Annotated in this window: 38 protein-coding genes and 1 pseudogene; 16 read left to right on the top strand and 23 right to left on the bottom strand. The window is 73.5% G+C overall.

Features of this window, described 5'->3' with window-relative positions; translation table 11 throughout:
* Positions 1 to 143: 143 nt before the first annotated feature.
* The 3 genes and pseudogenes from GTY47_RS37055 to GTY47_RS37045 all read left to right on the top strand — a co-directional run.
* Positions 144 to 482: pseudogene (locus GTY47_RS37055) on the top strand (hypothetical protein); the annotation flags it as partial.
* Positions 479 to 1,021: a histidine phosphatase family protein gene (locus GTY47_RS37050; protein ID WP_029181262.1), complete on the top strand. Its 543-nt coding sequence runs from the start codon at positions 479 to 481 to the stop codon at positions 1,019 to 1,021. The pseudogene GTY47_RS37055 and the gene GTY47_RS37050, both read left to right, overlap by 4 nt.
* A 43-nt stretch (positions 1,022 to 1,064) precedes the next feature.
* Positions 1,065 to 1,691 carry a YigZ family protein gene (locus GTY47_RS37045; protein ID WP_010041216.1) on the top strand — a complete coding sequence of 209 codons (627 nt, stop codon included), beginning with the start codon at positions 1,065 to 1,067 and terminating at the stop codon, positions 1,689 to 1,691.
* Between the two features lie 184 nt (positions 1,692 to 1,875).
* On the opposite strand, the gene GTY47_RS37040 is transcribed toward GTY47_RS37045, so the two are convergent.
* Positions 1,876 to 3,456, bottom strand: coding sequence for an MFS transporter (locus GTY47_RS37040; protein ID WP_231911189.1), 1,581 nt, complete (start codon positions 3,454 to 3,456; stop codon positions 1,876 to 1,878).
* Positions 3,457 to 3,548: 92 nt separating this feature from the next.
* Here GTY47_RS37040 and GTY47_RS37035 point away from each other — a divergent pair, with 92 nt between their 5' ends.
* On the top strand, positions 3,549 to 4,136 hold the full coding sequence (locus GTY47_RS37035; protein WP_010041214.1) for a MarR family winged helix-turn-helix transcriptional regulator: 588 nt from the start codon (positions 3,549 to 3,551) through the stop codon (positions 4,134 to 4,136).
* Between the two features lie 103 nt (positions 4,137 to 4,239).
* Here the strand turns inward: GTY47_RS37035 and GTY47_RS37030 are convergent, their stop codons facing one another.
* From GTY47_RS37030 to GTY47_RS37020, 3 genes are all read right to left on the bottom strand, one after another.
* Positions 4,240 to 5,064: an SDR family oxidoreductase gene (locus tag GTY47_RS37030; protein WP_010041213.1), complete on the bottom strand. Its 825-nt coding sequence runs from the start codon at positions 5,062 to 5,064 to the stop codon at positions 4,240 to 4,242.
* A 74-nt stretch (positions 5,065 to 5,138) separates the two neighbouring features.
* Positions 5,139 to 6,131: an aldo/keto reductase family protein gene (locus GTY47_RS37025; protein WP_010041212.1), complete on the bottom strand. Its 993-nt coding sequence runs from the start codon at positions 6,129 to 6,131 to the stop codon at positions 5,139 to 5,141.
* A 119-nt stretch (positions 6,132 to 6,250) separates the two neighbouring features.
* On the bottom strand, positions 6,251 to 7,438 hold the full coding sequence (locus tag GTY47_RS37020; RefSeq protein WP_010041210.1) for a 3-deoxy-7-phosphoheptulonate synthase: 1,188 nt from the start codon (positions 7,436 to 7,438) through the stop codon (positions 6,251 to 6,253).
* A 361-nt stretch (positions 7,439 to 7,799) separates the two neighbouring features.
* Between GTY47_RS37020 and GTY47_RS40525 the strand changes: the two genes are divergently transcribed.
* Positions 7,800 to 8,015 carry a hypothetical protein gene (locus tag GTY47_RS40525; protein WP_173937216.1) on the top strand — a complete coding sequence of 72 codons (216 nt, stop codon included), beginning with the start codon at positions 7,800 to 7,802 and terminating at the stop codon, positions 8,013 to 8,015.
* Positions 8,016 to 8,095: 80 nt separating this feature from the next.
* On the opposite strand, the gene GTY47_RS37010 is transcribed toward GTY47_RS40525, so the two are convergent.
* The 6 genes from GTY47_RS37010 to GTY47_RS36985 are packed head-to-tail and all read right to left on the bottom strand — an operon-like array spanning position 8,096 to position 14,441.
* Complete coding sequence (locus GTY47_RS37010) at positions 8,096 to 9,490, bottom strand: amidase (protein ID WP_010041204.1); 1,395 nt, start codon at positions 9,488 to 9,490, stop codon at positions 8,096 to 8,098.
* Complete coding sequence (locus GTY47_RS37005) at positions 9,483 to 10,499, bottom strand: acyl-CoA synthetase (RefSeq protein WP_010041202.1); 1,017 nt, start codon at positions 10,497 to 10,499, stop codon at positions 9,483 to 9,485. The genes GTY47_RS37010 and GTY47_RS37005 overlap by 8 nt, the downstream gene beginning before the upstream one ends.
* Before the next feature lie 2 nt (positions 10,500 to 10,501).
* Complete coding sequence (locus tag GTY47_RS37000; RefSeq protein WP_010041201.1) at positions 10,502 to 10,807, bottom strand: acyl carrier protein; 306 nt, start codon at positions 10,805 to 10,807, stop codon at positions 10,502 to 10,504.
* Positions 10,808 to 10,857: 50 nt separating this feature from the next.
* Positions 10,858 to 11,283: a hypothetical protein gene (locus GTY47_RS36995; RefSeq protein WP_010041199.1), complete on the bottom strand. Its 426-nt coding sequence runs from the start codon at positions 11,281 to 11,283 to the stop codon at positions 10,858 to 10,860.
* Between the two features lie 21 nt (positions 11,284 to 11,304).
* On the bottom strand, positions 11,305 to 13,089 hold the full coding sequence (locus GTY47_RS36990; protein WP_010041197.1) for a prenyltransferase/squalene oxidase repeat-containing protein: 1,785 nt from the start codon (positions 13,087 to 13,089) through the stop codon (positions 11,305 to 11,307).
* Positions 13,086 to 14,441, bottom strand: a complete 1,356-nt coding sequence (locus tag GTY47_RS36985) for a phenylacetate--CoA ligase family protein (RefSeq protein ID WP_197709821.1) — start codon at positions 14,439 to 14,441, stop codon at positions 13,086 to 13,088. Before GTY47_RS36985 ends, GTY47_RS36990 begins: the two co-directional genes overlap by 4 nt.
* Before the next feature lie 437 nt (positions 14,442 to 14,878).
* Here GTY47_RS36985 and asnB point away from each other — a divergent pair, with 437 nt between their 5' ends.
* From asnB to GTY47_RS36960, 5 genes are all read left to right on the top strand, one after another.
* A complete protein-coding gene (asnB, locus tag GTY47_RS36980) occupies positions 14,879 to 16,732 on the top strand; it encodes an asparagine synthase (glutamine-hydrolyzing) (RefSeq protein ID WP_010041192.1) in 1,854 nt (617 codons plus the stop codon).
* Between the two features lie 185 nt (positions 16,733 to 16,917).
* Positions 16,918 to 18,081, top strand: coding sequence for an exonuclease SbcCD subunit D (locus GTY47_RS36975; protein WP_010041190.1), 1,164 nt, complete (start codon positions 16,918 to 16,920; stop codon positions 18,079 to 18,081).
* Positions 18,078 to 21,074: an SMC family ATPase gene (locus GTY47_RS36970; RefSeq protein ID WP_010041188.1), complete on the top strand. Its 2,997-nt coding sequence runs from the start codon at positions 18,078 to 18,080 to the stop codon at positions 21,072 to 21,074. The genes GTY47_RS36975 and GTY47_RS36970 overlap by 4 nt, the downstream gene beginning before the upstream one ends.
* Positions 21,075 to 21,132: 58 nt before the next feature.
* Entirely contained in the window at positions 21,133 to 21,651 is a 519-nt protein-coding gene (locus tag GTY47_RS36965) for an immunity 21 family protein (RefSeq protein WP_010041186.1), read from the top strand.
* A 120-nt stretch (positions 21,652 to 21,771) separates the two neighbouring features.
* Positions 21,772 to 22,617: an SDR family oxidoreductase gene (locus tag GTY47_RS36960; RefSeq protein WP_029181260.1), complete on the top strand. Its 846-nt coding sequence runs from the start codon at positions 21,772 to 21,774 to the stop codon at positions 22,615 to 22,617.
* A gap of 19 nt (positions 22,618 to 22,636) precedes the next feature.
* On the opposite strand, the gene GTY47_RS36955 is transcribed toward GTY47_RS36960, so the two are convergent.
* Positions 22,637 to 24,328: a DUF885 domain-containing protein gene (locus GTY47_RS36955; RefSeq protein ID WP_010041178.1), complete on the bottom strand. Its 1,692-nt coding sequence runs from the start codon at positions 24,326 to 24,328 to the stop codon at positions 22,637 to 22,639.
* 32 nt (positions 24,329 to 24,360) lie between these two features.
* Positions 24,361 to 24,852 (bottom strand): Lrp/AsnC family transcriptional regulator, encoded by a 492-nt coding sequence (locus GTY47_RS36950; RefSeq protein WP_010041175.1) that lies wholly within the window; start codon positions 24,850 to 24,852, stop codon positions 24,361 to 24,363.
* A 59-nt stretch (positions 24,853 to 24,911) separates the two neighbouring features.
* On the opposite strand from GTY47_RS36950, the gene GTY47_RS36945 reads away from it, so the two are divergent.
* Positions 24,912 to 26,123, top strand: a complete 1,212-nt coding sequence (locus tag GTY47_RS36945; RefSeq protein ID WP_040903352.1) for a PLP-dependent transferase — start codon at positions 24,912 to 24,914, stop codon at positions 26,121 to 26,123.
* A 9-nt stretch (positions 26,124 to 26,132) separates the two neighbouring features.
* Here GTY47_RS36945 and GTY47_RS36940 read toward each other — a convergent pair whose 3' ends face one another.
* The 4 genes from GTY47_RS36940 to GTY47_RS36925 form a co-directional block, all read right to left on the bottom strand.
* The gene (locus tag GTY47_RS36940; RefSeq protein ID WP_029181259.1) at positions 26,133 to 27,386 is read right to left on the bottom strand and encodes a GNAT family N-acetyltransferase; all 1,254 of its coding nucleotides are present in this window, start codon (positions 27,384 to 27,386) and stop codon (positions 26,133 to 26,135) included.
* 110 nt (positions 27,387 to 27,496) lie between these two features.
* Positions 27,497 to 29,071 carry an alkaline phosphatase D family protein gene (locus GTY47_RS36935; protein WP_010041171.1) on the bottom strand — a complete coding sequence of 525 codons (1,575 nt, stop codon included), beginning with the start codon at positions 29,069 to 29,071 and terminating at the stop codon, positions 27,497 to 27,499.
* Positions 29,072 to 29,206: 135 nt separating this feature from the next.
* On the bottom strand, positions 29,207 to 30,640 hold the full coding sequence (locus tag GTY47_RS36930) for a PLP-dependent aminotransferase family protein (RefSeq protein WP_010041169.1): 1,434 nt from the start codon (positions 30,638 to 30,640) through the stop codon (positions 29,207 to 29,209).
* Between the two features lie 87 nt (positions 30,641 to 30,727).
* The gene (locus GTY47_RS36925; RefSeq protein ID WP_010041165.1) at positions 30,728 to 31,558 is read right to left on the bottom strand and encodes an alpha/beta fold hydrolase; all 831 of its coding nucleotides are present in this window, start codon (positions 31,556 to 31,558) and stop codon (positions 30,728 to 30,730) included.
* A gap of 162 nt (positions 31,559 to 31,720) precedes the next feature.
* Between GTY47_RS36925 and GTY47_RS36920 the strand changes: the two genes are divergently transcribed.
* The gene (locus GTY47_RS36920) at positions 31,721 to 32,605 is read left to right on the top strand and encodes an RNA polymerase sigma-70 factor (protein ID WP_010041163.1); all 885 of its coding nucleotides are present in this window, start codon (positions 31,721 to 31,723) and stop codon (positions 32,603 to 32,605) included.
* Positions 32,606 to 32,776: 171 nt separating this feature from the next.
* Complete coding sequence (locus tag GTY47_RS36915; RefSeq protein WP_010041161.1) at positions 32,777 to 33,538, top strand: GntR family transcriptional regulator; 762 nt, start codon at positions 32,777 to 32,779, stop codon at positions 33,536 to 33,538.
* A gap of 113 nt (positions 33,539 to 33,651) precedes the next feature.
* On the opposite strand, the gene GTY47_RS36910 is transcribed toward GTY47_RS36915, so the two are convergent.
* The 3 genes from GTY47_RS36910 to GTY47_RS36900 all read right to left on the bottom strand — a co-directional run bounded on the left by GTY47_RS36910 (position 33,652) and on the right by GTY47_RS36900 (position 36,744).
* Entirely contained in the window at positions 33,652 to 34,809 is a 1,158-nt protein-coding gene (locus GTY47_RS36910; protein ID WP_010041158.1) for an ROK family transcriptional regulator, read from the bottom strand.
* 88 nt (positions 34,810 to 34,897) lie between these two features.
* Complete coding sequence (locus GTY47_RS36905; RefSeq protein WP_010041156.1) at positions 34,898 to 35,560, bottom strand: response regulator transcription factor; 663 nt, start codon at positions 35,558 to 35,560, stop codon at positions 34,898 to 34,900.
* A 14-nt stretch (positions 35,561 to 35,574) separates the two neighbouring features.
* Entirely contained in the window at positions 35,575 to 36,744 is a 1,170-nt protein-coding gene (locus tag GTY47_RS36900; RefSeq protein ID WP_010041154.1) for a histidine kinase, read from the bottom strand.
* 108 nt (positions 36,745 to 36,852) lie between these two features.
* Between GTY47_RS36900 and GTY47_RS36895 the strand changes: the two genes are divergently transcribed.
* The 3 genes from GTY47_RS36895 to GTY47_RS36885 all read left to right on the top strand — a co-directional run bounded on the left by GTY47_RS36895 (position 36,853) and on the right by GTY47_RS36885 (position 39,002).
* Positions 36,853 to 37,776 carry an ABC transporter ATP-binding protein gene (locus tag GTY47_RS36895; RefSeq protein WP_010041152.1) on the top strand — a complete coding sequence of 308 codons (924 nt, stop codon included), beginning with the start codon at positions 36,853 to 36,855 and terminating at the stop codon, positions 37,774 to 37,776.
* Between the two features lie 2 nt (positions 37,777 to 37,778).
* The gene (locus tag GTY47_RS36890; protein ID WP_010041150.1) at positions 37,779 to 38,504 is read left to right on the top strand and encodes an ABC transporter permease; all 726 of its coding nucleotides are present in this window, start codon (positions 37,779 to 37,781) and stop codon (positions 38,502 to 38,504) included.
* A gap of 66 nt (positions 38,505 to 38,570) precedes the next feature.
* Positions 38,571 to 39,002 carry a hypothetical protein gene (locus GTY47_RS36885; RefSeq protein WP_010041148.1) on the top strand — a complete coding sequence of 144 codons (432 nt, stop codon included), beginning with the start codon at positions 38,571 to 38,573 and terminating at the stop codon, positions 39,000 to 39,002.
* A 4-nt stretch (positions 39,003 to 39,006) separates the two neighbouring features.
* Here the strand turns inward: GTY47_RS36885 and mug are convergent, their stop codons facing one another.
* The 4 genes from mug to GTY47_RS36865 all read right to left on the bottom strand — a co-directional run.
* A complete protein-coding gene (gene mug, locus GTY47_RS36880; protein ID WP_010041146.1) occupies positions 39,007 to 39,552 on the bottom strand; it encodes a G/U mismatch-specific DNA glycosylase in 546 nt (181 codons plus the stop codon).
* A 13-nt stretch (positions 39,553 to 39,565) separates the two neighbouring features.
* Complete coding sequence (gene purB, locus GTY47_RS36875) at positions 39,566 to 41,008, bottom strand: adenylosuccinate lyase (protein ID WP_010041144.1); 1,443 nt, start codon at positions 41,006 to 41,008, stop codon at positions 39,566 to 39,568.
* A 110-nt stretch (positions 41,009 to 41,118) separates the two neighbouring features.
* Entirely contained in the window at positions 41,119 to 41,898 is a 780-nt protein-coding gene (locus GTY47_RS36870; protein WP_010041142.1) for an SGNH/GDSL hydrolase family protein, read from the bottom strand.
* A gap of 73 nt (positions 41,899 to 41,971) precedes the next feature.
* On the bottom strand, positions 41,972 to 42,509 hold a 538-nt coding region (locus GTY47_RS36865; protein WP_010041140.1), incomplete at its 5' end, for a CBS domain-containing protein.

The raw sequence follows: 42,509 nt of genomic DNA, 5'->3' as shown, positions 1-42,509 counted from the left end.
TGTCGGGTCTGGCGGTCGGTGAATCGGCGGTGCCAGGTGCGTCGAGTGGCCGGTCGGTCGAGTCTGGCCCGCCGGGCGGGGAGTCGGCGGAGTCGAGCCCGTCGGGCGGGCAGTCGGTGGGATCCGAACCCCTGCGCGGGGTCGACCCCGCCGTCCTGCGCCTCGCCCTGTTCACCCGGCATCACAACGCCCCCGTGCGGCTGGAGGCGGACGTCCTCGGCGAGGCGCAGGCCACCCTCGTCCGGTGGCGGCGTGCGGTCGCCCGTTGGGCCCGGCGGCCCTCCCGGCCCGTGCCCGACGACGTGCGCGGGCGGTTGCGCGACGCCTGGGACGACGATCTGGACGTCCCGCGGGTCCTGGACGTGCTGCGGGGCGTGGAGAACGAGCCGGACCTGCCGGACGGCGCCCGTTTCGAGACGTACGCCTACGCCGACCGCCTCCTCGGCCTCGACCTCACCCGCGACCTGGGAGCCCCGTCATGATGGAACGCGCCGGAGGCGGCCCGCTGCGCCGCCTGGTCGTGCTGCGGCACGCCAAGTCCGCCTGGCCCCTGGACGTCGCCGACCACGAGCGCCCGCTCGCCCCGCGCGGCCGCCGCGACGCCCCCGCGGCCGGGCGGGCCCTGGCCGAGGCCGACAGCCTGCCCGACCTCGCGCTGTGCTCCACCGCCGTACGCGCCCGCCGGACCTGGGAACTGGCCGCCGCCGAGTGGGGCACGCCCCCGCCGGTCCGGTTCGACCGGCGCCTGTACGCCGCGAGCCCCGCCGGTCTGCTGGCCGTCGTGCACGAGGTGTCCGCCGAGGTGGAGACGCTGCTGCTGATCGGGCACAACCCGGGTCTGGAGGAACTCGTCCTGGCGCTCGCCGGTGACGGCCTCGACGACACCCTGGAGCGGGTCCGCACCAAGTTCCCGACCTCGGCCATCGCCGTACTGTCCTGGTACGGCACGACCTGGCGGGCCCTCACCCCCGGCTCGGCGCTGCTCACCTCCATGACCGTGCCCCGGGGCGCGAAGAGGTAGCGCCGGTCCGGTCCTCCCCAAGGGCCGCGCATAGGGTGGCCGGATGCAGGACGAATACCGCACGGTGGCCCGCGCCGGCGTGCACGAGACCGAGGTCAACCGCTCCCGCTTCCTGTGCGCCCTCGCCCCGGCGGCCACCGAGCAGGAGGCGCAGGACTTCATCGCCACGGTCCGCAAGGAGCACGCCGCCGCCACCCACAACTGCTGGGCCTACGTCATCGGCGCCGACGCCTTGGTCCAGAAGGCCTCCGACGACGGCGAACCCGGCGGCACCGCCGGCGTCCCCATGCTCCAGATGCTGCTCCGCCGGGACATGCGCTACGTCGTCGCCGTCGTCACCCGCTACTACGGCGGGGTCAAGCTCGGCGCGGGCGGGCTCATCCGGGCGTACGGCGGAGCGGTCGGCGAGGCACTGGACACCCTCGGCACCCGCACCCGCCGCCGGTTCCGGCTGGCCACGATCACCGTCGACCACCAGCGGGCCGGCAAGCTGGAGAACGACCTGCGGACCACCGGGCGCGAGGTGCGGGACGTGCGCTACGGGGAGGCGGTCACGATCGAGATCGCACTCCCTGACGCCGATCTGGAGGCCTTCCGGGCGTGGCTCGCCGACGCGACCGCCGGGACGGCCGTCTTCGAACCGGGCGGGGAGGCGTACGGCGACGCCTGACACGCGGTCAGCCCGGTGCGCGGCGCCCGGGAGCCGGGCCGGCGGGCGTCAGCGCCGGTGGAGCGGGACGGCGGACCGCAGCGCACCGCAGAGGCCGTTGCGCCCTCGTACGCGCTCCGCCCCTTCGGCCGGACCGGCGAAGGGGCGGAGCGGCGGACCCGGGACCGGGTGTCGCGGACGGTTGCTATCGGCCGGTGTCGGTGACGGCGGGCTCCTCCGCTTCGGCGGGGCCTCGGCCGCCCTCGGCACCCGCGCCCCCGGCGGCTTCCACGCTCGCGGGGACGCGGCCCAGCCGGATGGCGAGCAGTGCCGTGCCGACGGCGAGTGCCGCGAGGACGTAGGCGGTGAGGTCGAAGGCGTCCGCGAAGTCGGCCATGCCGGTGTCCGGGCCCGGCGCCTGGGGATTGGTGCCCAGGAAGCCGCGGTACAGGGCCCCGATGACGGCTACCCCGAAGGCCATGCCCGCCTGGGTGACGGTGTTGAGCACACCCGATCCGGCACCCGCGTCGTCCGGGTGGACCCGCGACAGGACGGTGTCCACCAGGGGCGCGACGACCAGGCCCTGCCCGAATCCGGAGACCCCCATCACCGCCGCGAGCCCGATCGCCTGGCTCGTGCTCTCCAGGCCGGTGACGGCGGGCACGGCGACGAGACCGGCCGCCATGACCAGGCCGCCCGCCACCGACACCCCGATGCCGAACCGGGCGGCGAGCCTGCGGCAGGCCGCGGAGGCGGCGATGAAGCCGAGGCCGAGCGGCACGAAGACCATGCTCGCGGCCAGCGGGGTCAGCCGGAGGCCCGACTGGAGGTGGTAGGTGAGGACCAGGAACAGCCCGGCGTTGCCGGAGAAGAACAGCAGCACGGTGCCCATGCTGAGCGGGAAGCCCCTGGCCCGCAGCAGCCGGCTCGGCAGCAGCGGGTCGTTGCCCTGGGACTCCGTCCGGCGCTCCCACCGCAGGAAGGCCACGGTGCCGGCCGCGCTGAGGGCGAAGCAGACGTACGTCCACCAGGGCCAGCCGTGCTCACCGCCGAGGATCAGCGGGATGAGCACGAGGGGCAGCAGCACGGCGGTGAAGACGGCGCCGGCGATGTCGAGTCGCGGCAGATCGGCGCTGCGGCTCTCGGTGACGGCGGGCACGGCCGCGCACAGGATCGCCGCGCCGATCGGCACGTTGATCAGGAAGATCATGCGCCAGCCCAGGCCGGCCACGTCGAGGTCGAGCAGCAGTCCGCCGCCGACGAGGCCGGCGATGACCCCCGCCCCGATGGAGGCACCGTAGGCGCCGACGGCCCGGGCACGGTCGCGTTCGTGCACGAAGACGGCCCGGATGAGCGAGAGCACCTGCGGTGTCATGACCGCGGCCGACAGGCCCTGGAGCACCCGGGCCGCGATCAGGGTGGCCGGGCTGGGCGCGAGCGCGCACAGCAGGGACGTCAGGGTGAAGGTGGCCACGCCGTACTGGAAGGTGCGTTTGCGGCCGATCCGGTCGCCGAGCCGGCCGCCGGTTACCATGCCCGCTGCGTAGGCGATCACGTAACCGTCGATCACGAACTGGAGTTGGCCGAACCCGGCGTTCAGGTCCGCCTGGATACCCGGAGCCGCGACGTTCACGATGAACATGTCGATCTGGCTCATGAACATCGCGAGCAGGACCACGGTGAGTCCCGCCCAGTCCCGCCCGGAGGCCCGGGGAGGGCCGGTCGCGGTGGCGGCCCCGGCCTCGGCTGCTGCCTTCGGACTCGCTTTCCGTGTCTCTGTGCGCATATCACCACTCGGTTCCGAACGTGCGCTGAAGGGCGCTTGTTTAGTGCTAAATTCAGATCTAAATGTAGCAGGTCAGTGTGAAGGGTGAGCTCATGACGGCATCAGAGGAAAGCGATCGCCTCCCGGCGGGGGAGGACCCGGCGGACGCCATCGCGGCTGCCTGGAGCCGCGAGCGGCCCCAGACCCCGGTGGGCTCCATCGGCGTGGTCACGAGAATCTGGCAGCTCGCCAAGCACTTCGGCGACGACCGCCGGCGGGTCCTCGCCGAGGCGGGCGTCGACCCGGCCACCCTGGACCTGCTCAGCGTGCTGCGCCGCAGCGGGCCCCCCTACACCCTGAGCACCCGGGACCTCGCCGGGCACTCCCTGGTGACCGCGGGCGCCATTTCCCAGCGGGTCGCGCGCGCCGAACGCGACAACCTGGTCACGCGCCGCCCCGCCCCCGGCCGCAGCCGCGCGGTGCTGGTCGAACTGACCCCGGCCGGACACGAGCTGGTGGAGCGCACGGTCGACCGGGTGCTCGCCCGCGAGGCACAGCTGCTGGAACGCCTGGGCCCGGAGCGGCGCGAAGCACTGGCCGAGTTGCTGCGCGAGCTGCTCGACGACGTGCAGGACGAGCTGAACGTGCGGGGTGTTTCCCATGTGGGGCACGAGGGCCTCGACCACACGGGGCAGGTCTGAGCCGGGCGGTCGTGGGCACGGTCCCCCCGGGCCGTCCCCGGGGGGACCGTGCCGTGGCGGTCACCGGGTGGCCGGACCGGCTCCGCACCGGCTCCGTGCCGGCTCAGTATCCGTACGCGCTGGGCGCGTTCTGGCCGCCGTCCACCGGGATGTTCGCGCCGTTGACGGCCCGCGCACGGTCCGAGAGCAGGAAGGCGATCACCTCGGCGACGTCCCGCGGATCGACCAGGCGGCCGCCGGGGAACTCCTTCTCGAACTCGCGGTAGGCCCGGGGGTCCTCGTCCCGGAGCCTGGCCCAGCCCTTGCCCTCGATCAGCATGGAGCCGGGCGAGACACAGTTGACCCGGACACCTCGCGGCCCCAGCTCCCGGGCCAGGGACGCGGCCATGTGGATCTGCGCGGCCTTGGCCGCCGCGTACTGCGCGGGCGGGGCGGGCTTCCAGCCGGAGACGGAGGACACCAGCACGGCGCTGCCCCCCGTCCCGGCCAGGTGATCGGCGGCCTCGCGCAGCGCGATCGCCGGATGGGTGATGTTGAGCCGGCCCGTCAGGTCCCAGTCGGACGCCTCCGTGCCGCGCAGATCCGCGCCGCGCGCGCCGCCCGCGACGGTCACCAGGCCGTCCAACCGGCCGAACCGGGCGGCCGACTCCCGTACGAAAGCCGCGAGGGCGGACTCGTCGAGCACGTCCAGCCGCGCGGTGTGGAGGGCGCGCCCGTACCGGGCGCGCACCTCCTCGGCCACCGCGTCCAGCGAGGCGGCGTCACGGCCGCACACGGCGAGATCGCAGCCCTGCGCGGCGAGCCGGAGCGTGGTCTGCCGCCCCAGCCCGCGGCTGCCGCCGGTCACGATCACCGCCCGTCCGGCCGGGCCCGGCGTCCCGGACTCCCGTGCACCGCCCCTGTCGGCCGTGCCGTCTGTGTCGTTCAAGTCGTCCTGCTCCTCTCCTCCTGCTGCTTCGTTCTTCCTGCTCCCTTCTCGTTTCCCCGCCCCGGCCGCGGTGTTCAGCCCGTCCTCGCGGGATCGCGCACGATGTACGCCGAGAGGATCTCGTCGATGCGGTCCAGCACGGCCTGCTCCAGGCGTACGCCGGAGGCCGCGGCGTTCTCCTTGACCTGCTCGGGACGGCTCGCGCCGATGATGGCCGCCGAGACGGACGGGTTCTGGAGGACCCAGGCGATCGCGAGCTGGCTCATCGTCAGGCCGAGGTCCGAGGCGACCGGGCCCAGCTCCTGGACGGCACGCAGAGCCCCCTCGTCCTTCATCCAGTGACCGACCAGCATGTCGACGAATCCCTTGCCCGCCTCGGTGCCCGCCCGGGAGTCCGAGGGCGCCGCGGTGCCCGGCAGGTACTTGCCGCTCAGGATGCCCTGGGCCAGGGGCGACCAGACGACCTGGCCCAGCCCCTCCCGCTCGCAGGCGGGCACGACCTGCGAGTCGATGACCCGCCACAGCATCGAGTACTGCGGCTGGCTGGCGACCAGCGGGACGCGCAGCTCCCGGGCGAGACCGGCCGCGCGGCTGATCTGCTCGGCGGTCCACTCGCTGACCCCGACGTAGAGGACCTTGCCGGAGCGGACCAGGTCCGCGAAGGCGAGCATGGTCTCCTCGAGCGGAACGGCCGGGTCGTAGCGGTGCGCGTAGTAGACGTCGACGTAGTCCGTGCCGAGCCGGCGCAGTGACGCCTCGCAGCCCTCGATGACGTGCTTGCGGGACAGGCCGCGGTCGTTGGGGCCGGGGCCCACCGGGTGGCAGACCTTGGTGGAGAGCACGAGGCCCTCGCGCCGCTGACCGGCGAGCGCCTTGCCGAGCACGGTCTCGGCGCGGGTCTCGGAATACACGTCCGCCGTGTCGAACGTGGTGATGCCCGCGTCGAGCGCGGCCCGCACGCAGGCGTGCGCCGCCTCCTCGTCGATCTGGGCACCGTGGGTGATCCAGTTGCCGTAGGCGATCTCGCTGATCACGAGGCCGCTCCGGCCGAGCCGGCGGAACTCCATGTGCTGTGTCCTCTTCTCTGGGGCTGCTTGTCTGGGGGTCTTCTCTCGGGTGTCCTCGGGTGCCGCCGCGCGTCCCGGCGGTGCGCGGGCGGGCACGACGGGACGACCGGCGCGCCGCCTCACAGCAGCGCCGCCGTGCGAGCCACCACCTGGCGGGCCTGGCGCGGGCTCAGCCGCGGGTCGCAGGCCGACTCGTAGTGGGGCAGCGGCGTGGGCGAGGCCAGTTCCGCCGCCGTGTCGACGCACTCGGTGACGGGGCGGTGGGCCGTCTCCAGCATCAGACCGGCCGGTCGCAGGCCGTGTGCGCGCAGGGCCGACACGAAGCCCTCGATCTCCGCCATGACGTCGTCGACCGCACGGCTCTTCTGACCGGCGCCGTTGGTCCGGGTGTTGCCGTGCATCGGATCGCAGATCCAGGCGACACCGGCGGCCTCGTCGCCGAGTGCCCTCAGCACCGAGGTCAGGTGCGGGACGATGTTCTCCCGCCCCATGCGCACGATCAGGGAGAGCCTGCCGGGGCGGCGCCGGTCGCCGAGCATCCGCACCAGCGTGCCGACCTCCTCGGCCGATGCCCTGGGGCCGATCTTGACGCCGACCGGGTTGCTCACCGACGCGGCGAACTGCACGTGCTGGTGGTCCGGCTGACGCGTCCGGTCGCCGATCCACAGGAAGTGGCCGGAGGAGCCGTAGCGTCCCCCGTCCGCGTCGGGACGCACCAGGGCCTGCTCGTACTCCAGGAGCAGCGCCTCGTGCCCCGCGTACGTGCGCTGGGGCGCCGTCCGCCCGGCCAGGCCAAGATCCCGCTCGAGCAGGGTGCTCAGGGTGTTGCCGGCGTTCCGGTACGCCAGCAGCAGCCGGGACGGCAGCGCGGTGCGTGCCGCCAGGGTGGGCTCGGGGGCGTTGACCGCGTCACCGCGGTAGACGGGCAGCACCGTGCCGTCGGACAGGGTCTCGGTCGGGTTGGAGCGCGGTTTGGCGTACTGTCCGGCGATCCGCCCCATCCGGACGGTGGGCAGCCCGCTGGTGTCGGTGAACTCGTCCGCCAGCCGGTGCAGTTGGTCGGCCTTGGCGAGAACGGTCTCGGGGTTGGCGTCGGCGAACCGCTCGGCGCACTCCCCGGCCTGGAGGACGAAGGCCTCACCCCGGGCGGCCCGCCCGAGTTCGGCGGTGAGGTCGGCGCAGGCGGTGGCGTCCACCAGGGGAGGTTTCGCCTCCAGGGAGAGCAGGACGTCCTTGAGTTCGTCGAGCGAGGCCCATTCGGGCTGCTGAAGGGCCCGGGCCGGCAGCAGCAGGCGCGTGGCGGTCATGGTCTTCCTCCATCGGGCGGGGCGGCGTCCGGCGTGGGGGCCGGGCCGAAGTAACGGGTGGTGTTGTGGGGTGGGGCGGAGTGAGCCGGGCGACGGCGTCACACCGCGGCGGTGCGGCGCGCGCCCGTGGTGGCGGCCCCGGCGTCGGGGTCGGGGGCGTCAGGGCGCGCGCCGGCGTCGGATCGCACAGTGTGCCCTCGCTCGGCACCACCGGGACGAAGCCCGCGTTCACCAGATCGGCGAGACGCTGCCAGGTCCGCGGCGCGACGGCCGAGTGCCGGAGCGCCATGCCGCGCAGCCGCAGCCGGACCATGGTGCGGGTGACGTCCGGCGGCAGCGGGTCGCCCGGCCCGGTCGCCAGGTGGGAGACGAGTCCGGCGCCCTGACGGGCCGGGTCGGGGTCGGCGGCGTGATCCACCAGCGGGCCGAAGCCGTGGGTGACGCCGTAGACGCGCCGGGAGCCGTCGAGGCCGGCCAGCGTGCGGTGGGCCGCCGCCATGCGGTCCTGCTCGGCGGCCGTCGGTTCCAGCGGGGCGGTGCTGCGCTCCAGCAGGTCACGCACCAAGGTGTCGGTTGATCGGCGGTCGTCGGATGAGCGGGGAGGGGCATGCGTGCCTTCCGTCGTCCTGGCGTTGACGGGTGTGCGTGCGGGCCGCTTCAGCTGGGCCGGAAGCCGAGCGGGCCGACCGCCTCCTCCAGCAGTCCGGCCAGCCGGATCAGCAGCGGTTCGTGGTCGCGGCGGGCGATCAGCTGGACGCACAACGGCGCGCCGCGCTCGTCCCGGTCGACCGGCATGGTGAGCGCGGGGAGCCCGGCGAAGCTGGCCAGCGGGGTGTAGGCCACGCGCAGGTCGTAGTCGGGGTCACCCGGGGCGGGAATGGTCGACACCCGGGCGTCGGCGGTGGCGAGGTCCGGGGGCGCGGCCGGGTCCAGGGGCAGCAGCCAGGCGTCCACGCCCGCGGCGTCGAAGTCACCCTCGACCGTGGCGCGGGTGTGCGCCAGCCGCTCCAGGATCCAGGCGTAGCGGTCGTCCTGGACCTTCGCACCCACCTCCAGCGCGCCGCGGGTGGTCTCGTGCAGGTCGGCGGGCACCCACGGCCGCCACACCTGGTAGGCGTCCCAGGCCTGACGGGCGCACAACTCCCAGGCGGGCCCGCGCAGCGCCCACAGGTCGTCGAGCCGGACCGCGTCGAGCCTCTGGCCGCTCGCCTCCAGCCGCCCGCAGGCCGTCTCCAGCGCCTGGCGCATGACGGGGCCGCAGGTGCCCTCGGGCCCGTCCACGTTCGCGACGACGCCGATGCGGTACGGCCCTTCGGCGGCCGGGCGCTGGGCGCCGAGCCGGTCGAGTCCGAGCAGCGGCCACAGGTACGCCAGGTCCGCCGCGCTGCGGGTGGCCCAGCCGAGGGCGTCCATGGGCGGGGAGAGCGGGAAGACCCCCTCCAGCAGTGAGGTGCGCTGCGTCATCCGCAGTCCCACCGTGCCGCACTGCCCGGCCGGCCAGCGCACCGATCCCAGCACGTCCGTGCCCAGGCCGATGTCGCAGATGTTCGCGGCCACCGACACGGCCGTGCCGGTGCTGGAGCCGCCGGGGTCGATCTGCGGAACGTACGGGTTGACGCACTCCGACCCCACCCCGATGTTGAGTTCGGTGGTGACGACCTTGGCGGTCACGGCCGCGCGTGCGGACGGCAGGGCGGCGATCGCCGGGTTCGAGACCCGGGCGTGATGGCGGTGGCCGCGCAGGCCCAGCCGGGTGGGGAGACCGGCGACGTCCACGGTGTCCTTCACCCCGACGCGCACCGGTGCGGCGGCCGCGTCGAGCGGGGCGCGGTGGACGCACGCCCGGTAGCGGGCGTCCGCCAGGTCCGACCAGGCGGCCTCCTCGGTGCGCCACTCCTCGGCGGTCAGCGTGCCCCGGGCGCGGGCCGTCACCCGCTCCGGCAACGGCAGCGACACCGGTGCGCCGGGCTGCGGCGCCTGGGGCTCGGCGGTCCAGCGCGCCTGCCGCGCGTAGCTGGTGATGGCGTCCTGCGGGGCGGGGGCGTCAGACATGCTCGGCCTCCTGGGTGGGGCGTGCTGCGGTGAGCTCGGCGGTGCGGACCTTGCCGGTGGAGCTGCGGGGGATGCGGGGAACGCGGTGCACGGCGCGCGGCGCGGGCAGTCCCGAGGGGAGCCGGCCCAGGCTGCGGCGCAGGGCCGCCGGGTCGACCGGTTCGGCCGAGGCGTAGAACACCTCGTAGTGCTCTCCCCGTACGGGGTCGCTGACGGGCGCGCAGACCAGGTCCAGGCCGGGGCAGCGGGCGCGGGCCAGGTCCTCCACGTGGGCCAGGTCGCAGCGCACCCCGTTCACCTTGACCAGCCGGGACGCCCGCCCCAGGTGCTGGAAGGCGCGCGGGCCCGCCGGTGCGACGAGGTCGGGCAACTCCCAGTCGGCCGTGGGTGCTTCGGCGCCGGCCCGGCGGGCCAGCCGGGGACTGGCGACGCGCAGGCGCCGGGCCGCCCCGTCACCGTCCGCGACGGAGCCGGGCAGCATCTCCACGTCGGGCAGCAGGCGCCAGGGGAGGCCGGTCGTCCGCTCACCGGCGACGGGGCGGTGGGCGACGGCCCCGGTCTCGGTGGAGCCGAGGAGTTCGTGCGCCCGGAAACCGGTGTCCGCGAGGCGTCCGGCGACGTGATGGGCGGCCGGTGTGGCCGGGCCGGTGCTGTGCAGGGCCGTCACCCGGCCGTGCCGCGCCAGTGCCGGGACGTGCCGGGCGAGCAGCTGCCAGGTGGAGGGCAGGCAGACCAGCAGCGTGGGGACGCCGTCGTCGAGCGGCGGCACGGTGAGCGGCTCGTCCCACAGGCCGGTCACCGGGACGTCCGCGAGCCGGGGCAGCTCGCGCCCGTACAGCCGGCCGTAGAGGTGACCGGGGGGCGCGTAGGACACGACGCGGCCGAACCGGGCGGAGTCCAGCACCGCCTCGTGCACGAGGGTCACCTCGGCGTGCAGCTGCTCCTCGGTGCGCAGCCAGGTCACCGGCGGGCCGGTGCTGCCGGAGGTGGCGAAGGCGATGTCCGGCACGGTCAGCTCCCCAGCCCGAGGGCCGCCGTGTCCTCCAGTCGTTCGTGCGTGAAGCGCACCATGCGCTCCACGCTGGAGAACCAGAAACGGACGTCGTCGGCGACGAAGTCCACCTCGATCCCGAACTCGCTCTCCACGGCGGAGATGCACTCCATGGCGGTGAGGCTGTCGTAGCGCTCGCCCAGCGCCTTCTGGAGGTCGGCGTCGGAGGGGACGTCGGTGAAGGCGTCGCCGATACGGGCGGCCAGGACGGACCGCGTGCGGTCGTGGATCTCTTCGGGGGAGGGGACGGTCGTGGGCGTGGTCATGGTCGTACTCCTTGCCGGTGGTACAGGGTGCGGTGTCGGCGCCGGGGTGGTCAGACGGCGGCCGGTTCGGGCCGCACGGCGGTGCCGTCGGCCCGGCGCAGCCGTTCGCCGGCGCCGAGGTAGACGTCGGAGGGGGAGGTGGGGCGGAACTCCAGGTAGCAGAAGGGAGTCCGGGCGTCGGCGCCGAGCGCCTCGGTGATGCACCGGGCGAGCCCGTCCCGGAAGACGTCGTCGCGGTCGGGGCCCACACAGACCGTCACGGACGCGTGGCGCGGGCCGCTGCCGTCCGTCTCGTCCGGCAGGGCCTCGACCGGCATCCCGCCGGAGAAGACGGTGCCGTCCTCGGTGGGTTCGAAACGCACGACGACATGACCGGCCTGGACGCCCTGGGCGGTGAGCCAGCGGGTGAGGCGCAGCGCCACGGCGCGACGGCGGGGGACGGGGAGTTCGGGGGTACGGATGGTGATCGTGGGCACGAAGGCCTCCGGTCGGGCGGTTCAGGACAGGGCGAGGGCCGGCAGCGCGCCGGGGCCCGCGGTCAGGCGCCGGGCGAGCAGGCTGCCGAGACAGTCGGCGAGCGGGCCGCCACTGCCGGGTGCCAGCGGGCTCCACGCGGTGCCGTCGGCGCCGCGCACCCGGTCGACGAACGCGGAGACGTGCCCGGTGTCGAGGGCGAGTCCGGCCCGGTCGGCCGCCAGCACCGCCTCGTAGGTGGACAGCAGGTCGGGGACCCGGTTGCCCTCGCCCGCGTAGCCGCCGCCGCGTACGCGATGGCGATCGAGCAGGGCACCGACGGCCTCGCGGGCCTCGGCGGGCGGGGCGAAGCCGGGGCCGAGGAGCAGCCGGACGCGCTGCGCCTGGAGCGCCGGGCGCAGACCCGGCTCGGCGCCCGGCACGTTGCCGTGCGCGAACGGCTCGCCCTCGGTGACGCGGCAGGAGTCGACGAAGGAGAGGACGCCGGCGAGGTCCGGACCGAGCTCGTCGAGACCGGCCTCGTCCGCTTCGGCGAGGAGGGCCGCCGTCTCCACCGCCGCGGCCGTGGACACCATGTCGGACCCGCGTCCCTCCCAGTAGCCGAACCCGCCGTCGGCGTTCTGGAGGTCGGTCAGCCAGTCGGCGATCCGGTGCCGGGCGGCCCGGTCCCCGGAGAACGCGCCGGCCGCGAGGGCCCACAGGGTGCAGCGCACCTCGCTGCCCCGGCCCGGCATGTACATCACGCCGCCCTCGTTGGGCAGTTGGCAGCCCTCGAGCCAGCGCACCCCGTCCGGGCGGGGTGCCGCGGGATCGGCCGAGAGCACGGCGGCTGCGGTGGACAGGGCGTCCGCCGCATCCTGGGGCTCCCGGTAGGTGTAACCGCCCCCGGCACAGGCCAGTTCGGCCATGCGGGCGGTGACGGCGTCGGCGACCGGGGCGAGCGGCGCGCCGAGCGCCTTGAGCGTGCCCACGGCGCAGAAGGAGGCCCACACGTCCTCGACGTCGTAGCCCTCCCAGCGGACGAAGGCGCCGGAGGGGCCGCGCAGGCCCATGACCCACGCGTGGCAGCCGTCGGGATCACGCGGTGCCCGGCCGAGCGCCGCGAGCGCGCCCACGGCCCGGTAGGTGGCCCACAGGCAGGGCACCTCGGCGGCGGGCGCGAAACGGAAGCCGCCCTCGTCACCCTGACGGGCGCGCAGCCATGCGGCGAGCGCCTCCACGTCCCACGGCGGTGCTCCCGAGGCGCCGTTGTCCGTGGCGGCCCGCCAGGCCATCACCCCGTAGTAGCAGGCCCGTACGTCGGCCTTGCCGCGCCGCGTGTCCTCGGGGGACCAGCTCAGTCCGCCCTCGGCGCACTGGAGCCGGCCCAGCCAGTCCAGCAGGCGGGCGCGGTCGGGCACCGGGCCGCCGCACAGCTCGACGGCCGTGCGGGCGGAGAAGTGGGTGGCCCACGCGTCCGGGGCCTGTCCCGGGAGCATCGCGTACGCCTCGCCGGACCAGGTGCGCTCCAGCCAGCGGGCCGTGGCCTCGGTGCCGGGCACCGGGCGGCCCATGTCGCGCAGCGCCTGGGTGCAGTAGAAGGTGGCCCAGGCGTCGGAGAGCATGCCCCGGCTCCAGGCGTAACCGCCGTCGGCGTTGCGCCGGCCGGCCAGATAGGCGGCCGTGCCGTCCGGGTCGGCGAGGGTGCCGGTGCGGTCCAGCCAGGCCAGGGTCCGCACGGCGGCGTAGGTGCACCACAGGTCGGGTTCCCCGCCGGACACGCCCTCTCCCTGCGGGGCGCGCGGGGCGGTCGTCATGGTGGCGGTCATCGTGCGGCCTCCACTTCCCGGATGTTGGAGCGCTTCCAGCTCTTCTGCGAGGCGCCGCTCTTGGTGTTCGCGGGCAGCGAGTTGACGAACACCACCCCGTCCCAGCGCAGTCCGAGCAGCTCCTCGGACCTGGCCTGGACGCGCCGGCACTCCTCGGGCTCGCGGTCGCGCCCGGTGCCGACTCCGCGCTCCAGCAACAGCCGGGCGTAGGTGCCCTCGCTGTCCACCTCCAGCAGGTAGCCGGTGGCGTCGGTGACGCCGTAGACGACCTCTTCCACGGCGCGTACCGACAGGGGGGTGCCGCGCACCCGGAGGCCGTCGCTGGCGCGTCCGTGGACGGTGATCCGCGGCGCCGCGCTGCCGCACGGGCAGTCCGTCGCGACGGACACCTCGTCGCCGGTGTCGAGCCGCAGCAGGGGCCTGGCGTGTGCGTTGAGGGGGGTGACGACGAGCCGTCCCTGGTCGTGGCCGCCCCGGTCGTGCAGCGGGACGACGCCTTCGGGGGTGGCGAGCTCGAAGTAGGTGGCGGCCGGCAGCAGGTGCTGACGGCCGTGCGCACAGGCGGCGGCCAGCGTGCCGGTCTCGGTGCTGCCGTAACTGGCGTCGTGCGCGTCGGCGTTCCACCACGTGCCCAGCCGGGTGCGGAAGGGCGGGGTGTTGACCTCGCCGAGCAGCATCAGCCGGTCTACCGAGGAGCTGAGCTCGTCCAGCTGGCCTCGCTGCGCCAGCAGCCGGGTGAACTGCAGGGCCACGCCGGGGGCGACGAAGACGGTGGTGGGGCGGAAGGTCCGCCACATCGACTCCAGCCGGTCCCAGCCGGTGATGCCGGTGGCGAACGGGTAGGCCCGGATGTGCGCGAGGTCCAGGTACTCGCAGACCCCGGAGATCAGATCCGCCACCGGAACGACGTCGGACGGCAGGAGGATCACCACGCGCTCGTCGGCTCCGAGCAGCGGACGCCAGGCCTCGGCGACCGAAACGGTGTTCCAGATGGTGTCCTCGGCCAGCCGCGGGGTAGGGGTGGGCTGTCCCGTCGTGCCGGTGGTCTCGTAGTACTTCGAGGCCTCGGTGGGCGATACCGCCGCATAGCGCAGGGGCTGCGCCTTGAGCGACTCACGCGGGGTCACGGGCAGGTCCCGGAAACGCTCCAGGGAGAACTCCCCGATATCGTCCTGGCCCTCACCGGGGCCGTATGCCCTTGTTCCGCGCGCGCGTCGCCAGGCTGCGGAGAGCTTTCTGGTGTAGAAGTCCTCGGCCGGGATGCGGCCCTGATTCTCCCGTATCTCGGCCTGTGCCTCACGGAGTAATGCCTGGCGTTTGTCGGTGTGCAGGATCACACGAACCTCGCTCATTAATCGCTTATCGCTTGCGCACAGCCGGGACGGGACGGCGGGCTGTGCGCGCCCGTGACGTAGGTCTCGACGGGCGGCCCTGGGAAGGGTCGGGAAGCCACAGCTCAGGGCTTGGTGGCGGGGCCAAGGAGCCCGACCCACAGCGAACGTATAGCACTAAAGGTAGGCGGTGCAACCGCCCCTGGGGGGCTCAACTAGCCATCTGAGACCGAAAATCGACGACTGCGGTGTGACGTAATGCGCCTACTACTCGGTACGTTGCCCGAGTTGATTTTCCGGCCTAGTCTCGATGAGCGCCGAAGTGAAACCGGCAGCGTTTTTGAAGTCGCGGTTAATCGAGCCCGAACAGCGGGTTTCGCGCCCTGTTGGAGCGCATACCGCACGCCGTTTTACCCGGCAGTCCGCAACCCTCATCCGAATCCGGTTGGAGCTTTCTCATGTGCGGAATCGCAGGCTGGGCCGACGTCGGCCAGGACCTCACTCGGGAGGTGGACGGCGTCGAACCGATGGTGCGGACCATGGCCTGCCGCGGCCCGGACGCCGCCGGAATGCACGCCGGTACGCACGCGGTCCTCGGACACCGCCGGCTGGCGATCATCGACCTCGAAGGCGGCAGGCAGCCGATGGCGGCCCCCGCGGAGCCGGGCCGGCCCGCCGGGGAAGGGCCCGCCGTCGTGCTCAGCTACAGCGGCGAGGTGTACAACTTCCCCGAACTCCGGGAAGAACTCCGTGGGTTCGGTCACGCCTTCCGCACCCGCTCGGACACCGAGGTCGTCCTGCGCGCCTACCTCCAGTGGGGCCAGGACTTCGTCAGGCGCCTCAACGGCATGTTCGCCTTCGCCGTGTGGGACGAGCGGGCCCAGCGCCTCCTCCTGGTGCGCGACCGCCTCGGCATCAAGCCCCTCTACGTCGCGCGGCTCGGGGGCGGTGTCCTGTTCGGCTCCGAACCCAAGGCGATCCTCGCCCACCCGCGCTTCCGGGCCCGGCTCGACAGCCAGGGGCTCGCCGACCTCCTCGGCCTGATGAAGTCGCCGGGCGTCACCCCCTACCGGGACGTCGAGGAGGTGCCGCCGGGCTGCGTCGCGGCCTACGACCGCGACGGGCTGCGGATCGAGCGGTACTGGAGCCTTGGGCGGCGGCCGCACGAGGACGACGCCGGCACGACGGCGGACACCGTGCGGGCCCTGCTGGAGGACACGGTGTCCCGCCAGATGGTCACCGACGTACCGCTGTGCACGCTGCTCTCCGGCGGACTGGACTCCACCGTGCTCACCGCGCTGGCCGCCCGGGTGCAGGCCCGCGCCGGCGAACCCCCCGTGCGTTCCTTCGCGGTGGACTTCACCGGCAGCGAAGCCGACTTCAGGGCCAGCGAGTTCCGCCCGGAACGCGACTCCCCCTACGCCCTCGAAGCCGCCCGGCACATCGGCACCGACCACCGGCTCATCGAGCTCTCCGCCGACGAGCTCACCCGGGACGCCAACCGCGACGCCGTCCTGCGCGCCCACGACCTGCCGTACACCTTCGGCGATGTGGACACCTCGCTGCACCTGCTGTTCCGCGGGATACGCGAGCACTCCACGGTCGCCCTGTCCGGGGAGTCGGCCGACGAGGTGTTCGGCGGCTACGCGTGGTTCCACGACCCGGCCGTCGTCGAGGCGGCGACGTTCCCCTGGCTCAGCCGCATGCAGCTCATCACCCCCGAGCTGCTCTCCCCGGCCTTCCGGACGGCCACCCGCTTCGAGCAGTACCGCGCGGACCGCTACCAGGAGGCCCTGAGCGAGGTCGAGCACCTGCCCGGCGACTCCCCGTCGGAACGCCGCATGCGCGAGATCAGCCACCTGCACCTCACCCGCTGGCTGCCCGCCCTGCTCGACCGCAAGGACCGGCTCAGCATGGCCGCCGGTCTCGAGGTCCGCGTGCCCTTCTGCGACCACCGGCTCGTCGAGTACGTGCACAACACGCCCTGGGACCTCAAGACACCCGACGGGGACCCCAAGGGCCTCCTCAAGCGGGCCACCCGCGACATCGTGCCCAGGTCCGTGCTGGAGCGGCGGAAGAGCCCCTACCCGACCACCGCCGACCAGCTCTACGAGAAGGACCTGCGGGCCCGCACCCAGGCGCTGCTCGCCGACGGCTCCTCTCCCGCCTTCGACGTCGTCGACGCCACCGGGCTCGCCCGCATGCTCGACCTCCCGCAGGGGCACTACCACACCCAGCTGCACCGCAACGGCCTGGAGACCGCGCTGTACCTGGACCGGTGGATGAGGGAGTACGACATCGCGCCGGAGTGACCTGTTCCACGGCATACATGCGGACATTTCCTCTGAATTGCCGCCCGTTGGGCGTGGCATCCCGACGTTCGTGAGGGACCGGGTGCCCGCACGGGTTAGCGTGGTGGGTGCTGACAGCGAGCCGAGCCGGCTCGTGCGGGTCGTGGAGCGGTAGCAGGGGGAGACATGCAGGTCGGAGCGGCGTCGTGAGACTGCTGCACACGTCCGACTGGCACCTCGGCCGGTCGTTCCACCGCGTGAACATGCTCACCGCCCAGGCCGAGTTCATCGGCCACCTCGTCACGACGGTGCGCGAGCGGGCCGTGGACGCGGTGGTCGTGTCGGGAGACGTGTACGACCGGGCCGTGCCGCCGCTCGCCGCTGTCGAGCTGTTCGACGACGCCCTGCACCGCCTCGCCGACCTCGGCGTGCCGACCGTGATGATCTCCGGGAACCACGACTCGGCCCGCCGACTGGGCGTCGGCGCGGGCCTCATCGGGCGGGCCGGCATCCACCTGCGGACCGAACCGTCGGCGGCCGGCACCCCGGTGGTGCTGGCCGACGCCCACGGGGACGTCGCCTTCTACGGACTGCCCTACCTCGAACCCGCTCTGGTGAAGGACGAGTTCGGCGTGGAGAAGGCAGGGCACGAGGCCGTGCTCGCCGCCGCCATGGACCGGGTCCGCGCCGACCTCGCCACGCGTGCGCCCGGCACGCGCTCCGTCGTCCTCGCGCACGCCTTCGTCACCGGCGGCGAACCCAGCGACAGCGAACGGGACATCACCGTCGGCGGCGTCGCCGCGGTGCCCGCCGGCGTCTTCGACGGCGTCGACTACGTGGCGCTCGGGCATCTGCACGGCTGCCAGACCCTCACCGACCGCGTCCGCTACTCCGGCTCCCCGCTGCCCTATTCCTTCTCCGAGGCCGGGCACCGCAAGAGCATGTGGCTCGTCGACCTGGCCGCCGACGGCTCCGTCGACGCCGAGCGCCTCGACTGCCCGGTGCCGCGCGCCCTGGCCCGGATCCGGGGCACCCTGGAGGACCTGCTCGCCGACCCGGCGCTGGCGCGGCACGAGGAGGCGTGGGTCGAGGCGACGCTCACCGACCCGGTCCGCCCGGCCGACCCGATGGCCCGGCTCACCGAGCGCTTCCCGCACACCCTCAGCCTCGTCTTCGACCCCGACCGGGCCGCGGACGACCCCGCGGTGTCGTACGCCCGGCGCCTCGCCGGCCGCAGCGACCAGCAGATCGCGGAGGACTTCGTCGCCCACGTGCGCGGCGCCGGACCCGACGCGCACGAACAGGGCGTCCTGCGGGAGGCGTTCGACGCGGTGCGGGCCGACGAGACCGTACGGGAGGTGGCCCGGTGAGGCTCCACCGGCTGACGGTCACCGCCTTCGGTCCCTTCGGGGGCACCCAGAGCGTCGACTTCGACGAGCTGTCGGCGGCCGGACTGTTCCTGCTCCACGGGCCGACCGGCGCGGGCAAGACCTCCGTCCTCGACGCCGTCTGCTACGCCCTGTACGGCTCGGTGCCGGGCGCCCGGCAGGGCGGCGGACAGGGTGCGACCCTGCGCAGCGACCACGCCGCGCCGGGGACCCGCACGGAGGTCACCCTCGAACTCACCGTGGCCGGACGCCGCCTGGAGGTCACCCGGCAGCCGCCCTGGGAACGCCCCAAGAAACGCGGCACCGGCACAACCCTCGACAAGGCCCAGACCTGGCTGCGCGAGTACGACACCACGGCCTCGGCCTGGAAGGACCTCAGCCGCTCCCACCAGGAGATCGGCGAGGAGATCACCCAGCTGCTCGGCATGAGCCGGGAGCAGTTCTGCCAGGTCGTGCTGTTGCCGCAGGGCGACTTCGCACGGTTCCTGCGCGCCGACGCCGAAGCCCGCGGCAAGCTGCTGGGCCGCCTGTTCGACACCCGCCGCTTCGCCGACGTCGAGAAGCGCCTCGCCGAGCGCCGCCGCGCCACCGAGGCCCAGGTCCGCGACGGGGACGCCGCGCTGCTGGCCGACGCCCACCGCATGCAACAGGCCGCGGGCGACGCCATGCCGCTGCCGGACCTGGCCCCCGGCGAACCAGGACTCGCCGAGGCCGTGCTGGGCGCCGCCGCCGTCGCCCGCAGCACCGCCCGCGAACAGCTCGCCGTCGCCGAGTGCACGCTCGCCGCCGCCGAGTCCGCGCAGGCCGCCGCAGGCCGCGCCCTGGACGACGTACGCGAACTCGCCCGGCTGCAGCGTCGGTTCACCGACGCACGCGAGAAGGCGGCGCGTCTGGAGCAGGGCGCCGAGGCGTACCGGGAGGCGCAGGCGCTCATGGAACGGGCCCGCAAGGCCGAGGCGGTCGCGCCCGCCCTGGACCTGCGGGAGACCGCCGAGGCCGAACACCGGCGGGCGGCCGCCGCCGAGGCACGCGCGCGTGCCCTGCTGCCCGAGACCTTCGCCGACGCCGGCGCGGCCGGGCTCGCCGCAGCCGCCCGCCGGGCCGCCGAGGAACTGGGCGGACTGGACTCGGCCCGCCGCGCCGAGCGGCGGCTGGCCGAACTCCTCGACGAACGCGCCGGCCTGGACCGCCAGGAGCGCGCCGACACCGACGTCCTTCAGGAGGCGGAGGCCTGGCTCGACGGCTGGGAGGAGACCCGCACCGCTCTCCAGGCCCGCATCGACGCCGCGCAGCGGGCAGCCGCCCTCGCCGAACAGCTCGCCGTACGCCGCGAGCCCGCACGGCAGCGGCTGAAGGCGGCCCGGCTGCGCGACCAGCTCGCCGAGGACACGAACCGGGCCGTCGAGCAGGTCCGCACCGCGCAGGAGGAGGCGCTGCGCGCCAAGCGGCACTGGCTCGACCTCAAGGAACAGCGCCTGACCGGCATCGCCGCCGAACTGGCCGCGAACCTCACCGACGGCGAGCCCTGCGCCGTCTGCGGTGCCACCGAACACCCCGCCCCCGCCCGCAAGGTCGCCGGGCACGTCGACCGCGAAGCCGAAGAACAAGCCCTGGCCGCCTACCAGCACGCCGACGAACAGCGCGCCGAGAACGAGCGGAACCTCGGCGTCGTCCGGGAGGCCCTTGCCGCCGCCACCGCCGAGGCCGGTGACACCCCCACCGGGCAACTGACCCGCGAAGCCGATGAGTTGGAGGAGCAGTACGAGCAGGCCCGCCGGGGCGCCGCCGAGCTGCACACCGCGCAGGAGCGGCTGCGGCAGGCCGGGCACGAGCACGAGCGGCGCGTCGCCGCCCGGCAGGAGGCCGCCGTGCGCAGCGCCGCCCGGGTCGGCCACCGGGAACGGCTGGAGAGCGAACGCGCCGCCCTGGAGGAGGAGCTGAACCGGGCGAGGGGCGCCTTGGACAGCGTCGCCGCCCGGGCCGCAGAACTGGAGCGCCGGGCCGCGCTGCTCACGGACGCCGCCGACGCCGCCCGCGCCGCCGAGGACACCGCCCAGCGGCTCAAGGACGCCGACGCCCGCCTCGCCGACGCCGCCTTCCGCGCCGGCTTCGACACCCCGCGGGACGCGGCCGCCGCCCTCCTCGACGACACCGCCCACCGCGAACTGCAACGCCGCCTGGACGCCTGGCAGCACGAGGAGGCCGCCGTACGGGCCGTCCTCGCCGAGGCCGACACCGCGGCCGCCGCCCAGCAGGAGCCCGCAGACCTCACGTCGGCGCAGCTCGCCGCCGACGCCGCGGCACGCCGGCTGCGCGAGGCCGCCTCGGCACACGACGCCGCCGTCCGGCGCTGCGCCGAACTCGACCGGCTCTCCGCCCGGGCGACCGCCTCCGTCCGCCGGCTGGCTCCGCTGCGCGAGGAGTACGACCGGGTCGCCCGCATGGCCGGTCTCACCGCCGGCACCTCGGCGGACAACGAACGCCGGATGCGCCTGGAGTCGTACGTGCTCGCGGCCCGCCTGGAACAGGTCGCCGCCGCCGCGACCGTACGGCTGCGGCGCATGTCGTCCGGCCGCTACACCCTCGTCCACTCCGACGACCGCACCGGACGCGGCCGCAGCGGACTCGGACTGCACGTCGTCGACGCCTGGACCGGCCGCGAGCGGGACACGGCGACGCTGTCGGGCGGCGAGACGTTCTTCGCCTCGCTCGCCCTCGCCCTCGGCCTCGCGGACGTCGTCACGGACGAGGCGGGCGGGGTGCGCCTCGACACCCTCTTCATCGACGAGGGCTTCGGCAGTCTCGACGACCAGACCCTCGACGAGGTCCTCGACGTCCTCGACTCCCTGCGCGAACGCGACCGCAGCGTCGGCATCGTCAGCCACGTCCCCGACCTGCGGCGGCGGATCCACGCCCAACTGGAGGTCGTCAAGGGCAGGTCCGGCTCGGTGCTGCGGCAGCGCGGCGTGGGCTGAGGCCGACCCACTGACCCCCGAAACTTTGCGGGGAGTTGACCCTGTAGGTTCTTGCGCCATGGTGCGATACGCGGAGCCGGGCGTCGTGGAATGGGTGGAGTCGGGCGGCGGGCCGTTGATAGCGGTGCCGGAGACGGTTCTGCCGTTCTGGGCGGGGGCCGACGGCGAGGAGACGGCGTCGGACTACGACCGGGCCTGTGAGGTGGACGGGCACGTCGGGCTGCTGCCGGTCGGCGACTGCACGGCGCTGGTTCTGGGGGACGAGCCGGCCTCGACGGCGTATCTGCCCGACCAGGGGATGTTCGTCCGGTGGTGCGCGGGGAATTCCGAGGACGAGTTGCTGGCGAGCGTGCCGCTGGCTGTCGACACGGCGGAGTGGGAGCCGGAGGTTCTCTGGGACGTGCCCGGGGCCGTGCTGCTCTTTGATGCTGCGTGGCCCGGGGCGCAGCCTTCGGGGAGCGAGCGGGTTCGGGTGGTTCTGGAGCCGGGGCGCTACGCGGTTCGGGCGGCTCGGGTGCAGCCGGGGCCTGAAACGTGGCTGGGCTTGGTTCAGTTGCGGTTGCTGGCGCCTAGGTGACCGTGGGGTCTTCGCTGTTCGGCGTGTGCGGGTTGGCTGTGGCTGGTCGCGCGGTTCCCCGCGCCCCTGGAGGGGCGATATTCGCGTGCGTCGGTCATCAGGTCCGGCCACGATGATCGTGTGCCTCGTTTTCCTCATCCCAGTCCCGAAGAACTGCGCCGTGACCCTCTGCCCCTGCGGGGGCGTACTGCCCTGGTGACCGGGGCCAGTCGGCGTGGGGGCATCGGGCATGCCGTTGCCCGGCGTCTTGCCGCCTACGGAGCCAGTGTCTATCTGCATCACCATGTGCCGCACGACGCCGGCCAGCCCTGGGGCGCCGATCGTCCCGAGGACGTTGTCGCGTCCGTGCGGGAGGCGCTCGGGGACCCGGAGGGACGGGTCGTCGCCGGGCCCGGTGATCTGGGCGATCCCGCCGTGGCCGGTGAACTCGTCGGCAGGGCCGCCGAGGCGCTCGGCGGGCGGCTCGACATCCTCGTCGCCAACCACGCGCAGAACGGGTTCGACGGCTCCCTGGACGAGATCGACACGGCGATGCTGGACCGGCACTGGGTGGTCGACACCCGCTCCGTGATCCTGCTGATCCAGGCCTATGCGCGGCTGCGGTCCGCCCTGCCGCCGCGCAGCCCGGGCGGACGCGTGATGATGATGACCTCCGGCCAGGACATCGCGGGCGGCATGCCAGGGGAGCTCGCCTACGCTCTCCAGAAGGGTGCCCTCGCCTCCGTCACCCGCTCCCTTGCGACGGCGCTCGCCGACCACGCGGTCACCGTGAACACCGTCAACCCGGGCCCTGTCGACACGGACTACATGACCGGCGAGGACTACGAGGCCGTCGCGGAGCGCTTCCCCGCCGGGCGGTGGGGTATGCCCGACGACCCGGCCCGCCTCATCGCTTGGCTCGCCACGGACGAGGCTGAGTGGGTCACCGGGCAGGTCATCGACTCCGAGGGGGGCTTTCGCCGCTGAACTCCCTCGGGGGCCTGATCTACAGCACGGAGAGTTCGTCGACCAGGTCGTCCAGACCCAGGGACCCCTGCGAAAGCGCCGCCATGTGCCAGGCCTTCGGGTCGAAGGTGTCACCACGGCGGGCGCGGGCCTTCTCGCGGCCCAGCAGCCAGGCCCGCTCGCCGAGCTTGTAACCGATGGCCTGGCCCGGCATGGACAGGTAGCGGGTCAGCTCGCTCTCCACGAAGTCCGCGGGCCGGCTGCTGTGCGAGCCGAAGAACTCCTGCGCCAGCTCGGGCGTCCAGCGCTCGCCCGGGTGGAAGGGGGAGTCGTCCGGGATCGTCAGCTCCAGGTGCATGCCGATGTCGATGATGACGCGCACGGCGCGCATCATCTGCGCGTCCAGGTAACCGAGCCGGCGCTCCGGGTCCGTCAGGAAGCCCAGTTCGTCCATCAGCCGCTCGGCGTACAGGGCCCAGCCCTCGGCGTTGGCGCTCACCATGCCGACACTCGCCTGGTAGCGCGAGAGGTCCTCCGCCACGTGCTTCCACTGGGCCAGCTGGAGATGGTGGCCCGGCACACCCTCGTGGTACCAGGTCGACACCAGGTCGTAAACGGGGAAGCTGGTCTCGCCCATGGTCGGCAGCCAGGTGCAGCCCGGGCGGGTGAAGTCGTCCGACGGCGGCGTGTAGTACGGGGCCGCGGCACTCCCCGGAGGAGCGATGCGCGACTCCACCCGGCGCACCCGCTCGGCCAGGTCGAAGTGGGTGCCGTCGAGCGCGTCCATCGCCTCGTCCATCAGGGACTGCAGCCAGTCGCGGACCTCGTCGACGCCCTCGATGCGCGTGCCGTGCTCGTCCAGGTGCGCCAGCGCCACCCACGGCGTGGCGGCACCGGGAAGGATCTTCTCGGCCTCCGCCTTCATCTCTCCGAGGAGGCGGTGGTACTCGGACCAGCCGTACGCGTACGCCTCGTCCAGGTCGAGGTCCGTGCCGTTGTAGTAGCGCACCCAGCGCGCGTACCGCTCCCGGCCCACCACGTCCGGCGCGCCCTCGATCGCCGGTGCGTACACGTCCCGCATCCAGTCGCGCAGCCGTACGACCGCCTCGGTGGCCGAGCGGGCCGCTGTGTCCAGCTCGGAACGCAGCGCCTCGGGGCCGGCGGCCGCGAAGGTATCGAACCAGCCACGGCCCTCGCCGTCGGCGTCCGCCCACTCGCCGAGCTGCTCCACGAACGTGGCCGTGGCACGCGGCCCGCCGTACAGCTTCCGCTCCAGGCCGAGCGCCAGGGACTCCCGGTACCCCTCCAGCGCGGCGGGGACCGCATTCAGCCGCTCGGCGATCGCCGTCCAGTCCTCCTCCGACTGCGCCGGCGTCACGGTGAACACCTGCCGCACCGCGTGCGGGAGGGAGCTCAGATTGCTGACGGACCGCAGGCTCTCGTCGGCCTCGTGCACGGCGAGTTCCGCGATGAGCCGCTCGCGCAGCAGTCGCCCGCAGCGGCGCTCGACGTCACTGTCCGCGCCGGGCTGCCGCTCCGCCTCGTCCAGCCGGGCCAGTGTCCGGCGCGCCAGCTCGGCGAGCGCCTCCTGGCCCGCGGGCGAGGTGTCGGGCAGCCTGCTCGAACTCTCCCGCACGCCGAGGAACGTGCCGGTGATCGGGTCGAGGGCGATGAGCTCGTCGACGTACGCGTCGGCGACCTCACGGGGCAGCGGGCTCTTGATCTCAGACATGCGGACCATCCTGGTACGCGGAACAGCGCACGTCATCCGGATTGAGCCGAGGGCGAAGGCGGCAGCAGCGGCCCGCACTCCCACTGCTGGAAGATCAGCCGGGTCTCCACCCGCGCCACCTCGCGCCGCGAGGTGAACTCGTCCAGCACGAGCCGCTGAAGGTCCGACATGTCGGCGACCGCGACATGGACGAGGTAGTCGTCCGGTCCGGTCAGGTGGAAGACCGTCCGTGACTCCGGAAGGGCGCGGATCCGCTCCACGAACGGCCCCACCAGTTCCCGCCGGTGCGGCCTGACCTGCACCGACAGCAGAGCCTCCAGTCCTCGCCCCAGCTTGGCCGGATCCAGCTCCAGCCGGTGCCCGAGGATCACGCCCGAACGGCGCAGCCGGGTCACCCGGTCCAGACAGGTCGACGGCGCCACCCCGACCTGCGCGGCGAGATCCCGGTACGTCGTCCGGGCGTCGTTCTGCAGCAACCGCAGCAGGTGGAGATCCACCGGGTCCAGTACGACAGATTCGGCCATCGGCCGAACGTAACACGGGATTTCCACCCCTGAGCCCGGCCGGTGTTCACCCTGTCGTCATGGACACAGCGAGCATGGGCGCCCACGACGACGTACGCACCGCACCGAGAGCACTCGCCACCGAGGCCGTCCACGCCGGGCGGGACGACCTCGCCCGGCAGGGGCTGCACGCCCCGCCGATCGACCTGTCCACCACCTACCCGTCCTACGACAGCCGTGGCGAGGCGGCCCGGATCGACGCGTTCGCCGCCACCGGCGCGGACCCGGACGGCCCGCCCGTCTACGGGCGGCTGGGCAACCCGACCGTCGCCCGTTTCGAGACCGCACTGGCCCGACTGGAGGGCACCGAGGCGGCGGTCGCGTTCGCCAGCGGCATGGCCGCCCTGAGCGCCGTCCTGCTCGTCCGCGCCTCCATGGGGCTGCGGCACGTGGTGGCCGTACGTCCCCTCTACGGATGCAGCGACCATCTGCTGACCGCCGGGCTGCTGGGTTCGGAGGTGACCTGGACCGACCCGGCGGGAATCGCGGAATCACTGCGCCCGGACACCGGCCTGGTGATCGTGGAGTCCCCGGCCAACCCCACGCTGGCCGAGGTCGACCTCCGGGCCGTCGCGCACGCCTGCGGCTCGGTGCCGCTGCTCGTGGACAACACGTTCGCCACACCGGTGCTCCAGCGGCCCGCCGAACAGGGCGCACGGCTGGTGCTGCACAGCGCCACCAAGTACCTCGGCGGGCACGGGGACGTCCTGGCGGGCGTGGTCGCCTGCGACGAGGAGCTCGCGGGACGACTGCGGCAGGTCCGCTTCGCCACCGGCGGCGTCCTGCATCCGCTCGCCGGCTATCTGCTGCTGCGCGGGCTGTCCACCCTCCCGGTCCGGGTACGGGCCGCCTCCGCCAACGCCGCCGAACTCGCCCACCGCCTCGCCGCCGACCCGCGGGTGGCCCGCGTGCACTACCCGCGCATCGGCGGCGCGATGGTCTCCTTCGAGATTCACGGCGACCCCCACGAGGTCATCGCCGGTGTCCGCCTCATCACCCCGGCGGTGAGCCTCGGCAGCGTGGACACCCTGATCCAGCACCCGGCGTCCATCAGCCACCGCATCGTGGACGCCGACGACCGCCGGGGGGCGGGGGTGAGCGACCGTCTGCTACGCATGTCGGTGGGCTTGGAGGACATAGAGGACCTGTGGTCCGATCTCGACCAGGCGCTGAGCTTCAGGGGCGCGGGGAACTGCGCGACAAGCCACGACGAACCCGCAGCCACCGTCTGATCACGGCTCCTACGGCGCCGAGGTGCTCCCCACCTCACCCGCACCCGTCGAAACGGTCTCACCCAGCCGCGCGGTGATCACCAGGGTCCCCTCCTCGACCTGATAGTCGAGGGGGAGGCCCAGCCCCCGCATCGCCGCGACCATCCCCGTATTGGACGTCTGCGTCACGGCATACACACTCCGGCAACCCGCCTCCGCGGCCATCGCCACCAGCCGCCCCAGCAACTCCCCGCCGATACCCCGCCGCTGCCACGCATCCTCGACGATCAACGCGACCTCCGTCTCGTCCCCGTCCCACAGCAGATGCCCTAGCCCGACGAGCCGCCCGGAGGCCGTCTGCACGGCGAGGGTCCGGCCGTAGCGCGGACTGAGCAGGTGGCTGAGATAGCGGTCGGCGTCACCGACCGGCCCGTGGTAGCGCAGCTTGAGGGTGCGGTCCGAGCACCGCTCGTGCATCGCCCTGGCCGCCTCCAGATCACGGGTGTCGGCCCGGCGCACGGTGATGTCACTGCCCTCGGCCAGGGTGAGCACGTCCCGGCCGCGCGGGACGCGCGGCCCGAGCCGGGCGTCCAGTTCCACCAGGGCCCGGGCCCGGGCGAACTCGGTCGGGGTGAAGGGCAGATACGGCCGCTCCACGGTGATCACTCCGCCCTCCGGGGCGCGCAGGCGCATCACCGTGTCGTCGAGTGCTCCCTCCACCGGGACACCGGCGGGCGCCCGGTCGCCGCCGACCGGTGCGGGACGGGACCGGATCGTGCACCGGCCCAGCAACTGGCGCAGCGCGAGGGGCAGTTCCGCGGCGTCCAGAGCGGTCCGGGCGGCGAGTCCGAGGACCCGGGTCGGCGCGTCCACCAGGTCGTGGGCGTCGGCCCGCTCGATCCAGGTGTCGGTGCCGCCGGCCGTCCGCACCGCCGTGGCGATCCCGGCGGCCGGCAGTTCGCCCGGGGCGCGCAGCAGGAACTCGTCCACCGTGCCCTCGGCCAGCGGATGCGTCTGGAGGCTGAGGATGTCGACCCGGTGCTCGGCGAGGGCCGTGCACAGGGCCGCCAGCGATCCCGGTTCGTCCTTCACCGTGGTCCGCATCCGCCACAGCGTGTTCGCCCCCGGCACCGGCTCCGGTGCCGGGGACCCGGTATCGCCCGCCGGCGGCGCGTGTTCGTGGCGTCGTGTTCGCCAGGTGTGGACCGCCGCCGTGACCCGCTGCCACGCGTTGGCGGGGCGGCAGTCGTTCAGGTGCGTCACATCAGTCACTTTTCGCGTCATGCACCCACTGTGACCGAACGGTGTTGCGTGATCACGAACGCATTGTGACTGGCGGGTAAAAGGGACGGCTTGCCCTCTTTATCGACCCTTCAAACGTTGCGCACTGTACCTCACTGGCCGACCAGGCCCGGCTGGAGCACCTTCGTGAACAGCACGGTTCCGTCCTGCTCGCGCAGACGTACCGTCAGCTCGCCGCTGCCGCCGTCGATGTCCACCTCGCCGAAGAACTGGTAGCCGCCGGCGGGGGAGACGTTGGCGGTCGTCGGCGCCTTCAGGAACACACGGTCGGGACCGAAGGTGCCGTCGAGCGTGTTCGCGGGGAAGGCGCCGGCGTTCAGCGGGCCCGACACGAACTCCCAGAACGGCTCGAAGTCGGTGAAGGCGGCCCGCGACGGCTGGTAGTGCTGCGCCGAGGTGTAGTGGACGTCGGCGGTGAGCCACACCGTGCCGGTGATCCGGCGGTGCTTGATGAAACGCAGCAGCTCCGCGATCTGGAGCTCACGGCCCAGCGGGGCGCCGGGGTCGCCCTGGGCGACGGCCTCGATGTTCGGCTTGCCGTCGCCGGTGTCCGGGACGACCAGGCCGATCGGCATGTCGGAGGCGATCACCTTCCACACCGCGCGGGAGCGGGACAGCTCGCGCTTGAGCCACTCCAGTTGCTCGCGGCCGAGGATGCCCTGCGGGTCCGTGGGCTGGTCGTCCGGCGAGTTGGCGTTGCGGTAGGTGCGCATGTCCAGCACGAAGACGTCCAGCAGCGGGCCGTGGTGCTGCACGCGGTAGACGCGGCCGTCGGGGCGGCGCAGCGTGGAGATCGGGAAGTACTCCGAGAAGGCACGCCGGGCGCGGGCGGCGAGCACGTCGACGTTCTTCTCGGTGTACCGGGTGTCGCCGAGGATCTCGCCCGGGTACCAGTTGTTGGTGACCTCGTGGTCGTCCCACTGGATGATGGACGGGACCTGGGCGTTGAAGGCACGCAGGTTCTCGTCCAGCAGGTTGTACCGGAAGTTGCCGCGGAACTCCGCCAGGGTCTCGGCGACCTTCGCCTTCTCCTCGGTGGTGATGTTCCGCCAGGTGCGCCCGTCGGGCAGGGCCACGGTCTCGGTGAGGGGGCCGTCGGCGTAGATGTTGTCGCCGCTGCAGATGAAGAAGTCCGGGTCGAGGGCGGCCATCGCCTGGTAGATCCGGTAGCCGCCGAGCTCCGGGTTGATGCCCCAGCCCTGCCCGGCCAGGTCGCCGGACCAGACGAACCGTACGCCGTCACGGCGCTTGTCGGACGCCGTGCGGAAGGTGCCGGTGACCGGCTCGCCGGTGCGGCGCGGGTCGTCCGGGTCGGCGAGCAGCACCCGGTAGTGGATCTGCTCGCCGGACGGCAGGCCGTGCAGCCGGGTCGTGCCGGTGAAGTCGGTACCCGGGCCCAGCAGCGGGCCGTGCCATCTGCGCGGGTTGCGGAACGACTCGGTCGCCGACGTCTCGACGACCATCCGGGCGGGCCGGTCGGATCGCACCCACACCAGCCCGGAGTCGCGGGTCACGTCTCCGGCCTGCACGCCCCACCCCGCCTTCGGACGCCCCGACAGCGCGAAGGCCGGAGCCTCGCCGAGAGCGGTGGGCAGGGTGAGGGCCGCCGACGCGGCGAGGGAGCCGCGCAGGACGCTACGGCGCGCGGGGAGCGGACGGTGTGACATGGATGCGCCTCCAGGGACGGGATCCGGCCAGTGTGCACAGCAACAACTACTGGCACGCCGCAGCGCACACACGAACCCCAAGTGAACAACTGACCGCGGGTGGAGCGGAACCGGCGGAACCCGCTCCGCCGGGGGTCACGCCGTGGCCGCCTCCGCCATGAGGCGTATGCCCTCGTGGATCCGGGCGGGCGGCACGTGCGCGTAGCCCAGCACGAGCCGTATCCGCTTCGGCCCGTCGGCCTCCTCCTCCCGCGCGGGACGCGGGTGTGTGTAGGCCGAAAGGGGGCGTACCGCCACCCCGGCCGCCGTGACGCGGGTGAGGAAACGGCCCTCGGGGCCGTAGCACTCCGGCAGCGTGGCGATCACGTGCAGGCCCGCGGCGATGCCCGAGACCCGGGAGCCGGGGAAGTGCTCGTCGAGGGCGGCGGTCAGGGCGTCACGGCGCTCGCGGTAGGCGCGCTGGCAGCGGCGCAACTGGCGGTCGTAGTCGCCGCGTTCCAGGAAGCGGGCGAAGAGCGCCTGGTCCAGGGCCGGGTGGCCGAGGTCCATGGTGCGCTTGCGTTCGACGATCTCCTCCGCCCAGGACTCGGGCACCAGCAGCCAGCCCAGCCGCAGCCCCGGCGCGAGGGACTTGCTGACCGAGCCCGTGTAGGCGACGCGGTCCGGGTCGAGGCCCTGGAGCGCGCCGACGGGAGCGCGGTCGTAGCGGAAGTCGCCGTCGTAGTCGTCCTCCAGGACGATGCCGTCCACGGACCGCGCCCAGTCCAGCAGTTCGGCGCGACGGCGGGCCGAGTAGGCGATGCCGGTGGGGAACTGGTGGGACGGCGTCGTCACCACGGCCCGTACGCCCGACGCCCGCAGCGGCTCCAGGGCGATTCCCTCGCCGTCCACGGGCAGCGGCACGGCGGTGACCCCGGCCGAGGCGTACAGCGCGTCGTGCTGGGGACTGCCCGGGTCCTCCACACCCACCGTGCGCACCCCGCGCGCGTGCAGCGCGAAGCCCAGCAGCGTCGTCGCCTGGGCCACTCCGGAGACCACCACGATCCGCTCCGGGTCGGCCACCACACCGCGCCGCCGGGCGAGCAGTCCGGCCAGCGCGGTACGCAGCCGGGGCAGCCCGCGCGGATCGGGGTACCCCAGCTCCTGGTGCGGCAGTTCCGCCAGCACACCGCGCTGCGCGGCGGCCCACGCCGTGCGCGGGAACAGCGACAGGTCCGGCGTCCCGGGCACGAAGTCCGCCCGGGCACCGGGGGAGCGCGGAGCGAGGTCGTGCGCCCGCGCCCGGGCGGCCCGTACGGCCGAGCCGACCCACGTCCCGGCGCCCCGGCCGCTGCGCAGGTAGCCCTCCGCGGTCAGCTGCTCGTACGCCTCCGTGATCAGCCCGCGCGACACTCCCAGGTCCGCCGCGAGGTCCCGGCTCGACGGCAGCCGCGTGCCCGGCGCGAGCCGGCCCGAGCGGACCGCCTCGCGCAGCGCGGCCTGAAGAGAACGGCCACGCGTGCGTGCCGGTGCCGAAGCGGCCGGGAGCAGCAACTCCCAGGCGGGCGACGCGGACTCGTTGCGGTTCATGCGGTCAGTCTGCCGGATCCGCTGGCGGGCTTCCCGCCACGAGGGGGACGTCCTGTTGCCACGCCCGACGGGCTGGTCGTCCGGTCCTCAGCGGCTGCCGTCGAGGACGACCCGGGCGACCAGCGCCGGGTCGTCGTTCATCGGGACGTGGCCGCAGCCGGGCAGCCGTACCAGCCGGGCGCGGGGGATGACGCTCTTGGCGCGCACGCCCTGGCGGGGGATCAGCAGCCGGTCCCGGTTGCCCCACGCCACAGTGACCGGCGTGCCCACGATGTCGTCGGTGAACTGCACGGTCCTGCCGGAGCGGAGGGTCTCGGAGAACCCTTTGGCGCGGGCCAGCGCGAGCGTCTCGGCGACCACGGCCTCGGGCGAACGACGGCCCGGGCGGGCGTAGATGGTGCTCGTCAGCAGTGTGCGGCCGAGAGCCGGCCGAGCCAGCCGTTCGACGACCGGCAGCGGCATCCGCTGGGCTATCTGCCGCATCGTCATCAGCACCGTGAAGGCGTAGCGGCGCTCGGCCTCGTTCCAGAACCCGGCGGGGGACAGGGCGGTGACGGAGCGGACGAGCTGCGCCCGGGCCAGGTCCAGGGCCAGCAGGCCGCCCAGCGAGTTGCCCGCCACGTGCGGCCGTTCGATCTCCAGCGCCCCGAACAGCGCCGCGAGGACGGTGTTCATGGTGGGCAGGTCGTGCGCCATGCCCTCCGGCAGGGCTGGTGACTCGCCGCACCCGGGCAGGTCCACGGCGATCACGTCCCGCTCGGCGGCCAGGGCGGGTATCACCGGGTCCCACACCTGCCGGTGGTGGCCGATGCCGTGCAGCAGGAGCAACGGTTCGCCGCTGCCCTGACGCGTGTAGGACAGGGTCACGTTCCGCTCGCCGTGTGCGGAGGCGACTTCGAAGGAGACGGTGGCGGACATGCGGTGCTCCTCGGCTGTACTCGCTGACGGACGCCGTAGACAGCTTGTCAGCAATTGCTACCGACGGGTAGCCCCGAGGTGCCGCCACTTTCCCGGCCACGGCTGTCCGCGAGGGATGGATTCGCCTGGACAGGACCGCACCGGTGAGTTGGGATGGAGCCCGTGACCACCGAGACCGCGACCGACGTCTTCGAAGCACACCGCCCCGTCCTGCTGGGCGTCGCCTACCGCATGCTGGGCCGCGTCGCCGACGCGGAGGACGTGGTCCAGGAGGCCTGGCTGCGCTGGTCGGGCAACGACCGCGGCGACGTGCGCGAACCGCGCGGCTACCTCGTACGGATCACCACCCGCCTCGCCATCGACCGGCTGCGCCAGATCAAGGCCCGCGGGGAGACCTACGTCGGCCCCTGGCTGCCCGAGCCGTACGTCACCGACTTCGGCGACACCGTGCCGGACACCGCCGAGCGGGCCGTGCTCGCGGACTCCGTCTCCCTCGCCGTCCTCGTCGTGCTGGAGTCGCTGTCGCCGCTGGAGCGGGCGGTGTTCGTGCTGCGCGAGGCCTTCGGCTTCCCGTACGCCGACATCGCCGCCATGCTCGACCGCGGCGAAGCGGCGGTGCGCCAGCTGGCCGGGCGGGCACGCAAGCACGTCGAGGAGCGGCGGCCGCGCTACGAGGTCGACCCCGCCCAGCGGCGCGACCTCACCGAACGGTTCCTCGCCGCCGCGGCGGACGGCGACCTCGAGGGGCTGATGGCGCTGCTCGCCCCGGACGTCCGGCTCGTCGGCGACAGTGGCGGAAAGTCGCGGGCGCCGCTGCGGGTTCTCCGGACGGCGGACAAGGTGGCCCGCTTCCTCGTCGGCGCCGCGCAGAAGGGCCTCCCCGACGTCTCCGTGCGTTTCCAGGAGCTCAACGGCGGCCCGGCCGTGCTGTTCCTGTCCGGCGACAAGCTCGACTCCGTCTTCCAGCTCGATGTCGCCGACGGCCGCGTCCAGGCGGTCTACATCGTCCGCAACCCCGACAAGTTGCGCTCGCTGGCCACTGTCTAGGAGAGCGCACCAGGAGCCCCGCAGGGGCCTCGCACGAACGTCCCGTGAACGTTCCCGGCCATTGGTCTTGACCAAGGATCAGGGCCGACCTATGGTCGCAGAGAAGTGAAACAACCTTTAAAAAACAAGGGCGCTGAATAGCCGCCGACCACGGCGATCGCGGAGGACAGGGTGGGGACCACGCAGCTGGAATCGGTGCCGGAACCGAAGTACTGGCATCTCAAGACCGTGCTCAGTGAAGCGCTCGACTCGGAGTTCTCCGTGGGGGAGATCCTGCCCAACGAGCGCGACCTCGCGGCCCGCTTCGGCGTCGCCCGCGCCACGCTCCGCCAGGCCCTGGAGCAGCTCGAACTGGAGGGCAGGCTCCAGCGCCGCCGCGGTGTCGGTACGACCGTCGCGCCGCCCCGCGTGGGCGTCTCCCTCGGCACCGGTCCGCACACCTGGCCGGGCGGCCCCGAGGACGCCTGGCAGCCCGTCGACTGCACGGCGGCCGTGCCGCCCCCGGCGGTCGCCGACGCGCTGGAGACCGGCCGCGACGAACCCGTGCACATCGTGCGCCGCTCCCGCGTCTCGCACGGCCGGCCGGTGGCCGCCGAGCTGCTGTACATTCCGCGGTCCTCGGTGCCCGACCTCACCGGCATCGACGCACCGTCCGGGTCGGCACGCGCGCGTGCGGTGCTGCGCGAGCTCCAGCGGCTGCAGCTGGACCGGCAGGAGAACGCGGTGGAACTCGGCTCCGCGGGGGCCGACGACGCGAAGGAGCTGGACCGGTTGCCCGGGGCGCCCGTGCTGGTGGTGACGACGCGGTTCGTGGTCGCGGGACGTGTGGCGGCGTTGTCCGTCGCGACGTATCGCGCTGACACGTGTCGGTTGACCTTCGGGGATGCGGGGGGTGTGGAGATCCACGCCGGGCCGCAGCGGCAGGCTTCCTGAGCCCGACGCCGCAGGGGTGCGGTGAGTGAGGGCTGCGGGTGCGTTGTGGCTGAGCGCGCCCACGCGGCGGAGCCGCATGTCGGCACAGCTCCGCGCCCCTCGAGGGTGTTGGCTCAGCGGCGTGGTGTGGTCGTGCCCTCCACGCTGAAGAGCTGCTCCTCGACGTGATCCAGGGCGAGACGCAGGGCGCCCGTCGCCACTGCCGCGTCCCCCAGGCGGGACAGGGTCACCTGCGGGGGGCGCAGGCAGTAGCGGGCCAGTTCTCGGCGGAGGGGGTCCAGGACGCCGTCCAGGCCCGCTGCCCAGCCGCCGATGACGACCAGTTCCGGGTCGAGGGCGAGGATCAGCGCCGCCACGTCGTGGACCAGGCGCTGAAGGAAGCGGTCGACGGCCGCGCGGGCCCGCTGGTCGCCCTCGCGGGCCTGCGCGAAGACCTCGGCGACGGCCTGTTCGTCGAGCGGGTGCAGCGGTTCGTCCGTGGTGGACAGCAACGTCTCCGGCGTCACCTCCCGGCCGAGGAGATGCAGCGCGCCGATCTCGCCGGCCGCCCCGCCGTAGCCCCGGTGCAGCCGCCCCCCGATCAGCGAACCGGCGCCCGGGCTGAGCCCCGCCAGCACGAACACCACGTCGTCCGACTCGGTGGCCGCGCCCTTCCAGTGCTCGGCGACGGCCGCCGCGTTGGCGTCGTTCTCGACCAGGACCGGGCACTTGAACGACCTGCTCAGCCGCTCGCCCAGCCGCAGCCCCGTCCACCCGGGCAGCGCGGTGCCCAGCCGTACCGTGCCGTCCGCCTCGACGATCCCGGGCGTCGCCACGCCCACGGCCCGCAGCGAGCCGCGTGCGACACCGGCCCGGCGCAGCAGTTCGGCGACGGCCCCCCGCAGCCGCTCCAGCCGCTCGTCGGCCCCCGCCGTCTCGGGCACGTCCTTGGCCTGGGAGCCGATCACCCGGCCGTCCAGGTCGGCCAGCAGCGCGGCCACCCGGTGCGCGCCGATCTCCAGCCCCAGCAGATGCCCGGCCTCCGCCCGGAACCGGAACCGCCGCGCCGGCCGCCCCTGCCGCCGCGCGGCACCCTCCTCGGCCGCCTTCTCGACGACGAGACCGGCCTCGATGAGCCCCTCGACGACGCCCTCGACGGTCGGCCGGGACAGCCCCGTCACCCGGGTGATCTCGGTCAGCGTCGCGCAGTCCGTGGCACGCAGCGCGTGCAGCACCACCGCGGAGTTGATCCTGCGCAGCAGCGAGGGATCCCCGCCGGTCAGCCGCCCCACCGTCCGTCCTCCCAGCTCGTGCGCGTGTTGGCCGGATCGTACTCGGCGCGGCGCACCCCGGCGAGGGGCAGGCAGCGGCCCTCGCCGATCAGCCCGGCGCCACGAACCCGGACTCGTACGCCGCGATCACCGCCTGCGTGCGGTCCCTCGCTCCCAGCTTCGCCAGTACGGCGCTCACATGCGACTTCACCGTCTCGGTGCCCACGACCAGCCGGGCGGCGATCTCCGCGTTCGACAGGCCCCGCGCCATCAGCCGCAGCACCTCGCCCTCCCGCTCGGTCAGCTGGGCCCGCTCCATCGCCGCCCGTGCGGCCCGGTTCCCGCCGCCGTCGCCGTACTCGGCGGCCAGTTGCCGCACCGAGGCGGGGAAGAGCAGCGACTCGCCCTCGGCGATCAGCCGCACCGCGTGCACGATCTCGGCCGGCCGGGCCCGCTTGAGCAGGAACCCGTCGGCACCGGCCCGCAGCGCCTCGTACACGTACTCGTCGTTCTCGAACGTCGTCACCACGAGGATCCGCGGCGGCTCGTCGACCGTCCGCAGCAGCGCCCGGGTGGCCTCGATCCCGTCCAGCAGCGGCATCCGTACGTCCATGGCGACCACGTCGGGCCGCAGCTGCCGCACGAGCGGGATCACCGCCGCCCCGTCCGCGGCCTCCCCGACCACCTCGATGTCGGGCTGTGCCTCCAGCACGGCCCGCAGACCCGCGCGTACGAGGGGTTCGTCGTCGACGAGGAGCACGGTGATCGGCATCGGACCAGCGTAGATCAACTCAGAGGCAGCTCGGCATGGACCTGCCACTCGCCCTCGTCGGGGCCGGTCCGGGCCCGGCCGCCGAGCAGGGCGGCGCGCTCGCGTATGCCGCGCAGGCCGCTGCCGCGTCCGGGGCCTGGTGTCCCGGCCGGGCACGGATTGCGTATCGCGAGGACGAGAGAGCCATCGGCGACGTGCACGCGCACGCGTACGGGGACCGCCCCCGCGTGCCGCAGCACGTTGGTCAGCGACTCCTGGAGGATCCGGTAGCCCTCTCGGGACACGGGACCGGGCACGGTGTCCACGGGCCCGGTCACCTCGGCGTCGACCTTCGCCCCCGAAGCACGCGCGGACTCGAGCAGGCGGTCGGCGTCCGCGAGGGTCGGTCTGCTGCTCACCGGCTTCTCCGACTCGCGGAGGATGCCGAGCACCCGCTCCAGGTCCTCCAGGGCGGCCCGGCCGGTCTCCTCGATGGCGGTCAGCGCCCGGGCCGTGAACTCCGCGTCACCGGCCGCCCGGGCCGCCCCGGCCTGCACGACGGCGACCGTGAGCGCGTGCCCGATGGAGTCGTGCAACTCGCGGGCGATCCGGGTGCGTTCCAGCAGTTGGTCGGTGCGTTCCTCCAGCGCCGCCATCCGCTCGGCGTGCGACGGCCCGAGGAGTCGGTGGGCCAGTGCGGTGACGAAGTGGCCCGACCACACCACGACCACGGGGAGCAGCAGCAACGGCACGGGTGCGAGCACGGCGTGCCACCAGCGGTTCTCCTCGACGGTCACGAACCCGTCAGCGGCGGGCCCGTGACCGAGCCCCGTCGTCAGCAAGTCGATCGCGAGGAGGGGCAACTGGACGGAGAGATGGGACACGATCCAGCCGAGGCACAGCCGCGCCTCCAGCCACACCACCGTCCGCCCGCGATCGGTCCACGTGACCGACGGGGTGGTCACGATGTCCGCGCTCTCACCGTCCTGTCGGTGGTCGGTCAGCAGCAGTCTGGCCTGAAACCCTTCCACGACCCGCGTGATGGGCACGAGACCGGCGAGTCCGAGCAGCACGGCGGCGGTGACCTGGGTCCACCACGCCTCCTGGATGAAGAGCCACAGCGACGGCCACACGATGGCCACCACGATGTGCAGCCACCGTTTGTACGTCACCGCCCGTGCGAGCGGGCGCAGCATGCGGACCATTGCGTCATCGTGCCAGCCACCACTGACAACGAACCTCCCCCGCACGGGGGAGACGATCTCCACCGCCGGGGGAGGCCCGCACCCCGGACCATCGGCCACGCTGCTGCCATGACCAGCATCGAAGTCCAGGACCTCACCAAGGAGTACGGCGGCAAACGAGCCGTGGACGGCCTCACCTTCCGCGTCCTGCCCGGCCGCGTCACCGGCTTCCTCGGCCCCAACGGCGCCGGGAAGTCCACCACCATGCGGCTGGTCCTCGGCCTCGACCGGCCGACCGCCGGCTCCGCCACCCTCGGTGGCCGCGCCTACCCGACGCTGCGCGAGCCCCTGCGCCACGTGGGCGCCCTGCTCGACGCGCAGGCCGCGCACGGCTCCCGCAGCGCCCGCGACCACCTCCGCGTCCTGGCGACCAGCAACCGCATCCCGGACCGGCGGGTCGACGAGGTGCTGGAGGAGACCGGCCTGGCGTCGGTGGCCCGGCGCCGGGTGCGGACGTACTCCCTGGGCATGCGCCAGCGCCTCGGCATCGCCGCCGCCCTGCTGGGCGACCCCGAGGTGGTCATGCTGGACGAGCCGTCCAACGGACTCGACCCCGAAGGCATCGTGTGGATCCGGCAGTTGCTGCGCCGGCTCGCGGAGGAGGGCCGCACGGTCCTGGTCTCCAGCCATCTGATGAACGAAACCGCGTCCTTCGCGGACCACCTCGTCGTCCTCGGCCGGGGCCGGCTGCTGGCGGACACCCCGATGCGGGACTTCATCCACACCCGCGTGCAGCCCCGCGTACGCATCCGTACGACCGACCCCGCCGCCCTCAAGAGCGCTCTCGCTCCGCGCGGCCACGAGGCCGTGGAACACGTGGACGGGCACTGGACCGTGCACCACGCGCGCGTGGACGACATCGGCCGCATCGTCTCGGCCGCGGGTGTGCCGGTGCTCGAACTCGCAGCGGAGGAGGGCACCTTGGAGCAGGCGTACTTCGACCTCACGTCGGCCGAGACCGAGTTCACCGCACAGCAGCCGCAGGAGGCCTGACCATGGAACTCACCCCTGTCCTCCGCTCCGAGTGGCTGAAGATCCGTACGCTCCGCTCGCTTCCCGGAGCCCTCCTGGCCCTGTTCGCCGCGACCACGGCGTTCTCCGCGATCGCCGGTGTCTCCGAGACGTCGGATCCCGGATTCGACCCGCTGTTCACGGCCCTGTCCGGTGTCGTGCCGGGGCAGATCGCGGCGGTCTCCTTCGGCGCCATGGCCGTGTCGTCGGAGTTCCAGCCGGGCGCGCTCCGGCTCTCGCTGGCCGCGGTTCCGCGGCGTGGCCGGTGGTTCGCGGCCAAGGCGGCCGTCATCGCCGTACCGGCTCTGCTCGTGGGACTGGTGACCGCCCTCGCGGCCCTCCTCGTGGCACGGGCGGGGCTCGGCCCGGCCGCCGACGGGCTCGGCACCGGCGAGCAGGTGCGCGGCGTGGTGGGCTGCGGTGTCTACCTCATGCTGATGGCCCTCTTCGCCGCCGGACTCGCCGCCCTGCTGCGCAGCGGCGTGGCCACGCTGTCCCTGCTGATCCCGTTCATCCTCGTCGTGTCGTTCGTGATCGGCGACGCGACGGGCACGGTCGCCGACTTCCTGCCCGACAAGGCGGGACAGCTGGTCCTGAGGCAGACCTACGACGGCACCCCAGGGCCGTGGTCGGGGCTCGCGGTGACCGCGCTCTGGGCGGCGGCCGCCCTGCTGGCGGGAGCGTGGCGCCTGCGCCGCCGGGACGCCTGACCGCGGACCGGCGGGAACGGGGTTGACGCCCCGCCAAGTGTCAGTGGGGCCCGGTTTACTGGACGCATGAACATCGCACAGCACATCGCCCTCATCGACGAGCTGTGCTACCGCCCCTTTCCGGCGGAGCACGGCCCGTCGGACGTCGGCGTTTCCGGACCCGGTCAGCACACCGCGGTGTTAGAGGCCGCGGGCGACGACGACCCGGCGCTCCGGGCGGTGACGATCGACCAGTACGAGAAGGACCGGGACGCCGTCTACGAACTCCTCGCCTCCCGCTGGGGCGACACGCCCCCCTACAACCTGCAGACCGTCCTGCTGCGCACCGAGCGGGAGGAGATACCCCGGCCGTGGGCCGAGTTGAGCGAGTGCGCGAGCGTCGCGTACCTGTGGGAGGTGGAGGGCACCGGCCGCTGGGTCGCCGTGGCGGTCACCGACCGCGACACGTCGCGCGAGGTGCGGCTGCTGGCCCTGGTCACGGAGGCGGACCCGCCGTGAGCGATCAGCTCTCGGCGGCTTCCCGCAGCCGTGCGAACTCCTCGGCCATGGTCCCGGCCGTCCAGTGCGCGTTCAGCCCGCTCGGATTGGGCAGCACCCACACCCGCGTGTCCCCGATCATCCGGGATTGCGGCCCGACCCGGGCCTTCCGGTCGTCGAACGCGACGCGGTACGCGGTCACGCCGACCACGGCCAGCCAGCGCGGCCGCAGCCGCCCCACCTTCAGCGCGAGCAGCCGCCCGCCCTCCCGGTACTCCTCGGAGCTCAGCTCGTCGGCCCGAGCGGTCGGCCGCGCCACGACATTCGTGATGCCGAGCCCGTACGACAGCAACTCCTGCTGCTCGGACGGCCTCAGCAGCCGCGGCGTGAACCCGGAGCGGTGCAGCACCGGCCAGAAGCGGTTGCCCGGGCGGGCGAAGTGATGGCCCGTCGCGGCCGTCATCAGACCGGGATTTATGCCGCAGAACAGCACCCGCAGACCGTCCGCGACCACGTCCGGCACGACACGGTCGCGGGCGGCCTGAAGCTCCTCGGGCGTGAAACGGGGCATCGTGTGCGGCGGGTCAGAGGATCGCGCCGGGCGTGTAACCCGCGGCCTGGGGGTGCTGCTTCACGATCTCCTCGACCCGGGCGACGACGACGGCGACCTGGTCGCCCGCGGCGCCCGTGAACGACAGCTTGTCGGCCATCAGCGCGTCCAGCTCGGCGCGGTCGAGCGGAATGCGCTCGTCGGCGGCCAGCTTGTCCAGCAACTCGTTGCGCTCGGCGCCCTGCTCGCGCATCGCGAGCGCCGAGGCGACGGCGTTCTCCTTGATCGCCTCGTGCGCGAGCTCCCGGCCCACGCCCGCGCGCACGGCACCCATCAGCACCTTGGTGGTGGCGAGGAACGGCAGGTACCGGTCCAGCTCCCGGGCCACGACCGCGGGGAACGCGCCGAACTCGTCGAGCACCGTGAGGAACGTCTCCAGCAGGCCGTCCAGCGCGAAGAAGGCGTCCGGCAGCGCGACCCGGCGCACCACCGAGCAGGACACATCGCCCTCGTTCCACTGGTCGCCCGCCAGCTCGCCGGTCATCGAGGCGTAGCCGCGCAGGATCACCATCAGGCCGTTGACGCGCTCGCAGGAGCGGGTGTTCATCTTGTGCGGCATCGCCGAGGAGCCCACCTGGCCGGGCTTGAAGCCCTCCGTGACCAGCTCGTGCCCGGCCATCAGCCGGATCGTCTTCGCCAGCGACGACGGCGCGGCCGCCAGCTGCACCAGCGCGGTGACGACCTCGTAGTCCAGCGAGCGCGGGTAGACCTGGCCGACCGAGGTGAACGCCTGTGAGAAGCCCAGGTGCGTGGCGATCCGCTGCTCCAGCTCCGCGAGCTTCGCGGCGTCCCCGCCCAGCAGGTCCAGCATGTCCTGAGCGGTGCCGACCGGGCCCTTGATGCCGCGCAGCGGGTAGCGGCCCAGCAGCTCCTCGATCCGGCCGTAGGCGACGAGCAGCTCGTCGGTGGCGGTCGCGAAGCGCTTGCCGAGGGTGGTGGCCTGCGCGGCGACGTTGTGCGAGCGGCCGGCCATGACCAGCTCGCCGTACTCGCCGGCCAGCTTGCCCAGGCGGGCCAGGACGGCCACCGTGCGGTCGCGCATCAGCTCCAGCGAAAGGCGGATCTGGAGCTGCTCGACATTCTCGGTCAGGTCTCGGGAGGTCATGCCCTTGTGCACGTGCTCGTGCCCGGCGAGGGCGTTGAACTCCTCGATCCGCGCCTTCACGTCGTGCCGCGTGACCTTCTCGCGCTCGGCGATGGAGGCCAGGTCGACGGTGTCGAGCACACGCTCGTAGTCGGCGAGCGCCGCGTCCGGCACCTCGATCCCGAGGTCCTTCTGGGCCCGCAGCACGGCGAGCCAGAGCTGCCGCTCCAGCTTCACCTTCTGCTCGGGCGACCAGAGCGTGGCGAGTTCGGCGGAGGCGTAGCGTCCGGCGAGGACGTTCGGGATGCGGGGCTTGGCGGGAGCGGAAGTCACGTGGACGGATTCTACTGGCGATTCGTGCAGGCCAGCGCCGCGGGTGTCTTTGTCGGAACCTACGAGAGGGTTCTCGAGGCCATACCCCTGACCACGGTCCCGGGAACCGCCTACGCCAGGTCCTCGTACGGCAGCAGCTCGGGCCGCTTCGGCGGCAGGCCGTCGCCCGAGGAGCGGCCCGTCAGGCGGCGGCCGATCCAGGGCAGCAGGTGCTGCCGCGCGAACCGCAGGTCCGCCGCACGCCGCATGACCCAGCCGGGCGGCAGCGTCGTCGGCATCGGGGTGCGCCACTCGGTGTCCTCGGGCTCGTAGCCGAGCGCCTGCCACACCGCCTCCGCGACCCGGCGGTGGCCTTCGCCCGTCAGGTGCAGCCGGTCCACGTCCCACAGCCGCGGGTCGGCGAGCGAGGGCGCGTCGTACAGGTCGACGACGCTCGCGCCGTGCCGTGCGGCGAGCTCGTCGACGCAGGTGAACAGGTCCTCCATGCGCGGCCGGAACCGCTCCAGGACCGGGCCCCGGCGGGCCGGGCTGCGCATCAGCACGAGCTGCTTGCACGAAGGGGCCAGTCGCTCCACGGCCTCCTCCAGGAGTCCGCGCACCCGGCCCATGTCGCACTTCGGCCGCAGCGTGTCGTTGAGCCCGCCGACCAGGGTGACGACGTCGGCCTGCATGGCCGCCGCCACGTCCACCTGCTCGTCGACGATCTGCCGGATCAGCTTGCCGCGCACGGCGAGGTTGGCGTAGCGGAAGCCGGGCGTGCGGGCCGCCATCCGCGCGGCGAGGAGATCGGCCCAGCCCCGGTAGGTGCCGTCGGGCAACAGGTCCGACATGCCCTCGGTGAAGGAGTCGCCGACCGCGACGAGGCTGCTGTAGGTGGGGTTCGTGTCCATGGCGGCAGAAATAGTATCCCGTGCACATACCCAGCAGTCGGTCACCCACCCGGGAGCATCGGCGACCGGTTACTCACGCCCGCTGGCCGAACAGCTCCCGCAGCACGTCCTCCATGGTCACGAGGCCGGCCAGCCGGCCGTCCGCCCCGAGGACGGCCGCGAGGTGCGTCCGGCCGCCCCGCATCGCCGTGAGGACGTCGTCCAGCGGCGTGTGCTCCCGCACGCGCGCGATGGACCGCATGTCCCGCAGCCGGAACGGTACATCGCGCCCGGCGGCGTCCAGCGCGTCCTTCACATGCAGATAGCCGACGATCCGCCGCCCCTCGTCCACCACCGGGAAGCGGGAGAACCCGGACTCCGCCGACAGCCGCTCCAGCTCGTCCGCAGTGACGCCCACGCGCGCGTACACCACGCGTTCCAGCGGCAGCACCACGTCGCGCACCGGACGGCGGCCCAGCTCCAGCGCGTCGTGCAACCGCTCCTGGGCGCGGTCGTCGATGAGGCCGGCCTCGCTGGAGTCCTTCACGATCTGCGCTATCTCGGCGTCCGAGTAGGACGCGGCCACCTCCTCCCGCGCCTCCACGCGCAGCAGCTTCAGCAGGGCGTTGGCG

It is taken from the genome of Streptomyces sp. SID5464, assembly GCF_009862985.1.
GTDB lineage: Bacteria > Actinomycetota > Actinomycetes > Streptomycetales > Streptomycetaceae > Streptomyces > Streptomyces chartreusis_D.
The sequence above is the reverse complement of the archived record's forward strand: the minus strand, read 5'-3'. Positions and strand labels throughout refer to the sequence as shown.

Coding starts and splice junctions, on each gene's coding strand:
- GTY47_RS37050 (WP_029181262.1), top strand. CDS start 479: ATGATGGAACGCGCCGGAGGCGGCCCGCTGCGCCGCCTGGTCGTGCTG.
- GTY47_RS37045 (WP_010041216.1), top strand. CDS start 1,065: ATGCAGGACGAATACCGCACGGTGGCCCGCGCCGGCGTGCACGAGACC.
- GTY47_RS37040 (WP_231911189.1), bottom strand. CDS start 3,456: ATGCGCACAGAGACACGGAAAGCGAGTCCGAAGGCAGCAGCCGAGGCC.
- GTY47_RS37035 (WP_010041214.1), top strand. CDS start 3,549: ATGACGGCATCAGAGGAAAGCGATCGCCTCCCGGCGGGGGAGGACCCG.
- GTY47_RS37025 (WP_010041212.1), bottom strand. CDS start 6,131: ATGGAGTTCCGCCGGCTCGGCCGGAGCGGCCTCGTGATCAGCGAGATC.
- GTY47_RS37020 (WP_010041210.1), bottom strand. CDS start 7,438: ATGACCGCCACGCGCCTGCTGCTGCCGGCCCGGGCCCTTCAGCAGCCC.
- GTY47_RS37010 (WP_010041204.1), bottom strand. CDS start 9,490: ATGTCTGACGCCCCCGCCCCGCAGGACGCCATCACCAGCTACGCGCGG.
- GTY47_RS37000 (WP_010041201.1), bottom strand. CDS start 10,807: ATGACCACGCCCACGACCGTCCCCTCCCCCGAAGAGATCCACGACCGC.
- GTY47_RS36990 (WP_010041197.1), bottom strand. CDS start 13,089: ATGACCGCCACCATGACGACCGCCCCGCGCGCCCCGCAGGGAGAGGGC.
- GTY47_RS36985 (WP_197709821.1), bottom strand. CDS start 14,441: ATGAGCGAGGTTCGTGTGATCCTGCACACCGACAAACGCCAGGCATTA.
- asnB (WP_010041192.1), top strand. CDS start 14,879: ATGTGCGGAATCGCAGGCTGGGCCGACGTCGGCCAGGACCTCACTCGG.
- GTY47_RS36965 (WP_010041186.1), top strand. CDS start 21,133: ATGGTGCGATACGCGGAGCCGGGCGTCGTGGAATGGGTGGAGTCGGGC.
- GTY47_RS36955 (WP_010041178.1), bottom strand. CDS start 24,328: ATGTCTGAGATCAAGAGCCCGCTGCCCCGTGAGGTCGCCGACGCGTAC.
- GTY47_RS36950 (WP_010041175.1), bottom strand. CDS start 24,852: ATGGCCGAATCTGTCGTACTGGACCCGGTGGATCTCCACCTGCTGCGG.
- GTY47_RS36945 (WP_040903352.1), top strand. CDS start 24,912: ATGGACACAGCGAGCATGGGCGCCCACGACGACGTACGCACCGCACCG.
- GTY47_RS36940 (WP_029181259.1), bottom strand. CDS start 27,386: ATGACGCGAAAAGTGACTGATGTGACGCACCTGAACGACTGCCGCCCC.
- GTY47_RS36935 (WP_010041171.1), bottom strand. CDS start 29,071: ATGTCACACCGTCCGCTCCCCGCGCGCCGTAGCGTCCTGCGCGGCTCC.
- GTY47_RS36930 (WP_010041169.1), bottom strand. CDS start 30,640: ATGAACCGCAACGAGTCCGCGTCGCCCGCCTGGGAGTTGCTGCTCCCG.
- GTY47_RS36925 (WP_010041165.1), bottom strand. CDS start 31,558: ATGTCCGCCACCGTCTCCTTCGAAGTCGCCTCCGCACACGGCGAGCGG.
- GTY47_RS36905 (WP_010041156.1), bottom strand. CDS start 35,560: ATGCCGATCACCGTGCTCCTCGTCGACGACGAACCCCTCGTACGCGCG.
- GTY47_RS36900 (WP_010041154.1), bottom strand. CDS start 36,744: ATGGTCCGCATGCTGCGCCCGCTCGCACGGGCGGTGACGTACAAACGG.
- GTY47_RS36895 (WP_010041152.1), top strand. CDS start 36,853: ATGACCAGCATCGAAGTCCAGGACCTCACCAAGGAGTACGGCGGCAAA.
- GTY47_RS36890 (WP_010041150.1), top strand. CDS start 37,779: ATGGAACTCACCCCTGTCCTCCGCTCCGAGTGGCTGAAGATCCGTACG.
- GTY47_RS36885 (WP_010041148.1), top strand. CDS start 38,571: ATGAACATCGCACAGCACATCGCCCTCATCGACGAGCTGTGCTACCGC.
- mug (WP_010041146.1), bottom strand. CDS start 39,552: ATGCCCCGTTTCACGCCCGAGGAGCTTCAGGCCGCCCGCGACCGTGTC.
- GTY47_RS36870 (WP_010041142.1), bottom strand. CDS start 41,898: ATGGACACGAACCCCACCTACAGCAGCCTCGTCGCGGTCGGCGACTCC.